Annotated in this window: 51 protein-coding genes and 1 pseudogene (1 of these 52 running past the window's edge); 33 read left to right on the top strand and 19 right to left on the bottom strand. The window is 67.4% G+C overall.

Annotated elements, in window-relative coordinates:
* Nucleotides 1-2313, bottom strand: the 5' portion of a protein-coding gene (gene mfd, locus A7D27_RS11150) for a transcription-repair coupling factor (RefSeq protein ID WP_069564909.1). It extends 1140 nt beyond the left edge of the window; 2313 of the gene's 3453 nt are visible here — the first part of the coding sequence; the start codon lies at nt 2311-2313; its stop codon lies off the left edge, out of view.
* A gap of 133 nt (nt 2314-2446) precedes the next feature.
* Here mfd and A7D27_RS11145 point away from each other — a divergent pair, with 133 nt between their 5' ends.
* The 11 genes from A7D27_RS11145 to sthA all read left to right on the top strand — a co-directional run bounded on the left by A7D27_RS11145 (nt 2447) and on the right by sthA (nt 14259).
* Nucleotides 2447-3913 carry a glyceraldehyde-3-phosphate dehydrogenase gene (locus A7D27_RS11145; protein ID WP_069564908.1) on the top strand — a complete coding sequence of 489 codons (1467 nt, stop codon included), beginning with the start codon at nt 2447-2449 and terminating at the stop codon, nt 3911-3913.
* Nucleotides 3914-4007: 94 nt separating this feature from the next.
* Entirely contained in the window at nt 4008-5399 is a 1392-nt protein-coding gene (locus A7D27_RS11140; protein ID WP_069561707.1) for an amino acid permease, read from the top strand.
* A gap of 271 nt (nt 5400-5670) precedes the next feature.
* On the top strand, nt 5671-7008 hold the full coding sequence (locus tag A7D27_RS11135) for a Na(+)-translocating NADH-quinone reductase subunit A (RefSeq protein ID WP_069561706.1): 1338 nt from the start codon (nt 5671-5673) through the stop codon (nt 7006-7008).
* Nucleotide 7009: 1 nt separating this feature from the next.
* Entirely contained in the window at nt 7010-8221 is a 1212-nt protein-coding gene (locus A7D27_RS11130; RefSeq protein WP_069564907.1) for an NADH:ubiquinone reductase (Na(+)-transporting) subunit B, read from the top strand.
* The gene (locus A7D27_RS11125; protein ID WP_069561704.1) at nt 8214-9002 is read left to right on the top strand and encodes a Na(+)-translocating NADH-quinone reductase subunit C; all 789 of its coding nucleotides are present in this window, start codon (nt 8214-8216) and stop codon (nt 9000-9002) included. Before A7D27_RS11130 ends, A7D27_RS11125 begins: the two co-directional genes overlap by 8 nt.
* Nucleotides 8999-9673 (top strand): NADH:ubiquinone reductase (Na(+)-transporting) subunit D, encoded by a 675-nt coding sequence (locus A7D27_RS11120; protein ID WP_170832289.1) that lies wholly within the window; start codon nt 8999-9001, stop codon nt 9671-9673. Before A7D27_RS11125 ends, A7D27_RS11120 begins: the two co-directional genes overlap by 4 nt.
* Nucleotides 9673-10281: an NADH:ubiquinone reductase (Na(+)-transporting) subunit E gene (gene nqrE, locus A7D27_RS11115; RefSeq protein WP_069561703.1), complete on the top strand. Its 609-nt coding sequence runs from the start codon at nt 9673-9675 to the stop codon at nt 10279-10281. The genes A7D27_RS11120 and nqrE overlap by 1 nt, the downstream gene beginning before the upstream one ends.
* 9 nt (nt 10282-10290) lie before the next feature.
* Nucleotides 10291-11517, top strand: coding sequence for an NADH:ubiquinone reductase (Na(+)-transporting) subunit F (gene nqrF / locus A7D27_RS11110; RefSeq protein WP_069561702.1), 1227 nt, complete (start codon nt 10291-10293; stop codon nt 11515-11517).
* 79 nt (nt 11518-11596) lie between these two features.
* Nucleotides 11597-12517, top strand: coding sequence for an FAD:protein FMN transferase (locus tag A7D27_RS11105; RefSeq protein ID WP_371914815.1), 921 nt, complete (start codon nt 11597-11599; stop codon nt 12515-12517).
* Nucleotides 12518-12519: 2 nt separating this feature from the next.
* Nucleotides 12520-12747 carry a (Na+)-NQR maturation NqrM gene (gene nqrM / locus A7D27_RS11100; RefSeq protein WP_069561700.1) on the top strand — a complete coding sequence of 76 codons (228 nt, stop codon included), beginning with the start codon at nt 12520-12522 and terminating at the stop codon, nt 12745-12747.
* 117 nt (nt 12748-12864) lie between these two features.
* Entirely contained in the window at nt 12865-14259 is a 1395-nt protein-coding gene (gene sthA, locus A7D27_RS11095) for a Si-specific NAD(P)(+) transhydrogenase (RefSeq protein ID WP_069561699.1), read from the top strand.
* Nucleotides 14260-14483: 224 nt separating this feature from the next.
* Here the strand turns inward: sthA and A7D27_RS11090 are convergent, their stop codons facing one another.
* From A7D27_RS11090 to A7D27_RS11080, 3 genes are read right to left on the bottom strand one after another with little or no spacing between them, the layout of a single operon-like run.
* Complete coding sequence (locus A7D27_RS11090) at nt 14484-15203, bottom strand: glycerophosphodiester phosphodiesterase (protein ID WP_069564905.1); 720 nt, start codon at nt 15201-15203, stop codon at nt 14484-14486.
* The gene (locus tag A7D27_RS11085; protein ID WP_069561697.1) at nt 15200-15493 is read right to left on the bottom strand and encodes a phosphodiesterase; all 294 of its coding nucleotides are present in this window, start codon (nt 15491-15493) and stop codon (nt 15200-15202) included. Before A7D27_RS11085 ends, A7D27_RS11090 begins: the two co-directional genes overlap by 4 nt.
* Nucleotides 15494-15497: 4 nt before the next feature.
* Nucleotides 15498-16079, bottom strand: a complete 582-nt coding sequence (locus tag A7D27_RS11080; RefSeq protein WP_069564928.1) for a PilZ domain-containing protein — start codon at nt 16077-16079, stop codon at nt 15498-15500.
* A gap of 98 nt (nt 16080-16177) precedes the next feature.
* Here A7D27_RS11080 and A7D27_RS11075 point away from each other — a divergent pair, with 98 nt between their 5' ends.
* The 3 genes from A7D27_RS11075 to A7D27_RS11065 are packed head-to-tail and all read left to right on the top strand — an operon-like array spanning nt 16178 to nt 19359.
* Complete coding sequence (locus A7D27_RS11075; RefSeq protein WP_069564904.1) at nt 16178-17428, top strand: lipoprotein-releasing ABC transporter permease subunit; 1251 nt, start codon at nt 16178-16180, stop codon at nt 17426-17428.
* A gap of 1 nt (nt 17429) precedes the next feature.
* Entirely contained in the window at nt 17430-18113 is a 684-nt protein-coding gene (lolD, locus tag A7D27_RS11070) for a lipoprotein-releasing ABC transporter ATP-binding protein LolD (protein ID WP_165664847.1), read from the top strand.
* A 1-nt stretch (nt 18114) separates the two neighbouring features.
* Nucleotides 18115-19359 carry a lipoprotein-releasing ABC transporter permease subunit gene (locus A7D27_RS11065; protein WP_069564903.1) on the top strand — a complete coding sequence of 415 codons (1245 nt, stop codon included), beginning with the start codon at nt 18115-18117 and terminating at the stop codon, nt 19357-19359.
* A 63-nt stretch (nt 19360-19422) separates the two neighbouring features.
* On the opposite strand, the gene A7D27_RS11060 is transcribed toward A7D27_RS11065, so the two are convergent.
* Entirely contained in the window at nt 19423-19953 is a 531-nt protein-coding gene (locus A7D27_RS11060) for a DUF2062 domain-containing protein (protein ID WP_069561692.1), read from the bottom strand.
* A 147-nt stretch (nt 19954-20100) separates the two neighbouring features.
* Between A7D27_RS11060 and A7D27_RS11055 the strand changes: the two genes are divergently transcribed.
* From A7D27_RS11055 to murB, 8 genes are all read left to right on the top strand, one after another.
* Nucleotides 20101-22323 carry a DNA internalization-related competence protein ComEC/Rec2 gene (locus A7D27_RS11055; RefSeq protein WP_069564902.1) on the top strand — a complete coding sequence of 741 codons (2223 nt, stop codon included), beginning with the start codon at nt 20101-20103 and terminating at the stop codon, nt 22321-22323.
* A gap of 72 nt (nt 22324-22395) precedes the next feature.
* On the top strand, nt 22396-23031 hold the full coding sequence (locus A7D27_RS11050; protein WP_069561690.1) for a MotA/TolQ/ExbB proton channel family protein: 636 nt from the start codon (nt 22396-22398) through the stop codon (nt 23029-23031).
* Nucleotides 23028-23471: a biopolymer transporter ExbD gene (locus A7D27_RS11045; protein ID WP_044404945.1), complete on the top strand. Its 444-nt coding sequence runs from the start codon at nt 23028-23030 to the stop codon at nt 23469-23471. Before A7D27_RS11050 ends, A7D27_RS11045 begins: the two co-directional genes overlap by 4 nt.
* The gene (gene lpxK / locus A7D27_RS11040; protein WP_069564901.1) at nt 23471-24475 is read left to right on the top strand and encodes a tetraacyldisaccharide 4'-kinase; all 1005 of its coding nucleotides are present in this window, start codon (nt 23471-23473) and stop codon (nt 24473-24475) included. Before A7D27_RS11045 ends, lpxK begins: the two co-directional genes overlap by 1 nt.
* Before the next feature lie 35 nt (nt 24476-24510).
* Nucleotides 24511-24696 (top strand): Trm112 family protein, encoded by a 186-nt coding sequence (locus tag A7D27_RS11035; protein WP_069561688.1) that lies wholly within the window; start codon nt 24511-24513, stop codon nt 24694-24696.
* A complete protein-coding gene (gene kdsB / locus A7D27_RS11030; RefSeq protein ID WP_069564900.1) occupies nt 24696-25460 on the top strand; it encodes a 3-deoxy-manno-octulosonate cytidylyltransferase in 765 nt (254 codons plus the stop codon). Before A7D27_RS11035 ends, kdsB begins: the two co-directional genes overlap by 1 nt.
* Nucleotides 25460-25921 (top strand): low molecular weight protein-tyrosine-phosphatase, encoded by a 462-nt coding sequence (locus A7D27_RS11025; protein WP_069564899.1) that lies wholly within the window; start codon nt 25460-25462, stop codon nt 25919-25921. Before kdsB ends, A7D27_RS11025 begins: the two co-directional genes overlap by 1 nt.
* On the top strand, nt 25918-26937 hold the full coding sequence (gene murB / locus A7D27_RS11020) for a UDP-N-acetylmuramate dehydrogenase (protein ID WP_069564898.1): 1020 nt from the start codon (nt 25918-25920) through the stop codon (nt 26935-26937). Before A7D27_RS11025 ends, murB begins: the two co-directional genes overlap by 4 nt.
* Before the next feature lie 81 nt (nt 26938-27018).
* On the opposite strand, the gene A7D27_RS11015 is transcribed toward murB, so the two are convergent.
* Nucleotides 27019-28080 (bottom strand): SMP-30/gluconolactonase/LRE family protein, encoded by a 1062-nt coding sequence (locus tag A7D27_RS11015; protein WP_069564897.1) that lies wholly within the window; start codon nt 28078-28080, stop codon nt 27019-27021.
* Nucleotides 28081-28380: 300 nt separating this feature from the next.
* Here A7D27_RS11015 and A7D27_RS11010 point away from each other — a divergent pair, with 300 nt between their 5' ends.
* The 6 genes from A7D27_RS11010 to A7D27_RS10985 all read left to right on the top strand — a co-directional run bounded on the left by A7D27_RS11010 (nt 28381) and on the right by A7D27_RS10985 (nt 34829).
* Nucleotides 28381-30066 carry a VWA domain-containing protein gene (locus A7D27_RS11010; protein ID WP_069564896.1) on the top strand — a complete coding sequence of 562 codons (1686 nt, stop codon included), beginning with the start codon at nt 28381-28383 and terminating at the stop codon, nt 30064-30066.
* Nucleotide 30067: 1 nt separating this feature from the next.
* A complete protein-coding gene (locus tag A7D27_RS11005) occupies nt 30068-30658 on the top strand; it encodes an RNA polymerase sigma factor (protein WP_069564895.1) in 591 nt (196 codons plus the stop codon).
* On the top strand, nt 30655-31395 hold the full coding sequence (locus A7D27_RS11000; RefSeq protein WP_069564894.1) for a hypothetical protein: 741 nt from the start codon (nt 30655-30657) through the stop codon (nt 31393-31395). The genes A7D27_RS11005 and A7D27_RS11000 overlap by 4 nt, the downstream gene beginning before the upstream one ends.
* An 80-nt stretch (nt 31396-31475) precedes the next feature.
* Complete coding sequence (locus tag A7D27_RS10995) at nt 31476-33920, top strand: hypothetical protein (protein WP_069564893.1); 2445 nt, start codon at nt 31476-31478, stop codon at nt 33918-33920.
* On the top strand, nt 33917-34267 hold the full coding sequence (locus A7D27_RS10990; RefSeq protein WP_069564892.1) for a hypothetical protein: 351 nt from the start codon (nt 33917-33919) through the stop codon (nt 34265-34267). Before A7D27_RS10995 ends, A7D27_RS10990 begins: the two co-directional genes overlap by 4 nt.
* Before the next feature lie 67 nt (nt 34268-34334).
* Nucleotides 34335-34829: a hypothetical protein gene (locus A7D27_RS10985; protein WP_069564891.1), complete on the top strand. Its 495-nt coding sequence runs from the start codon at nt 34335-34337 to the stop codon at nt 34827-34829.
* Between the two features lie 62 nt (nt 34830-34891).
* On the opposite strand, the gene A7D27_RS10980 is transcribed toward A7D27_RS10985, so the two are convergent.
* The 9 genes from A7D27_RS10980 to A7D27_RS10940 all read right to left on the bottom strand — a co-directional run bounded on the left by A7D27_RS10980 (nt 34892) and on the right by A7D27_RS10940 (nt 48423).
* A complete protein-coding gene (locus A7D27_RS10980) occupies nt 34892-36721 on the bottom strand; it encodes a long-chain-acyl-CoA synthetase (RefSeq protein WP_069564890.1) in 1830 nt (609 codons plus the stop codon).
* 214 nt (nt 36722-36935) lie between these two features.
* Complete coding sequence (locus tag A7D27_RS10975) at nt 36936-38633, bottom strand: autotransporter domain-containing protein (RefSeq protein ID WP_069564889.1); 1698 nt, start codon at nt 38631-38633, stop codon at nt 36936-36938.
* Nucleotides 38634-39052: 419 nt separating this feature from the next.
* Nucleotides 39053-39877 (bottom strand): NAD(P)-dependent oxidoreductase, encoded by an 825-nt coding sequence (locus A7D27_RS10970; RefSeq protein WP_069561675.1) that lies wholly within the window; start codon nt 39875-39877, stop codon nt 39053-39055.
* Between the two features lie 73 nt (nt 39878-39950).
* Entirely contained in the window at nt 39951-41936 is a 1986-nt protein-coding gene (locus tag A7D27_RS10965; protein WP_069564888.1) for an acetyl/propionyl/methylcrotonyl-CoA carboxylase subunit alpha, read from the bottom strand.
* 160 nt (nt 41937-42096) lie between these two features.
* Nucleotides 42097-42891, bottom strand: a complete 795-nt coding sequence (atuE, locus tag A7D27_RS10960; protein ID WP_069564927.1) for an isohexenylglutaconyl-CoA hydratase — start codon at nt 42889-42891, stop codon at nt 42097-42099.
* 13 nt (nt 42892-42904) lie between these two features.
* Entirely contained in the window at nt 42905-44065 is a 1161-nt protein-coding gene (gene atuD, locus A7D27_RS10955) for a citronellyl-CoA dehydrogenase (RefSeq protein WP_069561673.1), read from the bottom strand.
* 58 nt (nt 44066-44123) lie between these two features.
* Nucleotides 44124-45740, bottom strand: a complete 1617-nt coding sequence (gene atuC, locus A7D27_RS10950) for a geranyl-CoA carboxylase subunit beta (RefSeq protein WP_069561672.1) — start codon at nt 45738-45740, stop codon at nt 44124-44126.
* A 3-nt stretch (nt 45741-45743) separates the two neighbouring features.
* A complete protein-coding gene (locus A7D27_RS10945; protein ID WP_069564887.1) occupies nt 45744-46613 on the bottom strand; it encodes an SDR family oxidoreductase in 870 nt (289 codons plus the stop codon).
* 22 nt (nt 46614-46635) lie between these two features.
* Complete coding sequence (locus A7D27_RS10940; RefSeq protein ID WP_069564886.1) at nt 46636-48423, bottom strand: acyclic terpene utilization AtuA family protein; 1788 nt, start codon at nt 48421-48423, stop codon at nt 46636-46638.
* Between the two features lie 207 nt (nt 48424-48630).
* Between A7D27_RS10940 and A7D27_RS10935 the strand changes: the two genes are divergently transcribed.
* From A7D27_RS10935 to A7D27_RS10925, 3 genes are all read left to right on the top strand, one after another.
* Complete coding sequence (locus A7D27_RS10935; RefSeq protein ID WP_218188486.1) at nt 48631-49254, top strand: TetR/AcrR family transcriptional regulator; 624 nt, start codon at nt 48631-48633, stop codon at nt 49252-49254.
* Between the two features lie 56 nt (nt 49255-49310).
* Entirely contained in the window at nt 49311-50108 is a 798-nt protein-coding gene (locus tag A7D27_RS10930) for an ABC transporter substrate-binding protein (protein WP_069564884.1), read from the top strand.
* Between the two features lie 136 nt (nt 50109-50244).
* On the top strand, nt 50245-50982 hold the full coding sequence (locus A7D27_RS10925) for an ABC transporter substrate-binding protein (RefSeq protein ID WP_069564926.1): 738 nt from the start codon (nt 50245-50247) through the stop codon (nt 50980-50982).
* On the opposite strand, the gene A7D27_RS10920 is transcribed toward A7D27_RS10925, so the two are convergent.
* From A7D27_RS10920 to A7D27_RS10910, 3 genes are all read right to left on the bottom strand, one after another.
* Nucleotides 50933-51691 carry a CPBP family intramembrane glutamic endopeptidase gene (locus tag A7D27_RS10920; protein ID WP_069564883.1) on the bottom strand — a complete coding sequence of 253 codons (759 nt, stop codon included), beginning with the start codon at nt 51689-51691 and terminating at the stop codon, nt 50933-50935. The genes A7D27_RS10925 and A7D27_RS10920 overlap by 50 nt on opposite strands.
* A gap of 103 nt (nt 51692-51794) precedes the next feature.
* The gene (locus A7D27_RS10915) at nt 51795-51962 is read right to left on the bottom strand and encodes a DUF2897 family protein (RefSeq protein ID WP_069561667.1); all 168 of its coding nucleotides are present in this window, start codon (nt 51960-51962) and stop codon (nt 51795-51797) included.
* A gap of 217 nt (nt 51963-52179) precedes the next feature.
* Nucleotides 52180-53091: a LysR family transcriptional regulator gene (locus A7D27_RS10910; protein ID WP_069564882.1), complete on the bottom strand. Its 912-nt coding sequence runs from the start codon at nt 53089-53091 to the stop codon at nt 52180-52182.
* 66 nt (nt 53092-53157) lie between these two features.
* On the opposite strand from A7D27_RS10910, the pseudogene A7D27_RS10905 reads away from it, so the two are divergent.
* Both A7D27_RS10905 and A7D27_RS10900 read left to right on the top strand, forming a co-directional pair.
* Nucleotides 53158-53770: pseudogene (locus tag A7D27_RS10905) on the top strand (LysE family translocator).
* 229 nt (nt 53771-53999) lie between these two features.
* Entirely contained in the window at nt 54000-54527 is a 528-nt protein-coding gene (locus A7D27_RS10900; protein ID WP_069564881.1) for a hypothetical protein, read from the top strand.
* A 104-nt stretch (nt 54528-54631) separates the two neighbouring features.
* Here A7D27_RS10900 and A7D27_RS10895 read toward each other — a convergent pair whose 3' ends face one another.
* On the bottom strand, nt 54632-55141 hold the full coding sequence (locus A7D27_RS10895) for a BRO family protein (RefSeq protein ID WP_069561663.1): 510 nt from the start codon (nt 55139-55141) through the stop codon (nt 54632-54634).
* Between the last annotated feature and the right edge of the window lie 403 nt (nt 55142-55544).

The raw sequence follows: 55544 nt of genomic DNA, 5'->3' as shown, positions 1-55544 counted from the left end.
GGCCACGGCCATGTTCAGGGTGCGCGGGATCGGCGTGGCGGTGAGGGTGAGGATGTCCACCTCGCTGCGCAGGGCCTTGAGCTGCTCCTTCTGGCGCACCCCGAAGCGGTGTTCCTCGTCGATGATCACCAGGCCCAGCTGCTTGAAGCGGATGTCGCCTTGCAGCAGGCGGTGGGTGCCGATGACGATGTCCACCTTGCCTTCGGCCAGTTCGTTGGCGGCGTCTTCCACTTCCTTGGCGGTCTTGAATCGGCTCATCACCTCCACGCGCACCGGCCAGTCGGCGAAGCGGTCACGGAAGCTGTTGTAGTGCTGTTGTGCGAGGAGGGTGGTGGGCACCAGCACCGCCACCTGCTTGCCGCTGTGTACGGCGACGAAGGCCGCGCGCATGGCCACCTCGGTCTTGCCGAAGCCCACGTCGCCGCAGACCAGGCGGTCCATCGGCTTGGGCGCCAGCATGTCGGCGACCACGGCCTCGATGGCGGCCTGCTGGTCCGGGGTTTCCTCGAAGGGGAAACCGGCGGAGAAGGTGGCGTAGTCGGCCAGCGGGTCCTTGAAGGCATAGCCTTTTCGCGCAGCGCGGCGGGCGTAGATGTCCAGCAGCTCGGCGGCGACGTCGCGCACCTGTTCGGCGGCTTTGCGCTTGGCCTTCTGCCAGGTTTCCGAGCCCAGGCGGTGCAGCGGTGCCAGGGCATCATCAGTGCCGGTGTAGCGGGCGATCAGGTGCAGGCTGGCGACCGGCACGTAGAGCTTGGCTTCCTCGGCGTACTGCAGGGCGAGGAATTCGGCGGCCTGGCCTTCGATTTCCAGGGTGATCAGGCCGAGGTAGCGGCCCACGCCGTGGTCGATGTGCACCACCGGCGCGCCTTCGCGCAGTTCGGCGAGGTTCTTGATGACGTTGTCGCCACCGTCGCTGCGGCGTTCGCGGCGACGGCGCTGCATGACGCGCTGGCCGAACAGCGGGCTTTCGGCGACCAGCGCCAGGGCCGGCTCGTCAAGCAGCAGGCCCTCGTCCAGCGGCGCGATGGTGATGGCCAGGCGCTCGCTGCTGGCGACGAACTCCGGCCAGCCGGTCACTTCCTGCGGGCGCAGCTTGAGCCGGGCAAGCAGTTCCAGCAGCACTTCGCGGCGGCCGGCCGATTCGGCACTGAACAGCACGCGGCCGGGGAACTCCTCCAGAAAGCGGCGCAGGGCCGCCAGCGGCTCGCTGGCCTTGCCTTCGATGGCGAGGTCGGGCAGGGCGCGGGTGGGGAAGCGTTCGCGGCCCACGCCGGGCTCCAGGTCGCCGCGGTCGGCCACCACGCGCGGCGAGGCTTTCAGCCGGGCGAAGCAATCCTCCACCGGCAGGAACAGTTCGGCCGGCGGCACCAGCGGGCGTTCGGGATCGACGCGACGCTCTTCATAACGGCTGCGCACGTCGCTCCAGAATTGCTCGGCGGCCTGTTCGATGCCGGGCAGGGAGAACACCTGGGTGTTGCCGGGCAGGTAGTCGAAGAGCGTCTCGGTCTCTTCGAAGAACAGCGGCAGGTAGTACTCGATACCGGCCGGGGTGATGCCGGTAGCCAGGTCCTGGTAGATCGGGCAGCGACGGAAGTCGACGTCGAAGCGCTCGCGGAAGCGGCCGCGGAAGTCGGTGACCGCCTTCTTGTCCAGCGGGAACTCACGGGCCGGCAGCAGGCGGATCGACTCCACCTTGTCCACCGAGCGCTGGGTTTCCGGGTCGAAGGTGCGCAGGGTCTCGATCTCGTCATCGAACAGGTCGATGCGGTAGGGCAGGTCGCTGCCCATTGGGAACAGGTCGATCAGCGCACCGCGCACGGCGAACTCGCCGTGCTCGTAGACCGTTTCCACGCAGCGGTAGCCGGCCCCTTCCAGGCGCAGGCGCATCTGCTCCACGTCCAGCTTCTGGCCCACGTCCAGCACCAGGCTCGAACCCAGCAGGAAGCGCCGAGGCGGCAGGCGGTGCAGGGCGGTGGTGATCGGCACCACCAGCACGCCGTGGTCCAGTTCCGGCAGGCGATAGAGGCTGGCCACCCGCTGGGAAATGATGTCCTGATGCGGGGAGAACAGATCGTAGGGCAGGGTTTCCCAGTCCGGGAAGTGCAGCACCGGCAGGTCCGGGGCGAAGAAGCCCAGTTCCTGCTCCAGGCGTTCGGCGCTCTGGCTGTCGGCGGTCAGCAACAGGGTGAAGCGTCGGGCAGCGCTCGCCGCTTCGGCGATGGCCAGGCCAAGGGCCGCACCGTTGAGGTTGCCCCACTGCTGCTTGCCGCTGGCGGTAGGGAGGGTCGGGAGACGCAGGACGGAGGCGGGCAAAAGGAGGCTCCGGTCGGAATTCGAACCGGGCGATTGTAACGATCCCGACCGCTGGATGTCAGTCTTGCGACGGCTGCAGATTGCCGGCGCTTGCGCGCGTCGTCATAATGTAGCCCCTTTTTTCATCCCCTACATGTGGAAGGTACTGCCCGTGACTCAGAAGCCCGACCAGTGTCTCGGTGAATGGATCGATCGTGAAGCCCTCGCGGAAGCGATGATTCCGCTGATCGGCCAGCTCTATCGCAATAACAATGTGGTCACCTCGATCTATGGTCGCGGCCTGATCAACCGTTCCGTGATCGACATCCTCAAAGCCCACCGTTTCGCCCGCCACCGCCTGGCCGACGAAACCGAACTGTCGGTCCACGACACCTTCCCGATCCTGAAGACCATGAGCGAGCTCAAGCTGGGCGCCGCTTCCGTCGACCTGGGCAAGATGGTCGCCAAGTTCAAGGCCGAGGGTGCCGGTCGCAGCCTCGAACAGTTCACCCAGGACGAACTGGCCGAACTGGTTGGCAAGCAGAACGGCGCTGCCCGTGAAGGCACCGACGTTGTCCTCTACGGCTTCGGTCGCATCGGTCGCCTGCTGGCACGCATCCTCATCGAGAAGACCGGTGGCGGCGACGGCCTGCGCCTGCGCGCCATCGTCGTGCGCAAGGGCGCCGAGAACGACCTGGTCAAGCGCGCCAGCCTGCTGCGTCGCGACTCCGTGCACGGTCCGTTCGACGGCACCATCGTCATCGACGAGGAGAACAACACCCTCACCGCCAACGGCAACCTGATCCAGGTGATCTACTCCAACGATCCCGCCTCGGTCGACTACACCGCTTATGGCATCAAGAACGCCCTGCTGGTGGATAACACCGGCAAATGGCGTGACGCCGAGGGTCTGAGCCAGCACCTGAAGTGCCCGGGCATCGACCGCGTGGTCCTCACTGCTCCCGGCAAGGGCGCGCTGAAGAACATCGTCCACGGTATCAACCACGGCGAGATCACTGCCGACGACAAGATCATCTCCGCTGCCTCCTGCACCACCAACGCCATCGTGCCGGTGCTCAAGGCGGTGAATGACAAGTTCGGCATCGCCAACGGCCACGTCGAGACCGTTCACTCGTACACCAACGACCAGAACCTGATCGACAACTTCCACAAGGGCAGCCGCCGTGGTCGCAGCGCCGCGCTGAACATGGTGATCACCGAGACCGGTGCCGCCACCGCAGCCGCCAAGGCCCTGCCGGTGCTGAAAGGCAAGCTGACCGGCAATGCCATCCGTGTGCCGACCCCGAACGTCTCCATGGCCATCCTCAACCTGAACCTGGAGAAGGCCACCACCCGCGACGAGATCAACGAGTACCTGCGCCAGATGGCCATGCACTCCGACCTGCACAAGCAGATCGACTACGTCTCCTCCCAGGAAGTGGTGTCCACCGACTTCGTCGGCTCCCGCCACGCTGGCGTGGTGGATGCCGAAGCCACCATCTGCAACGACAACCGTGTCGTCCTCTACGTCTGGTACGACAACGAGTTCGGCTACAGCTGCCAGGTGGTCCGCGTGATGGAAGACATGGCTGGGGTTAACCCGCCGGCCTTCCCGCGTTAAGTCGCTGGTCCGTGAAAACGGGAGCTCTCGGGCTCCCGTTTTTCATTTTTCCGGCTGTAATCGCTAGACCCTTCCCCTCTTTTCGGAACTCCTGATGGACGGACAACAGCAGCACGCCGGCTCGCTAAAGCGCGGGCTGGAAAACCGCCATATCCAGTTGATCGCCCTGGGTGGCGCCATCGGCACCGGCCTGTTCCTCGGCTCTGCCGGGGTGCTCAAGTCCGCCGGGCCGTCGATGATCCTCGGCTACGCCATCGCCGGCTTCATCGCTTTCCTGATCATGCGCCAGCTCGGCGAGATGATCGTCGAGGAGCCCGTGGCCGGCTCCTTCAGCCACTTCGCCCACAAGTACTGGGGCGGCTATGCGGGCTTCCTGGCCGGCTGGAACTACTGGGTGCTCTATGTGCTGGTGGGCATGGCCGAGTTGACCGCCGTGGGCAAGTACATCCAGTTCTGGTGGCCCGACGTGCCCACCTGGGCGACGGCGGCAGCCTTCTTCGTGCTGATCAACCTGATCAACCTGGCCAACGTCCGGGTCTTCGGCGAGACCGAGTTCTGGTTCGCCCTGGTCAAGGTGGTGGCGATCATCGGCATGATCATCCTCGGCCTCTACCTGCTGGTCTCCGGTACCGGCGGCGAGCAGGCCGCAGTGAGCAACCTCTGGAGTCACGGCGGGTTCTTCCCCAACGGCCTGGAAGGGCTGGTGATGGTCCTGGCGATCATCATGTTCTCCTTCGGTGGGCTGGAGCTGGTGGGCATCACCGCCGCCGAGGCCAGCGAGCCGAAGAAGGTGATCCCGAAGGCGATCAACCAGGTCATCTACCGCATCCTGATCTTCTACATCGGTGCCCTCAGCGTACTGCTGATGCTCTACCCCTGGGACAAGCTGCTGGAAACGCTCAACGCCGCCGGCGACCCCTACAGCAGCAGCCCGTTCGTGCAGATCTTCTCGCTGATCGGCAGCGACACCGCCGCCCACCTGCTGAACTTCGTGGTGCTGACTGCCGCGCTGTCGGTTTACAACAGCGGCGTGTACTGCAACAGCCGCATGCTCTACGGCCTGGCCGAGCAGGGTGATGCGCCGAAGGCACTGCTCAAGGTCAACCGCCGTGGCGTGCCGGTGCTGGCCATTGGCGTGTCTGCGCTGATCACTCTGCTGTGCGTGCTGGTGAACTACCTGGCGCCCAAGCAGGCCCTGGAGCTGTTGATGGCGCTGGTGGTGGCGGCCCTGGTGATCAACTGGGCGATGATCAGTCTGTCGCACCTGATGTTCCGCAAGTCGTTGCAGCGCCAGGGCATCGAGCCCTTCTTCAAATCGCTCTGGTACCCCTTCAGCAACTACCTGTGCCTGGCCTTCGTGATGTTGATCCTGGGCGTGATGCTGATGATCCCGGGCATCAACGTCTCGGTCTATGCCATTCCGTTCTGGCTTGGATTTATTGCGATTTGTTACTGGGTCAGGCGCACCACCGGGGCGCGCCGGTAGAACCTGAAACGGGGGCCTCGGCCCCCGTTTTTCATGGTGTGGCGGGCTATGACCGTTCGTCCGCTGGCTGACTTCCGGTTGCCCGAATAGCTCTAACAGTCGGAAATTTAGGGACTTTCAGTGGCCGCTTGGGAAGTCGCCTCTTTATAATGCGCGGTTCTCGTCCCGGGGCCCTGCCGCGTGCTGCGATTTCAGCCCAGCGCCTGCCTGGCGTTTGGCGGCTACTGTTCCACACCGGGACGAAACCCTTCTCAAGGTTCAGGCGAGAAACATGACAAGAATCAGACGGGGGTTGGACCTGCCCATCGCAGGCCAACCTGAGCAGCGCATCGAGGCTGCGCGAGCCGTGCGTAGCGTGGCCGTGATCGGCTTCGACTATCACGGCATGAAGCCCACCATGCAGGTGCAGGTCGGCGACCGGGTGAAGCTGGGCCAGGTCCTCTTCACCGACAAGAAGAGCCCCGGCGTAGCGTTCACCGCCCCGGCCGCGGGTGTGGTATCGGCCATCCACCGTGGCGAGCAGCGCGTGCTGCAGTCGGTGGTGATCGATGTGGACGGCGACGACGAAGTCGTCTTCGATACCTGCCCGGACAGCGCCCTGGATGCCCTCGAACCCCAGGCCGTGCGGGACAACCTGCAGCGTTCGGGGCTGTGGGCTGCGCTGCGCACGCGCCCGTTCAGCCGGGTGCCGGCTGTCGATGCCGTTCCCAGCTCGATCTTCGTGACCGCCCTCGATACCCACCCGCTGGCCGCTGATCCGCAACCGATCATCGCTGCCCATGCCGAAGACTTCGAGCGTGGCCTCAAGGTGCTGGCACGCCTGGGTCAGGTGTTCCTGTGCAAAGCAGACGGGGTCAGCCTGCCGGGCGAACAGGTTGCCGGCGTGCGCGCCGAGGCTTTCTCCGGCCCGCATCCGGCGGGTCTTCCGGGCACCCACATCCATTTCCTCGACCCGGTCAGCGCCACCAAGAGCGTCTGGCACATCGGTTATCAGGACGTGATCGCCGTCGGCAAGCTGTTCGCCACCGGCCGCCTGTGGGTCGAGCGTGTCGTGGCCCTGGCCGGCCCGGTGGTGGAGAAGCCGCGCCTGCTGGCCACCCGCCTGGGCGCCAGTCTTGACGAACTGACCGCCGGCGAACTCAAGCCCGGCGTCAATCGCGTGGTGTCCGGCTCCCTGTTGGGCGGTCGCACCTCCCGCGGCGCCTGCGCCTACCTGGGGCGCTACCACCTGCAGGTGTCCTGCCTCGCCGAAGGCCACGACCGCGAGCTGATGCACTACCTGCGCGCCGGCGTGAACAAGCACTCGGTGCTGAACATCTTCGTTTCCAAGCTGATGGCCGCCCGCCGGTTCGCCTTCAGCACCACCACCAACGGCAGTCCGCGCGCCATGGTGCCGGTGGGCAACTACGAGGCGGTGATGCCGCTGGACATCCTGCCCACCCAGTTGCTGCGCTACCTCATCGTCGGCGACACCGAGATGGCCCAGAAACTGGGCTGCCTGGAGCTGGACGAAGAAGACCTGGCGCTGTGCAGCTACGTGTGCGCCGGCAAGTACGAATACGGCCCCATCCTGCGGGACAACCTCAACCGCATCGAGAAGGAGGGCTGACATGGGCCTGCGCAAATTCCTCGACCGGATCGAGCACAACTTCGAGCAAGGCGGCCGCTTCGAGAAGTGGTACGCCCTGTACGAAGCGATCGACACCTTCTTCTACCGGCCGGCCAGTGTCACCCGGACCACGGCCCATGTGCGCGATGGCATCGACCTCAAGCGCATGATGATCACCGTGTGGCTCTGTACCTTCCCCGCGATGTTCTTCGGTATGTGGAACGTCGGCTACCAGGCCAACTTGGTGTTCGCCCAGAGCCCTGACCTGCTGGCCGCCCAGGATGGCTGGCGCTTCGCGCTGATCGGCAGCCTGGCCGGCTTCGACCCCAACAGCCTGTGGGACAACATCATCCAGGGCGCCGCCTGGTTCCTGCCCATCTACGCCGTGACCTTTATCGTCGGCGGCTTCTGGGAAGTGCTGTTCGCCGCCATCCGCCGCCATGAAGTGAACGAAGGCTTCTTCGTCACCTCCGTGCTCTTTGCCCTGACCCTGCCGCCGAGCATCCCGCTGTGGCAGGTGGCCCTGGGCATCAGCTTCGGCGTGGTGCTGGGCAAGGAAGTGTTCGGCGGTACCGGCAAGAACTTCCTCAACCCCGCCCTGGTGGGCCGTGCCTTCCTGTTCTTCGCCTACCCGGCGCAGCTCTCCGGCGACAGCGTGTGGACGGCGGTGGACGGCTTCGCCGGCGCCACGTCCCTGAGCCTGGGCGCTGCCGGTGGCGTGGAGAACATCATCGGTCACGGCATCACCTGGATGGACGCCTTCCTCGGCACCATCCACGGCTCCATCGGCGAGACCAGTACCCTGGCCATCTTCATCGGCGGCGGTGTGCTGCTGCTGACCCGCATCGCCGCCTGGCGCATCGTCGTCGGTGTGCTGCTGGGCATGATCGCCACCAGCACGTTGTTCAACGCCATCGGTTCCGACACCAACCCGATGTTCGCCATGCCCTGGTACTGGCACCTGGTCCTCGGCGGCTTCGCCTTCGGCATGATGTTCATGGCCACCGACCCGGTGTCCGCCTCCATGACCAACACCGGCAAATGGCTGTTCGGCGCACTGATCGGCCTGATGGTGGTGCTGATCCGCGTGGTCAACCCCGCCTTCCCCGAAGGCATGATGCTGGCGATCCTCTTCGCCAACCTCTGTGCACCGCTGATCGACCACTTCGTCGTCCAGGCCAACATCAAGCGGAGGCTGGCACGCCATGGCTAACCAGAAGGAATCCACGATCCGTACCTTGCTGGTGGCCCTGGTGGTCTGCCTGGTGTGCTCCATCTTCGTCGCCGGCGGGGCGGTGGCCCTCAAGCCGGTGCAGGTGGAGAACCGCGAGCTGGACAAGCAGCGCAGCATCCTCTCCATCGCTGGCCTCGGCCAGCCGGGCATGTCCGCCAGCGAAGTGAAGGCGCTCTATGCCGAGCGCATCACCGCCAAGGTGGTGGACCTCTCCAGCGGTGAGTACAGCGACGCCATCCAGGCCGCCGGCTTCGACCCGCTGAAGGCCGCCAAGGACCCGAAGCTCTCCGACGCCCTGCCGGGTGACCAGGACATCGCCTCCATCAAGCGCCGCGAGCGCTTCACCACCGTCTACCTGGTGGAGAAGGACGGCCAGTTGGACACCCTGATCCTGCCGGTGCGTGGCTACGGCCTGTGGTCGACCCTGTATGGCTTCCTCGCCCTCAAGGGTGATCTCAATACCGTGGTCGGCCTCGGCTTCTACCAGCACGGCGAGACGCCCGGCCTCGGCGGCGAGGTGGACAACCCGAAATGGAAGGCGCTGTGGAACGGCAAGAGCCTGTTCGATGAGCAGGGCCAACTGGCCATCCAGATCATCAAGGGCAGTGTCGAGCCCGGTTCGCCCAGCGCCAGCCACCAGGTCGACGGCCTGGCCGGTGCCACGCTGACCAGCAAGGGCGTCAACAACCTGCTGCATTTCTGGCTCGGCAAGAACGGCTTCGGCCCCTTCCTGGCCAAGCTCAACGACGGGGAGGCATGAACATGGCGCAACCCACGATCCGCTCGGTCCTGCTGGACCCGATCCTGCACAACAACCCCATCGGCCTGCAGATCCTCGGCATCTGCTCGGCCCTGGCGGTCACCTCCAACCTGAAGACCGCGCTGGTGATGTCCATCGCCCTGACGCTGGTGACCGGCTTCTCCAACCTGTTCATCTCGATGATCCGCAGCCAGATCCCCAGCTCGATCCGCATGATCGTGCAGATGGTGATCATCGCCTCGCTGGTGATCGTGGTCGACCAGGTGCTCAAGGCCTATGCCTTCAGCCTGTCCAAGCAGCTCTCGGTGTTCGTCGGCCTGATCATCACCAACTGCATCGTGATGGGCCGCGCCGAGGCCTTCGCCATGGCCAACCCGCCGCTGCTGTCGTTCTTCGACGGCATCGGCAACGGCCTCGGCTACAGCGCCATGCTCATCGCCCTTGGTGTGATCCGCGAGCTGTTCGGCTCCGGCAAGCTGCTGGGCTACGAGATCCTCCCGGTGATCAACGACGGCGGCTGGTACCAGCCCAACGGCATGCTGCTGCTGCCGCCCTCGGCCTTCTTCCTCATCGGCCTGATCATCTGGGCCCTGCGCAGCTGGAAGACCGAGCAGAAGGAAGCCCCGTCCTTCAAGATCGCGCCCCAGGTATCCAACAAGGAGGCCTACTGATGGAGCACTACATCAGCCTGTTCGTGAAGGCGGTGTTCGTCGAGAACATGGCCCTGGCCTTCTTCCTCGGCATGTGCACCTTCATCGCCATTTCCAAGAAGGTGGAAACCGCCATCGGCCTCGGCATCGCCGTGATCGTGGTGCAGGCCATCACCGTGCCGGCCAACAACCTGCTCTACACCCTCCTGCTCAAGGACGGGGCGCTGGCCTGGGCCGGCCTGCCGGACGTGGACCTGTCGTTCCTCGGCCTGCTCAGCTACATCGGGGTCATCGCCGCCATCGTGCAGATCCTCGAGATGCTGCTCGACAAGTACGTGCCCTCGCTCTACAACGCCCTCGGCGTGTTCCTGCCGCTGATCACGGTGAACTGCGCCATCATGGCCGGCTCGCTGTTCATGGTGGAGCGCGACTACAACCTGAGCGAGAGCGTGGTCTACGGCGTCGGTTCCGGCTTCTCCTGGGCCCTGGCCATTGCGCTGCTCGCCGGCATCCGCGAGAAGCTCAAGTACAGCGATGTACCCGAGGGCCTGCAGGGCCTGGGCATCACCTTCATCACCATCGGCCTGATGTCGCTGGGCTTCATGTCCTTTTCGGGCGTCCAGTTGTAAGGAGACGACATGCCGAGTTTCGAAATCTTCCTCGCCATTGGCATGTTCACCGCCATCGTCCTCGCGCTGGTGGTGGTCATCCTCGCCGCCCGCGCCAAGCTGGTTTCCAGCGGCGACGTGAACATCGTGATCAACCGTGAACGCACCATCACCGTCCCGGCCGGCGGCAAGCTGCTGCAGACCCTGGCGGCGCAGAACATCTTCCTCTCCTCGGCCTGCGGCGGCGGCGGTACCTGCGCCCAGTGCAAGTGCGTGGTGGAGAGCGGTGGCGGCGAGATGCTGCCCACCGAGGAGTCCCACTTCACCCGCCGCCAGGCGAAGGAAGGCTGGCGCCTGTCCTGCCAGACTCCGGTGAAGCAGGATATGCACATCGAAGTACCCGAAGAGGTCTTCGGGGTGAAGAAGTGGGAATGCACGGTGGAGTCCAACCCCAACGTCGCCACCTTCATCAAGGAGCTGACCCTGCGCCTGCCGGAAGGGGAGAGCGTGGATTTCCGCGCCGGTGGCTACGTCCAGTTGGAATGCCCGCCCCACGTGGTCAATTACAAGGACTTCGACATCCAGCCCGAGTACCGCGCCGACTGGGACAAGTTCAACCTCTGGAAGTACGTTTCCAAGGTCGACGAGACCGTCATCCGCGCCTACTCCATGGCCAACTACCCGGACGAGAAGGGCATCGTGAAGTTCAACATCCGCGTGGCCTCGCCGCCGCCGGGCAAGGACGAGATCCCTCCGGGCAAGATGTCCTCCTGGGTGTTCAACCTCAAGCCGGGCGACAAGGTCACCGTGTACGGCCCCTTCGGCGAGTTCTTCGCCAAGGAGACCCAGGCCGAGATGGTCTTCATCGGTGGCGGTGCGGGTATGGCGCCCATGCGCTCGCACATCTTCGACCAGCTCAAGCGCCTGGGCTCCCAGCGCAAGATCAGCTTCTGGTATGGCGCGCGCTCCCTGCGTGAAGCCTTCTACACCGAGGAGTACGACCAGTTGGCCGCCGAGAACCCCAACTTCCAGTGGCACCTGGCGCTGTCCGACCCGCAGCCCGAGGACAACTGGACCGGCTACACCGGTTTCATCCACAACGTGCTGTTCGAGAACTACCTCAAGGACCATCCGGCCCCCGAGGACTGCGAGTTCTACATGTGCGGCCCGCCGATGATGAACGCGGCAGTGATCAAGATGTTGTTGGACCTGGGCGTCGAGCGCGAGAACATCCTGCTGGACGACTTCGGTGGTTAAACCTTTTGTATTGCTGCTTTCGGCCAGCTTCCTGCTGGCCGGTTGCGGCGACTCCCTGGAACAGTTCGGCGGCCCGACCATGGGCAGCAGCTACTCGGTGAAGTACGTGCGCAACGCGTCCGGGCCCTCCGTGGAGCAGGCGCGGGGCGAAGTGGAGGGCATCCTTGCCGAGATCGACCGGCATATGTCCACCTACCGCGCCGACTCCGACGTGGAGCGCTTCAACGCCCTGCCGGCAGGCCGCTGCATGGTCCTGCCGGCGCCCATGCTGGAACTGGTGGCCTTTGGCGACAGCCTGTCCGCACAAAGTGACGGCGCTTTCGACATGACCCTGGAGCCGCTGCTCAACCTCTGGGGCTTCGGCCCGCAGTCACGAGGCGACCAGGTGCCCAGCGCCGAGGCCATCGCCACGGCCCGGGCCGATGTCGGTCACCAGCACCTCAAGCGCCAGGGCAACGAGCTGTGCAAGGACGCCGCCGTGCAACTGGATTTCAACGCCATCGCCGCCGGCTACGCCGTGGACCGTGTCACCGCTCGGCTGGGCGAGCTGGGCGTGACCAGCTCCCTGGTGGAGATCACCGGGGAAATGAAGGCCGTCGGCCGCAAGCCCGACGGCAGCCCCTGGCGCGTGGCCATCGAAGCACCGCGCGACGACCGCCAGGTGGCGCAGAAGATTGTTGCATTGCAGGACATGGGCATTTCCACCTCAGGCGACTATCGAAACTACTTCGAGCGGGGTGGTCAGCGGTATTCTCACACCCTCGATCCCACGAGCGCTGCACCGATCACCCACCACCTGGCAGCAGTCACGGTCATCGACCCGTCGGCGCTGAGGGCTGACGGACTGTCTACGCTGTTGATGGTGCTCGGCCCCGAGGCCGGCCTGGCGTTTGCCGACCGCCACGACATCGCCGCGTTCTTCGTAACCCGTGAAGGCACGGGCTTCACCACCCGCGGCAGTCGCCGCTTCGAGCAACTGTTCCCCACGGAGGCGCACTGAACATGACTTGGCTACTGGTCTTCCTGATCATGCTGCTGGTGGTGCTGGGCATGGCCGTTGGCGTGATCATGGGGCGCAAGCCCATCGCCGGTTCCTGCGGTGGCATCGCCAACCTGGGAATCGAGAAGGAATGCTCGATCTGTGGTGGCAATCGCGAAAAGTGCGAGGAGGTCAATCGCACTGGCGATGTAGTGGATGCGGAACTCGCCTACGACGCGACCAAGCGCTAATGTGCAGCGCCATGCAGTGTGACTAAGCTGCGCGCCGAATTCGAATTGCCACGGCCGCTGGTGCCGTGGCCCCGCCGGGGGCGCTGACGACCCTCGGTCCGTGTATGAGGAGTAAGCATGGCTGTCTACAACTACGACGTAGTGGTGCTGGGTTCCGGCCCGGCGGGTGAGGGTGCGGCAATGAACGCCGCCAAGGCGGGCCGCAAGGTCGCCGTGGTGGACAGCCGCCGCGAAGTCGGCGGCAACTGCACCCATCTGGGCACCATCCCTTCCAAGGCCCTGCGTCACTCCGTCCGACAGATCATGCAGTTCAACACCAACCCGATGTTCCGCCAGATTGGCGAGCCGCGTTGGTTCTCCTTCCCCGACGTGCTCAAGAGCGCCGAGAAGGTCATCGCCAAGCAGGTGGCCTCGCGCACCGGCTACTACGCCCGCAACCGCATCGACACCTTCTTCGGCACCGGCAGCTTCCATGACGAGCAGACCATCGAAGTGGTGTGCCTGAACGGCGTGGTGGAGCGCCTGGTGGCCAAGCAGATCATCGTCGCCACCGGTTCACGCCCCTACCGCCCTGCCGACGTCGACTTCACCCACCCGCGCATCTACGACAGCGACACCATCCTCGGCCTGACCCACACCCCGCGCCGGATCATCATCTACGGAGCCGGGGTGATCGGTAGCGAATACGCCTCGATCTTCAGTGGCCTGGGCGTGCTGGTGGACCTGATCGACAACCGCGACCAACTGCTCAGCTTCCTCGACGACGAAATCTCCGATGCCCTCAGCTACCACCTGCGCAACAACAACGTGCTCATCCGCCACAACGAGGAGTACGAACGCATCGAAGGGGTGGACAACGGCGTGGTCCTGCACCTGAAGTCCGGCAAGAAGATCAAGGCCGACTGCCTGCTGTGGTGCAACGGCCGTACCGGCAATACCGACCGCCTGGGTCTGGAGAACATCGGCATCAAGGTCAACAGCCGTGGCCAGATCAGCGTCGACGAACACTACCGCACCGAGGTCAGCAACGTCTTCGCCGCCGGTGACGTGATCGGCTGGCCTAGCCTGGCCAGCGCTGCCGCCGACCAGGGCCGCTCCGCTGCCGGGAGCGCTGTGGAGAACGATAGCTGGCGCTTCGTCGATGACGTGCCCACCGGCATCTACACCATCCCCGAGATCAGCTCCATCGGTAAGAACGAGAAGGAACTGACCCAGGCCAAGATCCCCTACGAAGTCGGCAAGGCCTTCTTCAAGGGCATGGCCCGTGCGCAGATCGCCGTGGAACCGGTGGGGATGCTGAAGATCCTGTTCCACCGCGAGACCCTGGAAGTGCTCGGCGTGCATTGCTTCGGCTACCAGGCTTCGGAGATCGTCCACATCGGCCAGGCGATCATGAACCAGAAGGGTGAAGCGAATACCATCAAGTACTTCATCAACACCACCTTCAACTACCCGACCATGGCGGAAGCCTATCGGGTGGCGGCGTTCGACGGCCTCAACCGGCTTTTTTGAGCGGCACCGGCCGGGCGCCTGAACCGGCCGGGGAGGACCCTCTCGGGGAGCCGGCCAACTGGCATTGGCCTAATCGCGAGAGCTTCTGATCAGGCAGCGCCCATGAAAAAAACCGGCCCAACTGGCCGGTTTTTTCGTGTCTGCTGTCAACCGTAGGGTGGGCTTCAGCCCACCGCCTGCCCAAGCCGTACGTAGCCGGGCTTCAGCCCGGGAACAACGAGGCTTCATCGTGGCAACGTGCTCACCGCCACGCCAGGGAAGTCGGTGATGATGCTGTCTACGCCGAAGTCGGCGAGGCGCCGCATCAGGGCCGGCTCGTTCACCGTCCACACCGATACGTGCAGCCCCTGCTTCTGAGCCCGCAGCATGCGCTCCGGTGTGCACAGGGTCCAGTTCAGCGCCAGCAGGCTGCAGCCGTGATGGGCAGCGACCTTCAGCGGATCGAGCCAGGCGTATTCCGCAACCAGCCCGCGGGACAGCTTCGGCGTCAGCCTGTTCAGCGCGCGCAGCACCTCGCGGGAGCTGGAGGTGACCGTCACCTTGTCCATCAACCCGTAGTGCTCGGCCAATTCCTGGATCGCCAGCACGGTACGCGCGGCGCGCACGCGGGAGGCGCTCTTCACCTCCAGTTGCCAATGCTCGAAGTCGCAGTGCTCGAACAGCTCGGACAGGCGCGGGATGGGGCAGGGGCTGACCCAGCCCGGGCCACCTTGGCGCGCGTCGTACTTCACCAGTTCATCGGCATCGTGCTCCACCACCTTGCCGCGGCGGCCTGTGGTGCGCTTGAGGGTCGGGTCATGGATCACCATCAGCTCGCCGTCGCGGGACAGATGCAGGTCCAGCTCGCAACGCTTGACGCCGTGGGACAGGCATTGCTGAAAGCTGGCCAGGGTGTTTTCCGGGCATTCGCCCTTGGCGCCGCGATGGCCGTAGATCAGGGTCACTGGGAAACCTCGGGGTTGCGGGGTTGGTGGTGGCGAACGCTGTCGATCACGCGGCCGCTCTCGAAATAGACGGAGAACTCACGGTAGTCCCAGCGGGCGATCGGCGGCTTGCCGACAGCCGGGTGTTCCTCGTCCGGGAGGCCGAAGCGCTCCAGCACGGCGCGTTGCGACTCACCGCGCGCAGGCAGCGGGGTACCGCTGTCGCCTTGCTGGCCCAGCGGAATTTCCAGGGTGTCGGCGAGGGCGGGGAGGGGCAGGGCGAGGCAGAGCAGAAGCAGCAGACGCAACATGGATTCATCCTGAAGACGGGCGTTGGCGGGCCAGGCGACGGACCTGAGCCTGTTTCTGCAGGATATGCCGGGCCAGCAACTGGCGCTGTGCGTCAGTCAGCGCTTCGAATTCGGTGCCCAGCTCGTACTGGCCGTCCTCGCGCGGCTTGCAGTGGATCACCACCGCGCGCAGCAGCAGGCCAAGCGCCTGGGGCATCAGCACCATCTTGATCGCCAGGTGGGCGCCTTCTGCGAACGCCTGCGCCGTGACGAAACCCACGCCGCCTTCGGAGAGCGTCACCTGCCGGGGCGGGCCGATGTCGCGCATCAGGCTCTGGGCCACTGCCTGGCCCAACAGGTCGATGCGCTTGTTCATCACCTTCAGGTAGTTGGCCAGGGTGCGGTCACGCTCGGCGATGTGGCGCAACAGGTGCTGGGACTCGAAGTCCATCAGGTGCAGGTCGCTGAGCAGGTTGAACAGCGGGGAAGGGTCCTGGAGGGCTTCCCCAGCCTGCGCCTGGGCACTGGAAAGCGGCGTGAATTCCAGTGCGATCGTGTCTTCGATGCGGTAGTATTCGCGGCGATCATCCGCGTCTCGTGTCGACATGGCGAACCCATGGCAGCAGTGGTGGTCAGAGTGTAAACGCTGCTTGCCAAGCCCCGCCACAAGGACGTTTCCTTCTTCGCCCGCGAACGACTTTCCCTATGTTCAGACCGCTGCCCCTGTTTATCGGCGCACGCTACACACGCGCCAGACGTCGCAGTTACTTCGTTTCATTCATCTCGCTGACGTCCATGATCGGCCTCGCCCTCGGCGTGCTGGTGATGATCCTCGTGCTGTCCGTGATGAACGGCTTCGACCGGGAGATGCGCGAGCGCGTGTTGGGCATGGTGCCCCACGCCACCCTCGAATCCGCCGTGCCGATCAACGACTGGCAGACCCTCGCCGAGCAGGTCCGGCAACAGCCGGGCGTGGCCGCCGTGGCGCCCTACATCCAGATGCAGGGCCTGCTGACCAGCAATGGCCAGGTGCAGAAGGTGCTGGTGAATGCGGTGGAGCCCGACCTCGAAGGTGCCGTGTCGATCATCGGTAACTTCATGCAGCAGGGCAGTATCCAGGACCTGCGCCCGGGCGAGTTCGGCATCGTCATCGGCGACCGTGCCGCCGCCAAGCTGGGGGTGAAGATGGGCGACAAGGTCACCATCGTCCTCCCCGAAGTCTCGGTGACGCCGGCCGGGGTCTTCCCGCGCATGAAGCGCTTCACCGTGGTCGGCCTGTTCCATGTCGGCGCCGGTGAGCTGGATGGCTTCCTGGCGCTGACCAACCTGCAGGACACCGCCCGCCTGCACCGCTGGAAACCCGAGCAGGTGCAGGGGCTGCGGCTCAAGCTGGACGACCTGTTCCAGGCCCCGCAGATCGCCTGGCAGATCGCCGGGCAGCTCAAGGGCGAGGACTTCTACGCCCGCGACTGGACCCGCACCCACGGCAACCTCTACCAGGCCATCGGCATGGAGAAGACCATGATCGGCCTGTTGCTGTTGCTGATCGTCGCCGTGGCCGCCTTCAACATCATCTCCACCCTGGTGATGGTGGTGACCGACAAGAAGGGCGACATCGCCATCCTCCGCACCCTCGGCGCCACGCCGGGGCAGATCATGGGCATCTTCATGGTCCAGGGCACGGTGATCGGCGTGGTCGGCACCGCCATCGGCTGCGTACTGGGCGTGCTCGCCGCCCTCAACATCAGCGCCGCCATCGACGGCCTGGAGCAGCTGATCGGCCACAAATTCCTCAGCGCCGAGGTGTACTTCATCGACTACCTGCCCTCCCAGCTCAAGCTGGAGGACGTGGTCCTGGTCTGCGGCGCTGCTCTGATCCTGAGTTTCTTCGCCACCCTTTACCCGGCCTGGCGTGCCTCCCGCACCCAGCCTGCTGAGGCGCTTCGTTATGAGTGACGTGAAAGACCGCGCGGTGCTGAGCTGCCGCAACATCGCCAAGAGCTACGAGGAAGGCCCGCAGTCCGTGCAGGTGCTCAGCGGCGTCGAACTGGAGCTGAACCCTGGCGAGCGCGTGGCCATCATCGGCAGCTCCGGCTCCGGCAAGAGCACCCTGCTGAACATGCTCGGCGGCCTCGACGTGCCCACCACCGGCAGCGTCTGGCTGGCCGGCGAAGAGCTCTCCGCCCTCAACGAACGCGCCCGTGGCCTGCTGCGCAACCGCGCCCTCGGCTTCGTCTACCAGTTCCACCACCTGCTGCCGGAGTTCACCGCCCTGGAGAACGTCTGCATGCCGCTGCTGATCGGCCGCACGCCGATCGCCGAGGCCCGCCAGCGCGCCACCGCGCTGCTGGAGCGCGTCGGCCTCGGCCATCGCCTGACGCACAAGCCGGCGGAGCTCTCCGGTGGCGAGCGCCAGCGCGTCGCCATCGCCCGGGCCCTGGTCAACAACCCGGCGCTGGTGCTGCTCGACGAGCCCACCGGCAACCTCGACCAGCACACCGCCCAGGGCATCCAGGAACTGATGCTGGAACTGAGCCAGTCGTCGCGCACCGCCTTCCTGGTGGTCACCCACGACCCGCAACTGGCCCGGCAGATGGACCGCGTACTGCGCCTGGAAGACGGCCGGCTGGTGGCTGCCTGACATGTTCAGACCGCTCGCCGTCTTCGTCGGGGCGCGCTACGTGCGCGCCAAGCGACGCAATCACTTCATCTCCTTCATCTCCCTGACCTCGATGATCGGGCTGGCGCTGGGTGTGCTGGCGATGATCGTGGTGCTCTCGGTGATGAACGGGTTCCAGAAGGAAATGAGCTCGCGCATCCTCGGCATGGTGCCTCACGCCACCCTCTCCGGGCCCGGGCCGCTGGCCGACTGGCGCCAGGTGGCCGAAGCCACCTCGCGCAACCGCAGCGTCACCGGCGTGGCGCCGTTCGCCGAGCTGGAGGGCATGCTCTCCTTCAAGGGGCTTATGCAGCCGGTGCAGATCAACGGCATCGACCCGGCGGAAGAACCCAAGGTCTCCATCATCGGCCAGCACATGGTGCAGGGCTCGCTGCGGGACCTGCGTCCCGGTGAATCCGGCATCGTCATCGGCGAGATCACCGCACGGCGCTTCCGCCTCTCGGTGGGCGACAAGCTGACCCTCATCGTCCCCGAGCTGAGCAGCGCTCCGGGCGGCATCACCCCGCGCATGCAGCGCTTCAATGTGGTGGGCGTGTTCAAGGTCGGCGCCGAACTGGACAGCACCCTGGCGCTGATCAACGTCGCCGACGCCTCCGACGTGCTGCGCCTGCCGGAAGGTACCGTGCAGCGGGTGCGCATCGCCCTCAAGGACCTGTACCAGGCGCCCCAGGTGTCCGCCGAGATCGTCCGGCAACTGGGCGCGGGCTATCGGGCCGACGACTGGACCCACACCCAGGGCAGCCTGTTCAGCGCGATGAAGATGGAAAAGACCATGATCGGCCTGCTGCTGATGCTGATCGTCGCTGTGGCCGCCTTCAACATCATCGCCACGCTGATCATGGTGGTCGCCGACAAGCGCGCCGACATCGCCATCCTCCGCACCCTGGGCGCCACGCCGCGGCAGATCATGGCCGTGTTCATGGTCCAGGGTAGCGTCATCGGCAGCGTCGGCACCCTGATCGGCACCCTGCTCGGCGTGATCACGGCGCTCAATGTCAGCACCTGGATCGCCGCCCTGGAGCGTGCCACCGGGTTGCACATCTTCAGTTCCGACGTGTACTTCGTGGCCTACCTGCCGTCCGACCTGCAGGTGGGCGATGTGGTGATGGTCTGTGGGGCGGCCTTGCTGATGAGCTTCCTCGCCACCCTCTACCCGGCCTGGCGTGCCGCCCAGACCCACCCGGCCGAGGCCCTGCGCTACGAGTGATTCCCGCCCGGGTGTTGCAGACGAAAAAACGCCGCAGTGATGCGGCGTTTTCGTTTCCCGGTGTCAGGCGCCCTTGCGCTCACGGCGGCGACGCTGCCGCGAGCGCCAACTGCGGGCGACCCACCAGCGCCAGTAGAACATCGTCAGCAGGTAGCCCAGCGCACCCAGCACTGCCCCGCAGATCAGCGAGCCCAGGAGGAAGGGCTGCCACAGCGTGGACAGCTCCTCGGTGATCCACGCCCAGGTCAGCGAGTCCGGCAGCGTGCGCGGCGCCACCCCCATCAGCCAGGCGCCCATCTTGTAGGTGCAATAGAAGATCGGCGGCATGGTGATAGGGTTCGTCAGCCACACCAGCCCCACCGAGATAGGCATGTTGGCCCTGACCAGCACCGCCAGACCGGCGGCCAGCAGCATCTGCATGGGGATCGGCACGAACGCCGCGAACAGCCCCATGGCCATGGCCCGCGAGACGGAATGGCGATTGAGGTGCCAGAGGTTGGGGTCGTGCAGCAGTGTGCCGAGGAAGCGCAGGGATTTGTGTTCCCTGATCGTGTCCGGGTTGGGCATGTAGCGTTTGAAGAGGTGGCGCGGCATCGGCGGTCTCGGCGGGCGTAAGCGCCCGTCATTATGCATAGGGATTCATGACACCGCCGGGACACTTTGTGTCGATAAATGAACGAACCCGAGGCACCCGCTCAACTGCGTGCCTCGGGTTCGCATCGTCTCCAGGGAGGGCAGGGGATGCGAGGACTTTGGCTGGCCCTGGCCGGCGGGCTGCTGGCGCTGCGCTTTCTGCCGGTGCTGCCGCCCGGCTGGGTGTTGCTGGCGCTGGTGGGGATCGGCACGTTACTGCTGCCCTGGCGGACGCGAGCACTGGGCGTTGCCCTGATCGGCTTCGCCTGGGCCTGCCACTGCGCCCAGGTCGCCCTCGACGACCGGCTCGACCCGGCGCTGGACGGTACTACCCGCTGGCTGCAGGGGCAGGTGGTCGGCCTGCCGCAACAGGAGGGCGGCGTGGTGCGCTTCGAACTGGTTCCCACCATCAACGAAGGGCTGCGCCTGCCCGGGCGGCTGCGGGTGTCCTGGTACGGCGGGCCGGAGGTCCGCAGCGGCGAGACCTGGCGCTTGGCCGTCACCCTCCGGCGCCCGCGTGGCCTGGTGAATCCCCACACCTTCGACTACGAGGCCTGGCTGCTGGCCCGGCATATCGGCGGCACCGGGACGGTGAAGGCGGGCGAACGGCTCATGGCGGCCGAAGGGCCTGGCGCCTGGCGTGACGACCTGCGCCAGGCCATCCACCAGGCCGAGGCGCGGGGCCGCAACGGCACCATCGCCGCACTGGTCCTCGGCGACGGCTCCGGCCTCAGCAGCCGCGACTGGCGCCACCTGCAGGACACCGGCACGGTCCACCTGATGGTCATCTCCGGGCAGCACATCTCCCTGCTGGCGCTGCTGCTGTACGGCGCCGTCGCCGCCCTGGCCCGGCTCGGGCTCTGGCCGTCGCGCCTGCCCTGGCTGCCCTGTGCCTGTACGCTGGCCCTGGCCGGTGCCCTCGGCTATGGGGCGCTCGCCGGGTTCGACGTACCGGTACAGCGCGCCTGCCTGATGACCGCCCTGGTGCTGCTCTGGCGCTTGCGTTTCCGCCGGCTCGGGGTGGTCACGCCGCTGTTGGCGGTGCTCTGCATCGTGCTGCTGGTGGACCCGCTGGCTTCCCTGCAGGCGGGTTTCTGGCTCTCCTTCGCCGCCGTGGCGCTGCTGGTGCTGGTGTTCGCTGGGCGCCTGGGCAGCCCACCGGCCTGGCGCAGCGCGTGGCGGGCACAGTGGGCCCTGAGCCTGGCGCTGACCCCGGCACTGATGGCCCTCGCCCTGCCCATCAGCCTCAGCGGCCCCCTGGCCAACCTGGTGGCAGTGCCCTGGGTCAGCCTGGTCTCGGTGCCGCTGTCCCTGGCCGGCACGGCCCTGCACGCCGTGCCCGGCCTGGGCGCAGGCCTGATGTGGCTGGCGGGGCTTTCCCTGGAGGGGCTCTTCCTTCTATTAGGCTGGATCGCCGAGGCGATGCCTGCCTGGCAGGCGCCTGCGCTGGCGGCCTGGACCTGGGCCCTGGTGCTGCTGGGTTGTCTGCTGCTGATCCTGCCGCCGGCGCTGCCCTTTCGCCTGCCGGGGCTGTTGCTGCTGGTGCTGCTGGTTTGGCCGCCCCTGCCGCGGCCCGTGCCCGGTACGGCGGATGTCCGCGTGCTGGACGTCGGGCAGGGCCTGGCGGTGCTGGTGCTCACCGAGCAGCACGCCTTGCTGTATGACGCCGGCCCGCGCAAGGGCGGCTTCGACCTGGGCGAGCGGGTGGTGGTGCCGGCCCTGCGTGGGCTGGGAGTACGGCATCTGGACGAACTGCTGCTGAGCCACGCCGACAACGACCATTCCGGCGGGGCCGAGGCGGTGGTGCGTGCCCTGTCCGTGGCGCGGGTGATCAGCGGCGAGGTGGAGCGCCTGCCGCCCAGTCTCAACGCCCAGCCCTGCGAAGCCCGCCAGTGGGAGTGGGATGGCGTGCACCTGCGCACCTGGCGCTGGCCCGGGGCCCGCGACAGCAACGACCGCTCCTGTGTGCTCACCCTTGAGGCCAACGGCGAGCGCCTGCACCTGACCGGTGATCTCGGCCAGGCCGCCGAGGCCGCCTGGGTCGCCAGCGGCGAGCCCCTCGCGGCGGACTGGCTGCTGGCGCCCCACCATGGCAGCCGCAGCTCCTCCTCGGCGCGCCTGCTGCAGGCGGTGCGGCCGCGCGGGGCGTTGATCTCCCGGGGCGCGCGCAACGCCTTCGGCCATCCCCATCCCCAGGTGCTGGCGCGTTACCGTGCGCTGCCGGCGGCTATTTACGACACCGCCGAGTCCGGCGCGCTGCTGATTCGCCTGGGCATCCACGGCGAGGTGTCGGGACTGCGGAGCCAGGCACGTTTCTGGCGGGAAAAATGAGAACAGCGACGGTCGGCGCACCCGGTGCCCTGTGCTAGAGTTGCGCGACTTTTTTCGAGGGGATTTACCACCGTGTGGGAGCTGGTCAAAGCAGGCGGCTGGATGATGCTGCCGATCATTCTGAGTTCCGTGGTCGCCACCGCCATCATCGCCGAGCGTCTCTGGACGCTGCGCAAGAGCCGTGTCGCACCGCCGCAACTGCTCGGCCAGGTCTGGCGCATGGTCAAGGACAAGCAGCTCAACAGCCAGAAGCTCAAGGAGCTGCGCGCCTCCTCGCCGCTGGGTGAGGTGCTCGCCGCCGGTCTGGCCAACTCCAAGCATGGCCGGGACATCATGAAGGAGTGCATCGAAGAGGCCGCGTCCCGCGTCATCCACGAGCTGGAGCGCTACCTCAACACCCTCGGCACCATCGCCGCCATGGGCCCGCTGCTCGGCCTGCTGGGCACCGTGTTCGGCATGATCGAGATCTTCGGCGGCTTCATGGACAACGGCATGGCCAACGCCCCGGCCCTGGCCGGCGGTATCGGCAAGGCGCTGATCACCACCGCCGCCGGCCTGATGGTCGCCATCCCCGCGGTGTTCTTCCACCGCTTCCTCCTGCGTCGTGTCGACGAGCTGGTGGTGGCCATGGAACAGGACGCCATCAAGCTGGTGGAAGTGACTCAGGGCGACCGTGAAGTGGACTTCGCAGAGGAAGACAAAGCGTGAAGTTCCGCCGTCGGGCGGGCAACGTGGCCCGCGAGGAAGTCTTCCTCAACCTGACCTCATTTATCGACGTCATCTTCGTGCTGTTGCTGTTCTTCGTGGTCACCACCACCTTCAGCCGCCCCAGCGAGATGAAGATCGAACTGCCCGAGGCGGTCAGCGGCACGCCCACCGAGGCCACCACCGAGAAGACTCTGGAGCTGAGCATCAGCGCCGACGGGCAGTACGCCCTCAACGGCCAGGTGCTGGTGAAGAACGACCTCACCACCCTGATGAATGCCCTGGGCAAGGAGTCCGGCGGTGACAACAGCCTGCCGATGATCATCAGCGCCGACGCCAAGACCACTCACCAGTCGGTGATCACTGCCATGGATGCCGCCGGCAAGCTGGGCTTCAGCAAGCTGCGCATCACCACCGTCGAGGCCCAGCCGGAGAAGCCCTGATGGCCTTCTCCGACCGCCTGCTGGAGGCCTGGTACCGGGGCCATCCCGCACTGGGCCTGCTGCGCCCGCTCGAAGCGCTCTACCGCCGCATCGCCGCCCGCCGCCGCGCCGCTTTCCTGGCCGGCGAGGGCGAGATCTACCGCGCCCCGGTCCCGGTGATGGTGGTGGGCAACATCACCGTCGGCGGCACCGGCAAGACCCCGATGATCCTCTGGCTGATCGAGCACTGCCGGCAGCGCGGCCTGCGCGTCGGCGTGGTCAGCCGGGGCTACGGCGCCGAGCCGCCGCACCTGCCCTGGCGGGTCGAGGCCGACCAGAGCGCCGCCGTCGCCGGTGACGAACCCCTGCTGATCGTCCAGCGCAGCGGCGTGCCGCTGGTGATCGACCCCGACCGTTCCCGCGCCGTCCGCGCGCTGCTGGAGGAGGGGCCCTTCGACCTCATCCTCAGCGACGACGGCCTGCAGCACTACCGCCTGGCGCGGGACATCGAGCTGGTGCTGATCGACGCCGCCCGCGGCCTCGGCAATCGCCGCTGCCTGCCGGCCGGCCCCCTGCGTGAGCCCGCCGAACGGCTGGCCAGCGTCGATGCTGTCCTCTACAACGGCGTCGATGAGGGGCCCGACGGCGCCCACGGCTTCCGCCTGCACCCCTCGGCACTGGTCAACCTGCGCAGCGGCGAGCGCGTCGGGCTCGAACATTTCCCCCCCGGCCAGGCCCTGCACGCGGTGGCCGGCATCGGCAACCCGCAGCGTTTCTTCACCACGCTCGAGGCGCTAAACTGGCGCCCGATTCCGCATGCCTTCGCCGACCACGCCCGCTTCGGGCCTGCCGAGCTGCAGTTCAGCCCGCCGCTGCCCCTGGTGATGACGGAGAAGGACGCGGTCAAATGCCGGGCCTTCGCCGGCGCCGACTGGTGGTACCTGGCGGTGGACGCCGCACCATCCGCCGGCTTCGTCCGCTGGCTCGATGCGCGCCTCGCCGCACTGGCGCCGGCCCGCCCCTGAAACCCGCCCCCGAGGCGGTCACCAAGGATTCCCCCATGGACCCGAAACTGCTCGACATCCTCGCCTGCCCGCTGTGCAAGGGCCCGCTCAAGCTCGCCGACGACAAGAGCGAGCTGATCTGCAAGAACGACGCCCTGGCATTTCCGGTGCGTGAGGGCATCCCGGTGATGCTCGAAGGCGAGGCCCGCACCCTCAACGTCGACGAACGGCTGGACAAGTGATGGGCCAGGCCTTCACCGTCGTCATCCCCGCCCGCTACGCCTCCACCCGCCTGCCCGGCAAGCCCCTGCAGGACATCGGCGGCAAGCCGATGATCCAGCACGTCTGGGAGCAGGCCCGGCGCAGCGCCGCCGAGCGCGTGGTGGTGGCCACCGATGATGCGCGCATCGTCGAGGCCTGCCAGGGCTTCGGCGCCGAGGTGGTGCTGACCCGCGTCGACCACAACTCCGGTACCGACCGCCTGGCCGAAGTGGCCACCCAGTTGGGCCTGGCCGGCGACGCCATCGTGGTCAACGTCCAGGGCGACGAGCCGCTGATCCCCCCGGCGATCATCGACCAGGTGGCCGCCAACCTGGCCGCCCACCCGGAAGCCGGTATCGCCACCCTGGCCGAGCCCATCCGCGAGGTGCAGGCTCTGTTCAACCCCAACGTGGTGAAGGTGGCGACCGACCTCAACGGCCTGGCCCTGACCTTCAGCCGCGCACCGCTGCCCTGGGCGCGGGACGCCTTCGCCCGGGACCGCGACAGCCTGCCGGCCGGCGTGCCGTACCGCCGTCACATCGGCATCTACGCCTACCGCGCCGGCTTCCTGCACGACTTCGTCGCCTGGGGCCCGTGCTGGCTGGAAGACACCGAGTGCCTGGAGCAGTTGCGTGCCCTCTGGCACGGCGTGCGCATCCACGTCGCCGACGCCCTGGAAGCCCCGGCTGCCGGTGTCGACACTGCCGAAGACCTGGAGCGGGTCCGCCGCCTGCTGGGGGCCTGATGCGCGTTCTCTTCGTCTGCCTCGGCAACATCTGCCGTTCACCCACCGCCGAAGGCGTCCTGCGCGGCAAGCTGGAACAGGCCGGCCTGGCTGACCGGGTGGAAGTGGATTCCGCCGGCACCGCCGGCTGGCACATCGGCAAGGCGCCGGACCCGCGCACCTGCCAGGCCGCCGCCAAGCGCGGCTACGACCTTTCCGCCCTGCGTGCACGCCAGGTCTGTGCCGAGGACTTCCAGCGCTTCGACCTGGTCCTGGCCATGGACCACTCCAACCTGCGCGACCTCAAGGCCCTGCACGCCGGCCGGGGCAACGCCCCGGACCTGTTCCTGCGCCGCTATGGCCTGGCCACCGAGGAAGTGCCCGATCCGTACTACGGCGGGGAAGACGGCTTCGAAACCGTGCTCGACCTGGTGGAGCAGGCCTGCGACGGCCTGATCGCAGAGATACGGGAGCGCCTGTGAGCCTGCAGTTGCGCGACAACCAGTCCCTCAAGCCCTACAACACCTTCGGCGTATCGGTGCAGGCGCGCCTGTTCGCCGAGGCCCGCAACGACGACGAGGTGCGCGAAGCGCTGGCCCTGGCCGCCGAGCGCGGCCTGCCGCTGCAGGTGATCGGCGGCGGCAGCAACCTGCTGCTGACCCGTGACCTCGACGCCCTGGTGCTGCACATGGCCAGCCGCGGCATCCGCGTACTGGCCGAGGCCGACGGGCGCGTCATCGTCGAAGCCGAAGCCGGCGAACCCTGGCACCCCTTCGTGCTCTGGACCCTTGACCAGGGCCTGGCCGGGCTGGAGAACCTCAGCCTGATCCCGGGCACGGTCGGAGCCGCGCCGATGCAGAACATCGGCGCCTACGGGGTGGAGATCAAGGACGTCTTCGTCGGCCTCACCGCCCTGGATCGCCAGAGCGGCGAGCTGCGCGAGTTCGGCCTCGACGACTGCGCCTTCGGCTACCGCGAGAGCCGCTTCAAGCGCGAGGCCGGCCGCTGGGTGATCCTGCGCGTGCGCTTCGCCCTGAGCCGCGCCGTCGCCTTGCACCTGGACTACGGCCCGGTGCGCCAGCGCCTGGAAGCCGAAGGCATCAGCGCGCCGACCCCGCGTGATGTCAGCCGCGCCATCTGCGCCATCCGCAGCGAAAAGCTGCCGGACCCGGCCCAGCTCGGCAACGCCGGCAGCTTCTTCAAGAACCCCGTGGTGCCAGCCGTCCAGGCCGAGGCGCTGCGCCAGCAGTACCCCGACCTGGTGGCCTATCCCCAGGGCGAAGGCCTGGCGAAGCTCGCCGCCGGCTGGCTGATCGACAAGGCCGGCTGGAAGGGTTTCCGCGAAGGGGATGCGGGTGTTCATCGCCTGCAGGCGCTGGTGCTGGTGAACCATGGCCAGGCCACCGGTGGGGAGATCCATGCCCTGGCCGGGCGCATCCAGGCGGACATCGCCGCCCGCTTCGGGGTCGAACTGGAGATGGAACCCAACCTGCTCTGACCCCTGGCAGGCTGCGGGAATACCGACGGCGTTGAAAACGCCCGTCCGAAGGGCTCTCCCAGGCGGGAGAGCCCTTTTGCCTCAATGCAGCTTCAGCTTGCCGATGCGGTCGTTGTCCAGACTGCCGAAGTACAGCGTGTCGCCCACCGGCTTCACCGACGTGATCATGCGCAGGTGCGTGCCGCTGGTGTCGTGCAGGCTGCGGATGATCTTGCCGTTCTCGTCCAGCGCGATCACCAGCCCGTAGGGCACCGGCTTCGGCCACAGCGCGCGGGGCAGCTTGGCGATCTGTGCCTTCAGCCAGGGCTGGGTGTGGAGGAAGTCCGCATCGGCCTTGCGCGGGGAGGGCAGGGCCACCCAGAAGGTGCCCTTGCGGTCGCCCTGCAGGTTGTCCGGCAGGCCCGGCAGGTTGTCGATGAACACGTCATGGGTGCCGGCCTTCTCGCCGCTCAGCCAGTAGCGGGTGATGCGGTAGCGGTAGGTCTCGTTCACCAGCACGAAGTCTTCCTTGGCCGACAGCGCCACGCCGTTGGCGAAGTACAGGTCCTTGAGCAGCACCTCCACCTTGCCGGTGGCCGGGTCGTAGCGCATCAGGCGGCCGTGGGGGCGGGCCTCCAGCAGGTCCAGCAGGTAGTCCGGCTGCTGGAACTTGTCCGAGGCATCGGTGAAATAGATGCGGCCGTCGCTGGCGATGTCCAGGTCGTCGGTGAAGCGGAACGGGCCGCCTTCGGCCTCGGTGGCCAGCACCTTGATGGTGCCTTTCGGGTCGATGCTCAGCAGCCCCTTGTAGGCGTCGCCGACGATCAGGTTGCCCTGGGCGTCGAAGTCCATGCCCAGCGGGCGGCCGCCGGTCTCGGCGAAGGTTTCCAGGCGCCCGTCGGTGTCGATGCGCACCACGCGGCCATCATGCAGGCCGGCGTAGACGCGGCCCTGGGCATCCACGGCGGTGTCTTCCGGCCCGTACACCTGCCCTTTGGCCAGCAGCTCGGCCTTCATCAGCGTGTCGTTGGGTTCCAGCACCCCGGTCATGGTCGGCGCGGGCGGCGCATCCCAGGCCAGCGGGTCGATGGGTGAGGGAGTGAAGGCAAGGTAGAGGGTGAGCGCGAGGATCAACAGGGCCAGCAGGCCCAGCAACTTCTTCATGTTCGAATTCCCTGGCGGTGGCCCACGGGGCCTGGTTTTTGTCGGAGGCGGCTCTTTCGTGGCGTGCCGGCCGCCCCGGGGGATCGGCGCGAGGCCGAAGGTCCGAGGCGGGATGCTACTGCGTCGCGGTTAGGGTGGGGAGGTTTTTTACGGACGACCCGCAAGCAGCGGCCGTTCTTCCGCAGCCAGGGGGCGCATTCTCGAACCGCAAAAAAAACTTCAAACCCCTTAACCCGTTCGCCGAACCCCCTCCGTCTACCGGTGCACAAGGACATTCCGGTCCCCCCAGGAGAACCTGCCATGCACCCGCTCCAAGCCCTGACCCGTCGCCCCCTCGCCGCTGGTTTCGCCACCACCTTGCTGCTCGCCCTGGCCGCCTGCTCCCAGCATGGCGGGGAGACCAGCGGCGCCGCCAACGAGTCGCAGAAAGACAGCCTGGCCGCCAAGCCCGCCGCTTTCTCGCCCAACGCCAGCTACGCGGTGATGGAGCGCAAGATGATGGCACCGGTGGCCCCCGCGCCGCTGACCGACAGCCTGCCTGGCTACCGGGACAGCTACCGCGAGCAGTACGCCAAGCTGGAAGAGAGCAGCGTCCACGCCGTGGCCGCCGAGCCGGTCTCCACCTTCAGCATCGACGTCGACACCGGCGCCTATGCCAACGTGCGGCGCTTCCTCAACGGTGGGCGCCTGCCGCCCAAGGACGCGGTGCGCCTCGAAGAGATGGTCAACTACTTCCCCTACAGCTACCCGCTGCCCAAGGGCAACGTACCGTTCGGCATCGACACCGAACTGGCCCGCTCGCCGTGGAACCCCGAGGCGCGCCTGCTGCGCATCGCCATCAAGGCCTCCGACACCCAGGTCGCACGCATTCCCTCGGCCAACCTGGTGTTCCTGGTGGACGTCTCCGGTTCCATGGACCGTCGCGAAGGCCTGCCCATGGTGCAGGGCACCCTGAAGTTGCTGGTGGACCAGTTGCGCCCCGAGGACCGCGTGTCCCTCGTCACCTACGCCGGCGAGGCCCGCGTGGTGCTGGAGTCCACCCCAGGCAACGAGAAGGAGACGATCCGCGCCGCCATCGATCAACTGGCCGCCGGGGGCTCCACCGCTGGCGAATCCGGCATCCAGTTGGCCTACGCCCAGGCGCGCAAGGGCCTGATCAAGGACGGCATCAACCGCATCCTCCTGGCCACCGACGGTGACTTCAACGTTGGCATCAGCGACTTCGACAGCCTCAAGGCCCTGGCCGAAGAGAAGCGCCGCACCGGCATCTCCCTCACCACCCTCGGCTTCGGCGTGGACAACTACAACGAGCACCTGATGGAGCAGCTCGCCGACGCCGGCGACGGCAACTACGCCTACATCGACAGCCTGCGCGAAGCCCGCAAGGTACTGGTGGACCAGCTCAGCTCCACCCTCCAGGTGGTGGCCAAGGACGTGAAGCTGCAGGTGGAGTTCAACCCCGCCCAGGTCAGCGAGTACCGCCTGCTGGGCTACGAGAACCGTGCCCTCAAGCGCGAGGACTTCAGCAACGACAAGGTTGATGCCGGCGAGATCGGCGCGGGCCACACCGTCACCGCGCTATACGAGATCGTCCCGGCGGGCGGCAAGGGCTGGCTGGAGCCGCTGCGTTACCAGCCGGCCGCACCGGCGGCCGGCAAGGCCGGTGAGCTGGCCTGGCTGCGCATTCGCTACAAGGCGCCGGGCACCGACACCAGCCGCCTGCTGGAGCAACCCATCGCCGCCGCCGAGGCCCGTCCCATCGCCCAGGCCAGTGACGACCTGCGTTTCGCCGCTTCGGTCGCCGCCTTCGCCCAGCAGCTCAAGGGCGCCCGTTACACCGGCCAGTTCGGCTACGCCGACACCCTGGCCCTGGCACGCGGCGCGCGCGGCGATGACCCCTACGGCCTGCGCAACGAGTTCGTGCAACTGGTGGAACTCGCGCAAAGCCTGCAAAATCCGGCCTCCAACCCGGTACGGACCGAGTGACTTGAGCGACACCATCACGGATGACGACGCCGCCCTCCTGCGGCGTTACCGACGCGGCGATGCCGAGGCCTTCGGCGTGCTCTACGCACGCCATCGCCTCGGCCTCTACCGTTTTCTCTGCGGCCTGTGCGGCGACAGCTCGCTGGCCGAAGAGATCTTCCAGGAGACCTGGCTCAGCCTGGTGCGCAGCGCCAGCGAGCAGCGCGAGGCCGTGGCCTTCCGCACCTGGCTCTACCAGATCGCCCGCAACCGCCTGATCGACCATTGGCGCAAGCACGGACGGCTGCAGGGCAAGGTGGAGGCCTTCGACGAGCAGGCCCATGCCGACCTGCTGCCGAGCGAGGAGGCCGACGACCCCGAGGCCCAGTTGAGCCTCAGCCGCGACCGCCAGCGCCTGCAGGCCGCCCTGGACGAATTGCCCGGCGAGCAGCGAGAAGTCTTCCTGCTGCGCGCCCATGGCGACCTTGAGCTGCACGAGATCGCCGAGATGACCCGCACACCCGCCGAGACGGTGAAGAGTCGCCTGCGCTATGCCCTGCAGAAGCTGCGCCGGCTGCTGGCCGACCCCGCCGCCGAGGAGAGAACCGCATGAACCAGGACCCACGCAGAGAGGACGAGCTGGAGCGGCAATTGCTCGCCCACTTCCGTGCCCACGGCGGGGGCGAGCCCTCCGCCGAGCTGGATGCACGCATCCTCGCCGCCGCCCGCGAGGCCGTCCGCCCGCCGGTGCCGAGCCTGGGCCAGCGCCTGTATGCCTGGCTGTTCGGCCCCGGTGGCCGCCAGCGCTGGTCGGTGGCCTTCGCCGGCCTGGCCTGCCTGGGCGTGGGCGTCAGCCTGACCTTCCAGAACCTCGACCGGCAGCCGCCGGAGTACGCCGTCGCCCCCGCACCGGCCATGGCCCCGGCCGCACCGGCGACCCTGGCCCGCAGTGCCCCCGACCCGGATGCCGGCTACAACGCGGAACCGGCTGCCCCACCGATGCAGGCCTTTTCCGCGCCCGCACCGGCAGCGGAGATGAAGAAGGCCGCACCCCGGCTCGAGTCCGCTCCGGTGGCCGCGCTGGCTGACAGTGTCGAGACCGATGCGCGGATCGCCGAGCAGGCCCGCCAGGCTGCCGACGACGCCTTCCCGCCCGCCGCCAAACTGGCAAAGCCCGCTGTCGCCCCCCTTGAACCGGCCCTGCAACAGGGCCTGCGCGAGGTGCTGGAGCTACGACGCCAAGGCCAGGCCAAGGCCGCCGATGAGCGCCTGGAGGCCCTGCGCAAGGCCCACCCCCGGCAGGACCTGGACGCCCTGCTGAAGGCCCTGGAGCCTTCCCCGGCGCCTTGATGGTCGCGAGTTGCCGGCTGTGTCACGCCAGGGTGACGGTCGATCCGTCACCCTGGCGCGTTTATCCAGGAGCCTGACATATGCCGCCCGTTCCCGAACCCGACGCCCCCACCGAGAGCCTGCCGCGCCTGTTGCTGGGCCTTGTCTGGCACCTGGCGGTGCTGGTATTGCCGGTCCTGCTGGTGGCCAGCCTGCCGTTGGCCGGTGCGGCCTCAAGCGTGGTGGGGCTGGCCCTGGCGCTGATCGCCATCGCCCGCTGGCCGCGCATCGGCAAGGGCGTCAGCAGCCTGCTCACCAGCGCCGTGATCGGTGCCGCCTTCAGCCTGGGGGCCACGCTGCCCGGCTACTGGGGCATCGGCGCAGGCGTGCTCTGGGCGTTGATCGGCCTGGCCTGTGCGGCGACCCTGGAGCGGCGCCTGGGCCTGGCCAGCGCCCCGGTCACGGCCGAACCCATCGGCCCGGTGGACGCGGACGCTCGAGGCTCCAGCGCCTGGGGTGGCGGCGAACTGCTCACGCCGGAGGGCGAGCCGGTGCGCACTCTGGGGTGGGGCGAGATTGCCATGGGCGGCCCGGTCTACACCGACTACCTGATGCCTGACGGCGTGCTGCTGGAGGGCCTGGGCAGCTCGGCCCGCTTCTCCGATGACGGCCGCTATTTCGCCGCGCCGATCCCCTCGCGCGGCACCTGGTCGCTGGCGGTGTTCGACCGCCAGCAGCGCCGGCTCTATCACTGTGCCAACGAAGCCTTCTGGGAGCTGGATGCCTTCAGTGGCGGCGAACTGCGCGGTCGCCACAGCCCGCTGGTGTCGGACCAGGGCTACCGTCTCAGCCTCGATGCCTTGCTGCGCGAGGCGACCTGCGAGGACTTCGTCGCCATCGGCGATCTCTGGCTTGCACCCGGCTGGGCCGACAGGCAGCAGCAGGCGCTGCTGGACCTTTCGCCCCCCACCGGCCCCCACCGCCTGCGCGGCGAGCCCTGGCTGCCGGAGCGACTGCGCGAGCGCGACGACCCGCTGCTGCCGCTGCGTTACCCCAGCTACCAGTTGTGGCTGGACGACGTTCCCACCGGGCTGCTGCTGCCCGACGACGAGCGCCCCGTGTGGCGTGCCGACGGCCTGGCCTTCGCCTGCCGTCTGCGCGACACCGCCCAGGAACGCCCCTGGCCATGCCCCACCCGGATCTGGGAGGCCGGGCAGGGCTGGCGCACCCTGGACGACTGGTCGCCCCGGGAAGATGAGCCGCGCCTGATGCTCGAAGCGCCGCTTGCGCTGGACCCGGCCCACCTGGCCATTCAAGCCCGCTTCGACCTGCCCGAGTTGGACCAGATGGAGCACGGAAACGCCGTGCACCACATCTTCAGTGAGGAACTCGAACGCCTCGCCGGCTTCGACGCCTGGGGCCGCGCCGTGCCTGGCTTGCGTGCGGCCACGCGGCTGGAGCTGCTGTACCCCCTCGGCCGGGGCATGCCGGTGATGCAGGCCGACCTGCGCCTGGCACCGTTGGCCGATGGCCGCCGCCCATTGCTGGAGTGGCAGCGGGAGAGCGCCGACGGGCTGCGGGCCGCCTACCGCTGCCGCATCGATGACTGGGTGCTGGAGGGCGAGTGGTGCCTGGACCACCGTGTATCCGCCTGCGGCCGCTACCTCGCACTGGTGGCCTTCGCCGAAGCCCCGGCCGTGCCCCATCGCCTGGTGGTGGCGGACGTGCCGGCCCGGCGCCTGCTGGGCATCGACTTCGACCTGCCGCTGGCACGGCTGATGGATTTCCAGGACGGCGTCGTCGAATTGGCCGTGGTGACGGGGCGCCTGGCCGATGCCCAGATTGCCACCCCGTTGCAGCGCATCGACGAGCCTCCGCCACCGGTGGTGAACGCTGCCGACTTCCTCCCGCGCCGGGAGGACAGCCGGCTCTGCTACGCCCTGCGCCGCCTGCGAGTGGGCGCAACGCTCGAGCTGTTGCCCGACTGGCGCCCGCTGAGCCAGCCGCCCGCCTCCAACGCCTACGGCGACTTCGTGCTGCCGGCGCCCACCGGTGGCAATGCCGCCTGGCTGTTCGGCAGTTGCACCGCCTATGGCGGCGCCTACCTGCATGAGCGCCTGCCGCGCCAGGGTGGGTACCTGCTCACCGCCTGCGGTTGCGCCCTGGCCGATCTCGCCCCGGCCATGGCCTGGTCGGCGGACAGCCGCTACCTGGCCCTGACCCGCCACGACGACGGCGAGTGGCACCTGCTGGTGCTGGACACCCTCGCGCACCGGTTCTACCCCTGGCCTGACCCCATCGGTCCGCTGCCGCGCTTCGAAGGCTTCGCCGACGGGGCCTTGCATTGGCGGAACCACCCGTACCACGACGACGTCGCAGAAGAGGCCGGCGAGCCTCGACACCTGCCCCTCGACGCCCTGCTGGGCGTCGCCCCCGAGGCACTGGAGGCCGTGGATGGCCTCTGGCTGCCGCCTTCCGAGCGCCCCCGTGCTGCCCAGTGGCGGGGCCTCGATACCGCCCATCTCGACCCCTGGAGACCCCAATGAGCGAAAGCATCCTCTCCCAAGCCCTGACCATGCAGGTTCTCGGTTACATCGGCCTGGTGCCGCTGGTCATCGCCTGGCTGGCCGGCATCGCCCTGTCCGTCCGCTACTGGCGCGAGCGGCCCCGTGCTGCCGGCTTCTGCCTGGCGAGCATGGTCCTGTTGCTGGCCTGGACCCTGCTGCAGCAGGTGCTGTACCTCACGGCCTACCAGTGGGGCGGGGAATTTGAGGCTGCACGCATGAGCGTGGTTTTCAGCGGCATTGGCGCCATTGGTGGGCTGGTCCACACCCTGTGCTTCGGGTTGCTGCTGGCGGCCGTGTTCTCCGGCCGTGACACCCCGCGTGAGTAAGACAGGGTTGCCAGTGCCCGCCTAGCGCGCCAGCATGGTGCACCTTTCATCCAGCGGTGGCCGCTCCATGACCCGAACCCTGCTGCCTACCCTGTTCCTTGGCTTCTGTGCATCCGCCCTGGCCAACCCGGCCCCTGTGGCTCCCCGGGGGGATACCTGGCCTGGCCTCGTGGCCGGGCCCGTTTTCACGCCAGTCAACGCCTGTGCCGAGGCGCCGACGCAAGCCAAGCCGAAGCCCAAGCCGGCACCGACCAAGGCCGAGACCGCCAAGCCCAAACCGAAGCCCGTGCCTGGCAAGCCCAAACCGTCCAAGGTGGAGCAGGTCAAGCTGCGCGAACCCAAGCTTGACCTGAGCCTGCCCAAGCACCTGGTAGATGAGCTGGAGCCGCGGGTGAAGCAAGAGCAGCACGTCGAGCAGCCGCTACTGCCGCCGCTGTTCGTGGAGAAGCCGTCGGAGCAGAGCCCTTACCAGCTCAACGGCAAGCTCATCACCAACCAGCGGGAAGACGACTACTGGCGCTCCGTGGAGGGCGCCGAGTTGCAGATCGAGTTCAAGCAGTAGCCCGGCCGGTGCTCATGGCGAGGAGGAAACGGGGTGAGCCGGGCTCACCCCGTGGAGCAGCCTCAGAAGCGGTACGCGCCGCTCTGGATCGCTGCGTGCAGGTCGGTGTCCAGGGGGCGGAAGGCCGGTTCCCCCGGTAGCCGCACGTACAATGGCTCGTTGACCTGGGTGGGGTCGAAGCCGGCCTTCTTCAGGTCGGTCTTCTTGTACTTGAAGGTGCCGGTGGTCTCGATCTCGTCCAGCAGCCGCAGGAACAGCGGAGCAGCATAGTGCGGCAGCTCGCGGTCCAGGTGCTCGGCCACGGCGGCGGCGTCCAGGTCCGCGTCGGGGCTCAGGCGCAGTGCCGCCATGCCGCAGCGGCCGTTGGTGCCGGGAATCTCCACGCCGTAGACCACCGCATCCTGCACCCCATCGAACACCCCCAGCACGCTTTCCACCTCGGTGGTGGAGACGTTCTCGCCCTTCCAGCGGAAGGTGTCGCCCAGGCGGTCGACGAACTGCGCGTGCTTGCAGCCGATGTCGCGCATCAGGTCGCCGGTGTTGAACCAGGCATCGCCCTTCTTGAACACGTTGCGCAGGATCACCGCCTCGCTCTTGGCCGGGTCGGTGTAGCCGTCGAAGGGCCACTTCTCGCTGATTTCGCTGATCAGCAGGCCCGGCTCGCCCTTGTCCACCTTGGTCAGGAAGCCCTTGTGGTCGCGCACCGGGCAGTCGTTCTCCAGGTCGTAGCGGACGATGGCGTAGGTGGCCGGGGAGAAGCCCACGGTGTTGTCGAAGTTGAAGACGTTGGTGAAACCGATGTTGCCCTCGCTGGAGGCATAGAACTCGGTGACGCGCTGGATGCCGAAGCGGGTCTTGAACTCGTCCCAGATGGCCGGGCGCAGGCCGTTGCCGATCATGCAGGTGAGGGTGTTGTCCTTCTCCTCGGGGCAGGGCGGCTGGTTCAGCAGGTAGCGGCACAGCTCGCCGATGTAGCCGAAGCAGGTGGCCTGGTAGCGCGCCACGTCCTTCCAGAAGTTGCTGGCGGAGAACTTGCGGCGCAGGGCGATGGCCGCGCCACCGGCCAGCACCGAGGCCCAGCTCACGGTGACGGCGTTGTTGTGATAGCAGGGCAGCGTCAGGTAGAAAACGTCGCGGTCGGTGAGCCCCAGCCCGGAGTGGCCGAAGCCGCCATAGGCCTTGATCCACTTGCCGTGGCTGAGAATCGAGGCTTTCGGCAGGCCGGTGGTGCCGGAGGTGTAGATGTAGAAGCAGGCGTCCTTCAGGCGCACCCGCCCGGTGTCCGCCGGGTTCTCCGCACTGTGCTCGCCGGCCAGGCGCATCAGGTTGGTCCAGCCGCGCGGGGCCTGTCCGGCATCGCGGCGGGTGTCCAGGTCGTCGGCCACCCAGTAGCGCCGTGCCCCGGCAGTCTCCAGGTCCGGCTCCACCTCCTCGAAGGCGCTGCGCAGCTCTTCGCCGACTACATGGTGGCCGGCTTTCACCAGGTTGAGGCTGTGGGCAAGGACCTTGCCGCGCTGGGTGGTGTTGACCAGGGCGCCGATGCCGCCCAGCTTGGCCACCGCCGCCAGCACCGCGAGGATTTCGATGCGGTTCTCCAGCATGATCGCCACCACCTTGCCGGGGCCCACGCCCTCGGACTTGAGTGCGTGGGCGATGCGGTTGGCCCAGGCGTTGAACTCGGCGTAGGTCAGGCTGCGCGTCTCGTCCATCGCTGCCGGCCGCTGCGGGTAGCGCGCCGCCGCCCGCTCCAGGGCCCAGCCCAGGGAGAGCGTCTTGTCGCGGTTGCGAATCCCGGTGAAGTACAGGCCCAGCAACATGCGGGGCACGCGATTGAGGTTCGCCGGCAAGCGGGCGAGGAAGCGGAACGGGGAGATCAGGTCGGCCTGGGTCATGGTTCTCGCACTTCAGTCTTGTTGTTCTGACCACCTTCGCGGGGTGGGAATAGGCGCCACCGGCGAATCTAGACGGGTTCCCTCGGGCTGCCCTTGGCCCCCGCGCGGGTGGGCGCGGGCAGTTCGGCAAATACCGGGGTGTGTTCAGGTGGTCAGCCGAAAGGCCCTCCTCGGGCAGGAGAAGGGCCTCAAAGACTGCGTGTGGCTTGGTATCTCAGAACACCCATTTGGCTTGCAGCTCGCCGGCGAAGCCGCCACGGGCGGTGGCGTTGTAGCTGCTCAGGTTCAAGCTCACGCTGCTGCCATCGGGACGCAACAGGGAAAGGGACAGGTCCAGTTGGTAGCTGTCGCTGGGCAGGCGCTGGCCCGGCGTGGAGAAGACGCTGCCACCGCCGGTGAAGCGGGCGTTGGTGTCCAGAGCGTTGCCGATCAGTTCGTGGCGCCAGGTCATCTGCACGGCGGGCTGCAGGTGGGTGCCAGCGGAGAGTGGCAGGTCCATGCTCAGGCGTGCGCCAACGCGGCTGGCCAGGCGGTCCTGGCGTTCACCCTCGATGCCCAGGCCCAGGGCGCCGGCATGGCGCTCCTGGTAGCTGTCCAGGTGCAGTTGGCTCCACTCCAGACCGGCCAGCGGCGTCAGGGTTGTCTGGTGGGTCAGCCGAAGCGGCATGCCGGCTTCCAGTTTGGCGCTGTACTGCCGGCCGTCGAAGCGACCTTCGGCGGTGCCCCCAAGGACGGTGTCGCGGCGGGTCTCGAAGCGTTGCTGGGCGTAGCCGAGCATGCCGTCCAGGTACCAGGCACCGAAGTCGCGGCTGGCGTAGGCGCTGATCTGGTAGGTGTCGATTTCGCTGCCGTCGCCCTTGCGCTCGCCTTGTTGGTTGAGGTTGACCGTGCCGTAGCTGAAGGCAGCCCCGGCGACCCAATCGTCATTGAGGCGGGTGTCCAGGCCCAGGGTCATGCCTTGGGTGTGGCTGTCGTAGCCGTTGTAGCCGGCGTGACTGCGCTGGTCGAGGCGGCCACCGAAGGCCTGGATCCAGAAACCCTGTACAGGGGCACGGGTGGCCTTGCCTGCGGCGGCGGCATTGCTGGCCAGCCACTGGCTGGGGGTGTTGTCCACCAGGTTCAGGGCCAGCGCGCTGTGATCCTGGGCACGCAGGCCGTGGAGGCGGCCGGAGAGACTTCGCCAAATGCTGTTGCGCACGAATTGCAAGGCGAGCTCGTGCGCGGAATTACTTTGTGGCGCCAGGTGGGCCAATGTTTCGCGTTGGGCCTCGGCGGTCATCCCGTCCAGCAGCCGGATGGGTTGCAGCAGCGCGCCTGGTTCACCCCGCAAGGTGTCCAGTTGGGTCGCCATGGACTGTGCAGGGCTGCTTGCAATGCTTCTCAGTTGGCGTGCGGGCAGTCCTGCCACGTTGACCGCGGACCCGCCGATGACGAAAAAGCTCAAGGGCAGAACGATCGGAACGCCGTCGTCATAGGTCGTGATGACCACGTAGTAGTTGATGCCCGCTTCCAGTTGCGCGTTCAACTGCGGGCAGTAGGTGTTGCCGAAGGTGCTGCAGGCGGTGGAGACCTCGTTGCCATCGTCGTCCTGGCCGATCAGGTTGGCAGTTGGGTCGGATGGGTCGAAGGTGTCCCGGTAGAAGTACATGTAGGGGTCTTCGAAGGCCGAGGCGTCCATTCCGACGGTGTAGATCCCGTCCGTATTGGGTGTGAAGAACTGGAATACGTATTGGAACGACACACCGGGGCCGGTGTCGGGGCGCTGGTAGGTCCCGATGGTCGCGCTATCCAGAGTGAAGGTGGTGATGGCCGAGTGGACGGGCAGGGGGAGTGCCAGCCCCAGCAGCGCTGGGATCAGAGGGATGAGGGCGCCCGCCCTGCGAGTTTCGGAAGAGTGGGAGGAAAAGGACATGGTCGTTCCTGCTCCTTGGCAGACTTATGCAGTGCAGACTAGGTCGGGGCGGGGAGTGCAAGGCTTATTTGTGCTTGTGTTTCCGGGTTTTCTTCTTCTTTTTGTGTGGGCATTTGCCATTTGGTCGCGCGTGGCTCCTCTGCAGAGTGAGCGTTGCCAATCCACGGGGTGCAACTGCCAGGCAGCAGGAGTGCCTGTGGCGGGCACATGGATACCCGCAAACGGAAGTGTTGGATGCCGGGTTGGAGCTGGGTTGGAGCTGGGTTGGAGCTGGGTTGGAGCTGGGTCGGCGGCGGAGTCACCTCCGGCACCGACCGTCAGGATCGATAGCGACAACCACCTCCATGTCGGTTGCCTGGCGAGGCCGCGTGCAGGAGCGAGCTGTCACCAGGTTCACGCTGTTCTCGTTGTCAGTGGGCTCAGTCGACGAACAGGTCCGGGATGAGGCTGCCGCCCTCGGGGTCGAAGCGGTAGTGCTCGAACTCGGTCTGGCCCTGTTCGCGGAGGATCTCCTCGTCCACCAGCAGGCGCCCGGTGATGCAGCGGCCTTCGCTGGAGAGGATGGCGTGGGCGGCGTCGGCCATGATCGCCGGGGTGCGGGCGCGCTTGAAGGCGTCGCGGCTGCCCAGTTCGAACTCGATGGCGGCGGTGGCGATCATGGTCTTCGGCCACAGCGAGTTGACGCTGATGCCGTAGCGCTTGAACTCCTCGCTCATGCCCAGGGTGAGCATGCTCATGCCGTACTTGGTGACGGTGTAGGGGCCGTGCTGGGCGAACCACTTGGCGTCCAGGTTCAGCGGCGGGGACAGGTTGAGGATGTGGCCGTTGCCGCTCTGCTTGAGGTAGGGCAGGGCGGCCTGGCTGCAGACCATCACCGCGCGGGTGTTGATCTGGTACATCAGGTCGAAGCGCTTGGGCTCCAGACGCTCGACGCCCACCAGCTTGATGGCGCCGGCGTTGTTGACCAGGGCATCGATGCCGCCGAAGTGCTCGGCGGCCTGGGCCAGGGCATCGCGTGCGGCGGCTTCGTCGCGCACGTCCAGTTGCAGGGGCAGGGCCCGGCCGCCGGCCGCTTCCACTTCCGCGGCGACGCTGTGGATGGTGCCTTCCAGCTTGGGATGGGGCTCGGCGCTCTTGGCAGCGATGACGATGTTGGCGCCATCGGCGGCGGCCCGCAGGGCGATCTCGCGGCCGATGCCACGGCTGGCACCGGTGATGAACAGGGTCTTGCCGGAAAGGGACATGGGGGTGCTCCTGTTGGTGTTGTCGGGTTCCTGGCTACTCAACGTAGCCGAGTGGCGCGGTTCGAGCGGTTGTTCAGTCGGCGGCTTCGACCTCCACCAGCACCTGGCGGCTCTTCACCTGGTCGCCGGCGCTGACCTGCACGCGGCGGACGGTGCCGTCCATCCCGGCCTTGAGGGGGTGCTCCATCTTCATGGCTTCCAGTACCACCAGCAGTTGGCCCTTGGTGACCGGGGTGCCTTCCTCCACCAGTACGTCGACGATGGCGCCGTCCATGGGGGCCTTGACGGTGCCGGAGGCGGCGCCGGCCTGGCCGCCGGCGGGTTCGTGGGTGACGTCCTGAAGTTCGATGCTGCCCTGGTGGCCCTTGAGCCAGAGGCGCTCGCCGTCGTGGTGGTAGGCGAGGCGGCGGCGGATGCCGTCCAGCTCCAGGGTGGCCCAGCGGCCGTCGCAGGCCAGCAGGCGCACGGCGACGGACTGCCCGGCAGCCTGGACCTGCACCTGCGGTTGCGCGCCGCTGGTGCGGACGTCCAGCAGGACTTCGTGTTTCTGCTCGCCCTGGCGCAGCACCAGGCGCCAGGGCGCGCTGCCGGCGCTGCGCCAGCCGGCGAGGCCGGCCTGGTGGGCGCGGGATTCGGCGGAGGCCTGGTAGAGCAGGGTGGCTGCGGCGGCCAGCTCCACGGCCGGCAGCGGCTGTGGGGCCAGGCTCGGGTCGGCGGCGAAGTGTTCACCGATGAAGGCGGTGGTGGCGTGGCCGGCGGCGAATTCGGGGTGGGCCAGCAGGTTGGCGAGGAACCGCTGGTTGCCCTTGACCCCCAGCAGCACACAGTCTTCCACGGCACGGATCAGCTTGCGCCGGGCTTCGTCACGGGTGGCGCCCCAGGCGATCACCTTGGCCAGCATGGGGTCGTAGAAGGGCGTCACCGGCTGGCCTTCCACCAGGCCGTGGTCGATGCGCACGCCGGCACCGCTGGCGGGTTCCCAGCGCAGCACGTCGCCGGTCTGCGGCAAGAAGCCGGCGGCCGGGTCCTCGGCGTAGAGGCGGACTTCCATGGCATGGCCGTCAAGGCGGATGTCGTCCTGGGCCAGCGGCAGGGCTTCGCCGGCAGCGACGCGGATCTGCCAGGCCACCAGGTCGAGCCCGGTGACCAGTTCGGTGACCGGGTGCTCCACCTGCAGGCGGGTATTCATTTCCAGGAAGTAGAAGCGGCCTTCGGCGTCCAGCAGGAACTCCACGGTGCCGGCGCCCAGGTAGTTCACCGAGGCGGCAGCCTTGACGGCCGCTTCGCCCATGGCCTGGCGCAGCGTTGGCGTCATCACCGGGCAGGGGGCTTCTTCCACCACCTTCTGGTGGCGGCGCTGCACTGAGCAGTCGCGCTCGCCCAGGTAGAGGATGTGGCCGTGGCGATCGCCGAACACCTGGATCTCCACGTGGCGCGGCTGGATCACCGCGCGTTCGAGGATCAGTTCGCCGCTGCCGAAGGCGTTCTGCGCTTCCGAGCGCGCGGTGCGGATCTGCGCGGCCAGCTCGCTCGCCTCGTGCACCAGGCGCATGCCACGGCCGCCACCGCCGGCGCTGGCCTTGATCATCAGCGGGTAGCCGATGCGCTCGGCCTCGTGGGCGAGGGTGGCGTCGTCCTGATCGGCGCCTTCGTAGCCGGGGATGCAGGGCACGCCGGCTTCGAGCATGGCGATCTTCGACAGGCGCTTGCTGCCCATCAGGTGGATGGCCTCCACGGTGGGGCCGATGAAGGTGATGCCGGCGGCTTCGCAGGCCTGGGCAAAGGCGGCGTTCTCGGAGAGAAAGCCGTAGCCCGGGTGCACCGCATCCGCGCCGGTGCGCCGCGCGGCGTCGAGGATGGCCTCGACGCTCAGGTAGGACTGGCCCACCGGTGCCGGGCCGATGCACACGGCTTCGTCGGCCAGCTGCACATGGCGCGCGTCGCGGTCGGCCTCGCTGTACACGGCCACGGTGCGGTAGCCCAGGTCGTGGGCGGTGCGCATCACCCGACAGGCGATCTCGCCCCGGTTGGCGATCAGGATCTTGTTGAATGCGGGCATCTTCGTGCTCCTGCTGGGGGACCGGAGGGCATCCGGGGTCCGGGCTGTTTGCGTTCGGTGTTGCCGGTGGATCGGGTTGGGTCGATCCGCCTGTTGTGTTCGGTGTTGCGTGGGGATCGGGCGTAGGGTGGATCGCGCTCTATCGATCCACCGCCTGGGTTCACTGGGCCCAGGTCGGTTTGCGTTTCTGCACGAAGGCCAGGGTCCCCTCGGTGCCTTCGGCGCCGGTGACGGCTTCGGCGAACCAGGCGGCGGCGTCGTCCAGCAACGGGCCCAGCTCGCGTTCTTCGGTGGCCAGCAGCAGCGCCTTGGTACGGGCGTTGGCGCCGGGGGCGCAGCGGCGTACCTGGTCGAGGGTGTCGGCCAGACGCTGGTCCAGGGCCGCTGCGTCGGCCTCGGCGCTGTGCACCAGGCCCAGGCGCAGGGCCTCGCGGCCATCGAAGCGGGCGGCGGTGAGGGCCAGGCGGCGGGCCTGGGTGAGGCCGATGCGCTTGACCACGAAGGGCGCGATCTGTGTCGGGAGGATGCCGAGGCTGGTCTCTGGCAGGCCGAACTGGGCGCTTTCGGCGGCCAGGGCGATGTCGGACACGCAGGCCAGGCCGAAGCCGCCGCCGAGCACCGCGCCCTCCAGCACGGCGATCACCACCTGCGGCTGGCCCTGGGCCTCTTCCAGCAGGTGGCCGAAGGCGCGGTTCAGGCGCTGGTAGGCCTCACCGCCGGTGGCGCGGGCGCTGGCCATGTCCTTGATGTCGCCGCCGGCGCAGAAGTGCCCGCCGGCCCCGCGCAGCACCAGGGCACGCACCTCGGGCGCCAGGCGCGCGGCGGCGAGCACCGCGCGCAGCTCTTCCACCATGGCCAGGCTCATGGCGTTGCGGCTTTCCGGGCGGTTGAGGGTGATGTGCAGCACGCCGTCAGCGGGCTCCAGCAGCAGGGTCTCGGTGTTCGGCAGTTCCATGGTCACCCCCGTCTCAGTCTTTCTTCTTGCCCGGCAGGATGCCCATCAGCTTGCAGATGATGCCGAGCATGATCTCGTCGGCACCGCCGCCGATGGACACCAGGCGGGTGTCGCGGTAGGCGCGGGAAATGTGGTTGTCCCACATGAAGCCCATGCCGCCCCAGTACTGCAGGCAGGCATCGGTGACTTCGCGGCCCAGGCGCCCGGCCTTGAGCTTGGCCATGGAGGCGAGGCGGGTGACGTCCTTGCCCTTCACGTACATTTCGGTGGCCTGGTAGACCAGGGCGCGCAGGCATTCCACCTCGGTCATCAGCTCGGCCATGCGGAAGTGGATGACCTGGTTGTCGATCAGTGCGTTGCCGAAGGTCTTGCGTTCCTTGCAGTAGTCGATGGTGGCGTCGATGCAGTGCTCCAGGCCCTTGATCATGTTGGCCGCGCCGAACAGGCGCTCTTCCTGGAACTGCAGCATCTGCATCATGAAGCCGGCGCCTTCGTGGCCGATGCGGTTGCGCTGCGGCACGCGGACGTTGTCGAAGAACACCTGGGCGGTCTCGGAGCTGCGCATGCCGAGCTTGTCCAAGTGCGGGCTGAGGGTGATGCCGGGGGTGTTCATCGGCACCATGATCAGCGACTTGTTGACGTGGGGCTTGTCGTCGGAGGTGTTGGCCAGCAGGCAGATGAAGTCGGCGGACGGGGAGTTGGTGATCCACATCTTGCTGCCGTTGATCACGTAGTCGTCGCCGTCCTTGCGAGCGGTGGTCTTGAGCCCGGCGACGTCGGAGCCGGCACCCACCTCGGAGACGCCGATGCAGCCGACCATCTCGCCGGCGATGGCCGGGCGCAGGAACTCTTCGCGCAGCTCGTCGGAGCCGAAGCGCGCCAGGGCCGGGGTGCACATGTCGGTCTGCACGCCGATGGACATGGGGATGCCACCGCAATGGATGGTGCCGAACTCTTCGGCGGCGACGATGGAGTAGCTGTAGTCCAGGCCCATGCCGCCGAATTTCTCCGGCTTGGAGATGCCCAGCAGGCCCAGCTCGCCGGCCTTCCTGAAGATGTCGTGGATGGGGAAGCGGCCGTCCTTCTCCCACTGGTCGACGTGGGGGTTGATCTCCTTGTCGACGAAGTTGCGGACGGTACGGCGGAGTTCTTCGTGTTCCTGGGTGAAGATCATTGTTGTTGTTCTCCGTGAGTAAGCCGTTGGGGGTGCGCCAGGCGCACCGTGAGGGTTCTCAGAAGCGAGCCACGCCGAAGCGGTTGGTCTTCAGGGGCCGGGCCTCGGCCTCGGCGCAGATGTCCAGCAGGTAGCCCAGCAGCTTGCGGCTGTCGCGGGGGTCGATCAGGCCGTCGTCCCACAGGCTGGCGGTGCCGTAGAGCGCGGTGGACTGGCTGTCGAGCTTCTGCGCGGTCATCTGTTCCAGCATGTCGAGCATCTTCGGGTCGGCTTCCTTGCCTTCCTTGGCGTGTTTCTCCTCGGTGACGATGCGCAGCACCTTGCCGGCCTGGGCGCCGCCCATCACGGCGGTGCGGCTGTTGGGCCAGGCGAAGATGAAGCGCGGGTCCAGCCCGCGGCCGCACATGGCGTAGTTGCCGGCGCCGTAGGAGCCGCCCACTACCAGAGTGAGCTTGGGCACGCTGGCGTTGGCCACGGCCTGGATCATCTTCGAGCCGTGCTTGATCACCCCCAACTGCTCCGACTCGGTGCCCACCATGAAGCCGGTGGTGTTGTGCAGGAACAGCAGCGGGGTGTTGCTCTGCTCGCAGAGCTGGATGAACTGCGCGGCCTTGGCGGCGCCGCGCGGGGTGATCGGGCCGTTGTTGCCGATCAGCCCGCAGGGGCGGCCCTCGATGCGCAGGTGGCCGCAGACGGTCTGGCGGTCGAATTCGTTCTTGAAGTCGAGGAACTCGGAGCCGTCGGCGATGCGGGCGATGATCTCGCGCACGTCGTAGGGCTTCTTCGGGTCCGCCGGCACCACGCCCAGCAGCTCTTCGGTGCTGTACAGCGGCTCGCGCCAGGTGGGCTTCACCGGGGCCGGCAATTGGGCGTTCCAGGGCAGCATGGCGAGCACCTCGCGGGCGATGCGCAGGGCGTCGGCGTCGTTCTCGGCCAGGTATTCGGCGGTGCCGGCCACCTGGGCATGCATCTCGGCGCCACCGAGTTCTTCGTCGGTGGCCACTTCGCCGGTGGCGGCCTTGAGCAGGGGCGGGCCGGCGAGGAACATCTTGGCCTTGCCACGCACCACGATGACGTAGTCCGACAGGCCCGGCTGGTAGGCCCCGCCGGCGGTGCTGGAGCCGTGCACCACGGTGACCTGGGGAATGCCCATGGCGGAGATGCGCGCCTGGTTGGCGAAGCCGCGCGCGCCTTCGACGAAGATCTCCGCCGCGTAGTTGAGGTTGGCGCCGCCGCTTTCGGTGAGGGCCACCATGGGCAGCTTGTTCTCCACGGCGATCTGCTGCAGGCGCAGGGTCTTCTTCAGGCCGGTGGGGGAGATGGTGCCGCCCTTGATGGCGCTGTTGCTGGCGCTGATCAGGCAGCGCACCCCGGCGATGTAGCCGATGCCGGCGATGATGCCGCCTCCGGCCTGGGTGCCGTCCTTGTCGTCGTGCAGCTTGTAGCCGGCCAGGGAGCACAGCTCCAGGAAGGGGCTGCCCGGGTCCAGCAGCAGGTTGAGGCGCTCGCGGGGCAGCAACTGGCCGCGCTTCTCGAACTTGGGCTTGGCGTCCTGTGCCTTGTCCAGCACCTTCTGTTCCACCTCGCGGAAGCTCGCCACTGCGGCCAGCATGGCCTCGCGGTTGCGGGCGAAGTCGTCGCCGTGGACGTCGAGTTCGGATTGGATCACGGCCATGGCTTACTCCTCGTCCTTGAACACGGCGGGCAGGTAGGCCCGGTGGAAGCCGTTGTAGGACTCGCTGGCGCGGGCCTTGCCCAGGGTCCAGGCGCGGGTGCCCTGGCTGGCGGCGCCGTCGATGCGGATGGTGTTGCCGCTGATGAAGTTGGCGCCGGGGGAGAGCAGGAAGACGATGGCAGCCGCCACCTCGGATTCGGTGCCGATGCGCTGCAGCGGGACGTGGTCCTTGAGGGAGCGGATCATCGCCTTCATCGACTCGGGGTAGGTGTCCATGCCGCTGGAGGCGATCCAGCCCGGTGCCACGGCGTTTACCCGCACTCCGGCGTGGCCCCACTCGTAGGCGGCGGTTTTGGTGAAGTTCTCCATGCCGGCGCGGGCGGCGCCGGAGTGGCCCATGCCGGGCATGCCGCCCCACATGTCGGCGAGCATGTTGACGATGCTGCCGCCGGTCTTGCTCATGCTCTGCAGGAAGACCTCCCTGGCCACCAGGAAGCCGCCCACCAGATTGGTGCGCACCACGGTCTCGAAGCCCTTCTGGTTGATGCCGATGAGCGGCGCGGGGAACTGGCCGCCGGCGTTGTTGACCAGGTGATGGATGGGGCCGCGCTCGACCACCACGGCCTTGACCATGGCCTTGACCGCTTCTTCGTCGCGGATGTCGCAGGCCTGCCAACTGGCGCTGCCGCCGTCTTCGATGATCTCGCCGGCGGTGGCTTCGAGCTTTTCCGCCTTGCGCCCCACCAGCACCACATGGGCGCCCAGGTGGGCCAGCTCGTGGGCCACGCAGCGGCCGATGCCGCTGCCACCGCCGGTGACCAGAATGGTCTGGCCGGCGAACAGGCCGGGCCGGAATACGGAGTCGTAGTTCATTGTTGTTGTCGTCCTCGTCGCGCTACAGGGTCTCGGCCAGTGCGCGCGGCACCGGTACGGGGAATTCAAGCAGTTGCTGGGCGAAGGCCTTGCCCTGCGGGTCGATGCGCAGGCTGGCGACGCCGCCGCCGCCCAGGGCGTTCTCCAGCAGGAAGTTCAGGCTGTGGGTGCCGGGCAGGTACCAGCGCTGCACGCGGCCGGTCTGCGGGTCGAGCACGTGGGCCATCCAGTCCACCACGGCCTCGGGCGTCAGCGCCTCGGCGATCCACGGCAGGAACTCGGGCCGGCGCGCCATGACGCCGATGTTGCTGTGGTTGCCCTTGTCGCCGGAGCGGGCCACGGCGAGCCTGATCAGCGGCACGCTGGCGTCGGCCTCGCCAACCGGGCGTGGCGGGTGCAGGTCTTCGGCCAGGGCCGTCGGGCCGGCGCTGCCTGCCTCGGGCAGGGCCACCGGGTGGCGCTCGCCGTCCAGCTCCACCTCCAGGCTGCAAGCGCTCTTGTCCACCAGGAAGGAGAACAGGCGGATCACCGGGTACACCGTGGGGCGGCCGCCGACGATGCCGGTCAGACCGGGGGCCATGCCGGTGGCGGCCTGGGCGATCTCGCGGGAGAAGAGGATCAGCGCCTCCTTCTTGCTGTGGCGCACGGCGAGCTTGATCACCACTTCGCGGCTGTCCTGCCGTTGGGCATGAGGCCCGTAAGTGGCTTCGCTGCCCAGCAGTTCGATGTTCACCTCGCGGTAGGGGCCCCAGCCCCGTGCGGCGAAGATTTCCTCGGTCTTGGCGATGATGGCGCGGCTCACCCGCTCGGCCTTCTTCACCGCGTCGAGGCCGGCGATCAGGCAACTGGCAGTGCAGCGGAAGCCGTCGGGGTAGGTGGCGCTGACCTTGTAGCGGTCGGTGGGCGCCAGGCCCCGGGCGCCGGAGACGCGCACGCGGTCGGTGCCGGCGGCTTCCAGGCGCACCTGGGTGAAGTCGCAGATCACATCGGGCAGCAGGTAGGCGCGCGGGTCGCCGATCTCGTAGAGCATCTGCTCGCCGACGGTGAAGGGCGTCACCAGGCCGCCGGAGCCGTCCGGCTTGGTCACGCAGAACTGGCCGTCGGCCTCCACTTCGACGATGGGGAAGCCGATGTGCTCGTAGTCCGGCACCTGTTCCCAGTCGGTGAAGTTGCCGCCGGTGCACTGGGCGCCGCATTCGATGATGTGGCCGGCGAGGGCGGCCTGGGCCAGGCGGTCGTGGTCGTCCCAGCGCCATTTGAATTCGTGGACGAGGGCGGCGCTGACCACGGCGCTGTCCACCACCCGGCCGGTGATGACGATATCGGCACCGGCCTCCAGCGCCGCGACGATGCCGGGGGCGCCCAGGTAGGCATTGACCGAGACGCACATGGGCGGCAGCGGGGCGTCGGTGAACATCTCGCGGACGCCGGCCTTGGCCAGCTCGCCCAGGCGCGGCTGCAGGTTGTCGCCATGCAGCACGGCGATCTTCAGCGCCACGCCGGCCTTCTCGCAGGCGGCGGAGAGGGCGGCAGCACAGGCCACCGGGTTGACCCCGCCGGCATTGCTGATCACGCGGATGCGCTTGTCGGCGATCTGCGGCAGCAACGGTGCCAGCACCTCGACGAAGTCGGTGGCATAGCCTTCGTCCGGCTTCTTCATGCGTGCCCCGGCGAGGATCGACATGGTGATCTCCGCCAGGTAGTCGAACACCAGGTAGTCCAGCTTCGCGCCGTTCACCAACTGGGCGGCGGCGGTGGAGGTGTCGCCCCAGAATGCGGAGGCGCAACCGATGCGTACGGCTCTGGTCATTGTTATGGCCCGTATCACTCGAGAAGGTGGGGCGACATTACCAAGCAAGCGCTTGGTTGAAAAGTGGAGTGCGGCAGTTTTTTGCCCAAGCGCTTGCTTGGGTGTCGGGCGGGGAATAGATTTCGCGAATCAAGACAGAGACTTGCGCTCCATTCTTAAGTTGGATGGGCAAGCGCCGTGCGAACGAGGTAGTGACGAGCGATGAGCCTGGACAACCCAAAAGCCCAAGACGTGATACGTGAACTGGTGGAAAGCGGGCAGATCACCGACCCGGAAAGCCCCCGCGGCAAATTGCTGCAGACCGCCGCCCACCTGTTCCGCAGCAAGGGCTACGAGCGCACCACCGTGCGCGACCTGGCCAGTGCCGTGGGCATCCAGTCGGGCAGCATCTTTCACCACTTCAAGAGCAAGGACGAGATCCTCCGCTCGGTGATGGAGGAGACCATCCTCTACAACACCGCATTGATGAAGGCCGCCCTGGCCGAGGCCGACAACCTGCGCGAGCAGGTGCTGGCGCTGATCCGCTGTGAGTTGCAGTCGATCATGGGCGGCACCGGCGAGGCCATGGCCGTGCTGGTGTACGAGTGGCGCTCGCTCTCGGAGGAGGGGCAGCGCTACATCCTCGAACTGCGCGATGCCTATGAACTGCTCTGGCTGGATGTGCTGGGCGAGGCCCGTGCCCAGGGCTACGTCCAGGGTGACCCGTTCATCCTGCGGCGCTTCCTCACCGGCGCGCTGTCCTGGAGCACCACCTGGTTCCGCCCCGAGGGCCCCATGAGCCTCGACCAGCTCTGCGAAGAGGCTCTGGCGCTGGTGCTCAAGGACGGCTGAGCGAGCATGGACTAGTCTTCCCCGGGAGCCGTCCCACCTCTCTCTCCGGGGCCAAGATGTCGGGTGTCTGGTCTATCACTTCACGGTTTTTGCTGCTGTCAGTCTGTCTGCTGACCGGCAGCGCATGGGCCGCGCTGCCCCGTGAAATTCGCGTCGGCGCCTACAACTTCCCGCCCTACATGGTGCACCCCGAGCAGGACGCCGGCAGCGGCCTGACGGTGGAGCTGGTGGCGCTGTTCAACCGGGTGCAGAAGCGCTTTCACTTCAGCATCGTGCCCACCTCTTCGGCGCGCCGGTATCGCGATCTGCAGACCGGTCGCTACGACCTCATCCTCTTCGAGGACCCTGACTGGGGCTGGGAGGGCGAACGCTACAGCCTGGTCGACATGGGCATCGACGACGCCGAGGTCTACGTGGCCCGCGCCGAACCCGGGCGCGACGAAGCCTACTTCGACACCCTCAAGGGCAAGCGCCTGGTGGTCTATGCCGGCTACCACTACGGCTTCGCCGGCTACGACGCAGACCCGGTCATGCTGCAGCAACGCTTTCAGGCTACGCTCACCTATTCCCACGACAGCAATCTGCTCATGCTTGTGCATGGTCGTGCCGATATAGCCGTGGTCACGCGGTCCTACCTCGAACAACGGCTCCAGCGGGACCCCGAACTGCGCGGCAAACTGCTTGTTTCCCGCCGGTTCGATCAGGAATACCATCTCAACGCCATGCTCAGGCCCAACGCCCCCATCGAGCCCCAGGAGTTCGAACGGCTGTTGCGGCGGCTGCAGGCGGATGAGTCTTACCAACGGCTGCTGGAGCGATACCAGTTGCCGTTCAAGAAGAACGACCGAGATTAAGAACGGCGCATACGGGGACAACATGGTTTTTGCACGTGTTTGGCGGAAGGACGGCCGACAACGGGTTGGGGGATGCAAGGAACTGTTGGCCGCACTGGCTCTGTTCGCTTCGCTGGAACCGGCGCTTGGCGCCGAGATGGTCAAGGTGGGCGGCGCCCACTTCCCGCCCTATGTGATCAAACCGGAATCGGAAGCGGCCACCGGCCTGCTGCCCGAACTGCTGGAAGCCCTCAACCAGGCCCAGACGGACTACCGCTTCGTCATGCTGCCCACGGCCATTCCGCGGCGCTTCCGCGACTTCCAGAGCGGGCGCATCGACATGGCGGTGTTCGAGAACCCCGGCTGGGGCTGGCAGGACTTCGAGGCCGCGCGCATCGACATGGGCCTGGAGGACGCCGAGATCTTCGTCGCCCACAAGCGCGACAGTCGGGGCCAGGACTACTTCCGTAGCCTGGACGGCAAGCGCCTGGCCCTCTACAGCGGCTACCACTACGGCTTTGCCGGTTTCAATGCGGACCCGGAGTACCTCATGCGCGAGTTCAACGCGATGCTGACCTACTCCCACGACAGCAACCTGCTGATGGTGCTGCGTGACCGCGCCGACATCGCCCTGGTGACGCGCTCGTACCTGGGCATGTACCTGGAGCGCAACCCGGACGTAGCCGGGCAGTTCCTCGCTTCCGACCGGGTCGACCAGTACTACCGCCACTACGCCCTGTTGCGACCGGGCGCGCCCATCAGTCCGACGCGCTTCGCCCACCTGCTGGAAGACCTGCGGGCCGATGGCAGCCTGGAGCGCATCTTCGGCCGCTACCGCATCCGCGTCAGCCCAGCTTCAGTGGATAACTCAGCAGCAGGACGTGGCAGAGATTGACCCCCAGGTGCAGGGCCACCGCCGGCCCCAGCCGACCCGAGAAGTGAAACGCCAGGCCGTAGCCCAGACCCGCCACCGTCGCCAGCACGGCGAACAGCGTGCTGAAGGGCAGGTGCACCGCACCGAACAGCAGCGTCGCCAGCAGCAGCCCCGCCCAGGGGCCCAGGCGCGCTGCCAGGCTGCGCTGCAGCAGCGCGCGGAACACCAGCTCCTCCGCCAGCACCGTCACCAGCAGGTTCACCGCCAGCCATAGTGCCAGGTGTTCCGGCCACTTCGGCACCCAGCCCACCAGCCCCAGGGCCAGCGCCAGCACCGGCACGGCCACCAGCGTCGCCAGCATCACCGCCAGGGTCGCTCCACGGCGTGGCGCCGGCACCGGGTCCGGGCGGCCCAGCCACCAGGCCAGCAGGCTCATGCCCACCAGCGCCTTGTCCCAGTTCACCCGCAGGGCGTAGGGCGGCGCGTCCGGGCTCCAGGGCGTCGGCTCGGTCAGGGAGAGGTAGGCGAAGCCCGGCACCAGGTGCGCGGCCAGGGCCACGCTGGCCAGCAGCGTCACCGGCAGCCACAGCCAGTTGGGCAGGCGTTTCGCCGCCAGCACCCAGCCGGCATAGGCCACGCCGAGTGCCAGGCCGAGCGGGCTGATGTGGCCGGTGGCATGGCCCAGGGCCAGGGTGAGCAGGGGAAGCAGGATTTGTAGATGGATAGGCATGGCACCTCCTGAGGAATCAGGTGGCGCACTTTAAGGCCATCTCGCCATCAGGTGTTGGCGGATGTGCGGGAAACCGGCCCGTGGCCGGCTTCCGTGCCGGCTCTCAGCGGTCTTCCGCGTCCTTGGCGTCCGCTTCCGCGTTGCGCTGGCGGATACGCGCCAATTGCTCCTCGGTCAGCGGAACCTTCTTCGCGGTGTCACGCAGCATCATCAGGCCGCCGACGATGGAGCCAAGGGCCAGCGCCAGGATCAGCCAGGCATACCAGGGCATGTCGATCTCCTTTGTGGATGGGGCATGTGGGGTTGGATGCTACGGCGTCATACGAAAAGTGTCTGCGCTCGGTGATGCTGCGTTGAAAACGCCCTCAGAATGCTCATTTACAGCACGTAAACTGCGCTTCTTCGGGCGTTTTCGCCTTGCCTGACCTTCGCTCGACGACTTTTCGTATAGAGCCTACGGCGCGCATGCCGTTCCGTCATTCGTTGCATCAGGCCTGCTCCCGCAGCCACGCCAGCAGCGCGGCCGGCAGGCTGCCGGGGGGCGGCGGGGCCTCGCTCAGCAGGCAGTAGCGCGAGCCATCGGCCACGAACCCCAGCGGTGCCACCAGCGCGCCGCTCGCCAGGTCGTCGCGCACCAGGTGCCACGGGCCGATGGCCACCCCCAGCCCGGCCACCGCCGCCTGCAGGCTGAAGTAGAAGTGCTCGAACACCTGCCCGCCCGGCAGGCCCGGAGCGCGACCGGCCGCCGCGCCCCAGTCCGTCCAGGCTGCTGGCCGGGTGCGGGTGTGCAGCCGGGGCGCATCCGGGCGCAGGTCGTCGGCCTCGAACCACTGGGCGGCCCGCTCCGGGCGGCACACCGGCCCCACCTGCTCCTCGAACAACGGCTCCACGTGCCAGTGCGGCGGGTGCGGGAAATCCTCGCGGCGGATCGCCAGGTCGATGCCGGTCTGGAAGGAGAAGGCCCCGCCGCCGGCCACCAGGTGAATCACCCAGTCCGGGTGGCGCGCCTGGAAGTCCGGCCAGCGCGGGATCAGCCAGCGCATCAGCAGGGTCGGCTCGCACGAGATCACCCATTGCCGCTCCCGGCGTGCCTTGGCCCGCAAGCCCTGGGCAGCCTGTTGCATCAGCGCCAGCCCGTCGTGCACCGCGCGGGCCAGGGTGCGGCCGTCCTCGGTGAGGAAGACGCGGCGGTTGCGCCGTTCGAACAGCGCCACGCCGAGATCGTCTTCCAGCAGCCGAACCGCCCGGCTCACCGCGCCATGGGTCAGGTGCAGCGCCTCCGCTGCGCGGGTGAAGTTCTCCAGACGGGCTGCGGCCTCGAAGCAGCGCAGCGCCATCAGCGAGGGCAGGCGGGCATCGCTGGATGGTGAGCCAGGCTCACCGGAATGGTCAGAAAGCATCGTTGGTCAGGCCCCTGGCTGGCTTCCTATGATCGGCACCTCTATCGAATCGCCAGGGGATACGCCATGGACGAACTGTTAGCTGTCATCACCATCACCCTGCTTGCGGTCATCAGCCCCGGGCCGGACTTCGCCCTCGTCTCACGCAACAGCCTGCTGCGCTCCCGCCGCGCCGGCGCCCTGACGGCCCTGGGCATTGGGCTGGGGGTGTTGGTGCATGTCAGCTACACCCTGGTGGGTGTCGGCGTGCTCATCCAGCAGTCGCTCTGGCTGTTCGATGCCATCCGCCTGGCCGGTGCCGCCTACCTGATCCTGCTGGGGGTGAAGATGCTGCGCAGCCAGCCCGCCGGCACCCAGGCCGAGGCGCCCGAAGCACCGCTGAGCGACGCGGCGGCCCTGCGCATGGGCTTCTTCACCAACGTGCTCAACCCCAAGACCACGGTCTTCATCGTCAGCCTGTTCCTGCAGGTGGTGCGCCCGGACACGCCCCTGGCGGTGCAGGTGGGATGGCGCTTTCATCGCCAGCGCTCACGTCGCCTGGTTCGGCCTGGTGGCGCTGTGCTTCTCTTCCGGCGCCGTGCGCCAGCGCTTGCTGGCGATGCGGCACTGGGTGGACCGCAGTTTCGGCGCGTTGCTGGTGGGCTTCGGTTGCTGGCTGGCGTTGTTTCGCCGGGGGTGAAGGTCGCCGCCAGTCCACAGCCAGCCACGGGGCTTCGTCACCCGCAGAACCCTTTGCAGAGGTGTGCGCCCGAGGCGCTTTCATCAGTCCGGGAAAGTGCGTTTGAGGCTGCTTGGTCCTGCACGGCGCCTTCCAGAGACGCCCCCGCCGCAAAGGTGGGCCTGTGCTGTCTTGCCTGCCCGGTGAGGGCTGGGATAGGTTGCGAGCCTGTCCACAACGGGGCAACGCCATGCGCAAGCCTTCAAGACACATGCACGACATGCCGCACGCACCGGCACGGTTACCGCTCGGCCTGATTCTGTTGCTGCTGTGCCTGCTCGTTGGCCTGGCCTGGGGCATCGTGCAGAAGCCTGCCCTGCTGTGGGTTGTGGCTGGCACGGCTGTGCTGGTGAAGTACTTGAGCTGGCGAGAGCAGCGACGTTTGGCGAGGCTGGCCGCGCAACGCCAGGGGCAGTCCATATGCCAGTTCGCTCGCGCCTTTCCTCGGTGGCAGGTGGACACCTGGGTGATCCGCGCCGTGTACGAGTCGCTGCACGGCTATCTCGGCGGAGGCTTGCCGATCCGTGCCGATGATCGCTTCAAGGAGGATCTGCGCCTGGACGACGAGGACCTGGAGTTCGAACTGCTGGAGGAGATGGCCCGGCTCAGTGGCCGGTCTCTGGCGGGCATCGAGGACAACCCCTTCTATGGCCGGGTCCTGCGCGTGCGTGATCTGGTGCTGCTGCTCGATCATCAGCCGCGCAGCCTTTCCCCCTGAGTGCCTGATCAGGCGCTCCGCAGCCTAGCCGAATGGCTACCGGTGCATACCGCATGTGCACAGTTTCGACAGTCGGGAGCGGGGCGTACCCGCTCCCGGTTCGGCTACCAATCGCCGAAGGGCATGTGCTTCCAGCTCGGCTCGTTGCCCAGCGCCGGCTCCTCGCGGCTGCAGAGGAACACCGGCAGGTCGCGTCGGGCGATCCAGATGTCCCCTTGCCACTTCACCACGCCGATCCGCTGGTTGGCCCAGCTCATGTACGCCCGGCGGGGCGCCGCGTTGGCGTCGCGGTAGTGGTCATGCAGCGTCGGCACCACCTCCTCGCTGAGCCAGCGGCTCAGGCAGCGGTGCTCCGGGTGCTGGTAGCGGTACAGCAGGCGATAGACGCCGGCCTCGCTGAGGGCGATGACTTCCTCGCTGCCACCGCTGGCGTGCCGCAAGCGGACGGCGCGGCGCTGGTGCGGGTCCACCAGGCGGGGCAGGCGACCGGGCTTCAGCGCGCCGATCATCCGCGCGAAGTCCATGGCCACGAACCAGGGCTGGTTGTCGACCATGGCGGCACGGAGCTGGTGGTTGTGGCGTTGGAAAACGATGGGTCTATGTGCGTCGTGCATGGTGTTGCTCCTGTAAGTGATTTCAGGATCGCCACCCACGCTGTCAATCGAAGGGTGGCAAACCGCGCGGGGTTGACAGACCGGTTACAGGACCCGGCAGACCCGAGGGTCTCCCCGCGCGATCTGCCATGACGCAGTGCAGTCAGAAAACTGCATACGAACACGTGCCTGCAAAAAACGTCCGCCGTTTTTCGCATGCACTTGAAGCGCAATCGCGCCTGTAAGTTCGGGCTGTCAAACCCGGCCGCGGGATTGACCGCGACGCCGGGAGGATAGGGAGGTGGGGGAGGGAGAGCAAGGGGCATGGCCAACGCCCCGGGCTGGGGATGCTGTGCGACGGGGTGGTGGCGGATCGCATGGGGTTGGCGAGCCGGCTAGTAGGGGCCGGCAGACCCGAAGGTCT

The sequence above is a fragment of the Pseudomonas sp. 1D4 genome (assembly GCF_001728925.1).
Classification (GTDB): domain Bacteria; phylum Pseudomonadota; class Gammaproteobacteria; order Pseudomonadales; family Pseudomonadaceae; genus Metapseudomonas; species Metapseudomonas otitidis.
This window is presented reverse-complemented; position numbering and strand designations above follow the sequence as displayed.

What these genes read in the sequence shown, in the direction of transcription:
- A7D27_RS11010 (WP_069564896.1), top strand. Translation starts at nt 28,381, where the DNA reads ATGCACCCGCTCCAAGCCCTGACCCGTCGCCCCCTCGCCGCTGGTTTC.
- A7D27_RS10920 (WP_069564883.1), bottom strand. Translation starts at nt 51,691, where the DNA reads ATGCCTATCCATCTACAAATCCTGCTTCCCCTGCTCACCCTGGCCCTG.
- A7D27_RS11130 (WP_069564907.1), top strand. Translation starts at nt 7,010, where the DNA reads ATGGGCCTGCGCAAATTCCTCGACCGGATCGAGCACAACTTCGAGCAA.
- A7D27_RS11055 (WP_069564902.1), top strand. Translation starts at nt 20,101, where the DNA reads ATGCGAGGACTTTGGCTGGCCCTGGCCGGCGGGCTGCTGGCGCTGCGC.
- A7D27_RS10915 (WP_069561667.1), bottom strand. Translation starts at nt 51,962, where the DNA reads ATGCCCTGGTATGCCTGGCTGATCCTGGCGCTGGCCCTTGGCTCCATC.
- A7D27_RS10990 (WP_069564892.1), top strand. Translation starts at nt 33,917, where the DNA reads ATGAGCGAAAGCATCCTCTCCCAAGCCCTGACCATGCAGGTTCTCGGT.
- A7D27_RS11145 (WP_069564908.1), top strand. Translation starts at nt 2,447, where the DNA reads ATGTGGAAGGTACTGCCCGTGACTCAGAAGCCCGACCAGTGTCTCGGT.
- atuE (WP_069564927.1), bottom strand. Translation starts at nt 42,891, where the DNA reads ATGGAACTGCCGAACACCGAGACCCTGCTGCTGGAGCCCGCTGACGGC.
- sthA (WP_069561699.1), top strand. Translation starts at nt 12,865, where the DNA reads ATGGCTGTCTACAACTACGACGTAGTGGTGCTGGGTTCCGGCCCGGCG.
- A7D27_RS10900 (WP_069564881.1), top strand. Translation starts at nt 54,000, where the DNA reads ATGCGCAAGCCTTCAAGACACATGCACGACATGCCGCACGCACCGGCA.
- A7D27_RS11060 (WP_069561692.1), bottom strand. Translation starts at nt 19,953, where the DNA reads ATGCCGCGCCACCTCTTCAAACGCTACATGCCCAACCCGGACACGATC.
- nqrF (WP_069561702.1), top strand. Translation starts at nt 10,291, where the DNA reads ATGCCGAGTTTCGAAATCTTCCTCGCCATTGGCATGTTCACCGCCATC.
- A7D27_RS10930 (WP_069564884.1), top strand. Translation starts at nt 49,311, where the DNA reads ATGTCGGGTGTCTGGTCTATCACTTCACGGTTTTTGCTGCTGTCAGTC.
- A7D27_RS10985 (WP_069564891.1), top strand. Translation starts at nt 34,335, where the DNA reads ATGACCCGAACCCTGCTGCCTACCCTGTTCCTTGGCTTCTGTGCATCC.
- atuD (WP_069561673.1), bottom strand. Translation starts at nt 44,065, where the DNA reads ATGATCTTCACCCAGGAACACGAAGAACTCCGCCGTACCGTCCGCAAC.
- kdsB (WP_069564900.1), top strand. Translation starts at nt 24,696, where the DNA reads ATGGGCCAGGCCTTCACCGTCGTCATCCCCGCCCGCTACGCCTCCACC.
- A7D27_RS10895 (WP_069561663.1), bottom strand. Translation starts at nt 55,141, where the DNA reads ATGCACGACGCACATAGACCCATCGTTTTCCAACGCCACAACCACCAG.
- A7D27_RS10995 (WP_069564893.1), top strand. Translation starts at nt 31,476, where the DNA reads ATGCCGCCCGTTCCCGAACCCGACGCCCCCACCGAGAGCCTGCCGCGC.
- A7D27_RS11080 (WP_069564928.1), bottom strand. Translation starts at nt 16,079, where the DNA reads ATGTCGACACGAGACGCGGATGATCGCCGCGAATACTACCGCATCGAA.
- nqrE (WP_069561703.1), top strand. Translation starts at nt 9,673, where the DNA reads ATGGAGCACTACATCAGCCTGTTCGTGAAGGCGGTGTTCGTCGAGAAC.
- atuC (WP_069561672.1), bottom strand. Translation starts at nt 45,740, where the DNA reads ATGGCCGTGATCCAATCCGAACTCGACGTCCACGGCGACGACTTCGCC.
- A7D27_RS10945 (WP_069564887.1), bottom strand. Translation starts at nt 46,613, where the DNA reads ATGAACTACGACTCCGTATTCCGGCCCGGCCTGTTCGCCGGCCAGACC.
- A7D27_RS11075 (WP_069564904.1), top strand. Translation starts at nt 16,178, where the DNA reads ATGTTCAGACCGCTGCCCCTGTTTATCGGCGCACGCTACACACGCGCC.
- A7D27_RS11105 (WP_371914815.1), top strand. Translation starts at nt 11,597, where the DNA reads ATGGGCAGCAGCTACTCGGTGAAGTACGTGCGCAACGCGTCCGGGCCC.
- A7D27_RS11140 (WP_069561707.1), top strand. Translation starts at nt 4,008, where the DNA reads ATGGACGGACAACAGCAGCACGCCGGCTCGCTAAAGCGCGGGCTGGAA.
- lpxK (WP_069564901.1), top strand. Translation starts at nt 23,471, where the DNA reads ATGGCCTTCTCCGACCGCCTGCTGGAGGCCTGGTACCGGGGCCATCCC.
- A7D27_RS11135 (WP_069561706.1), top strand. Translation starts at nt 5,671, where the DNA reads ATGACAAGAATCAGACGGGGGTTGGACCTGCCCATCGCAGGCCAACCT.
- A7D27_RS11000 (WP_069564894.1), top strand. Translation starts at nt 30,655, where the DNA reads ATGAACCAGGACCCACGCAGAGAGGACGAGCTGGAGCGGCAATTGCTC.
- A7D27_RS11035 (WP_069561688.1), top strand. Translation starts at nt 24,511, where the DNA reads ATGGACCCGAAACTGCTCGACATCCTCGCCTGCCCGCTGTGCAAGGGC.
- A7D27_RS11125 (WP_069561704.1), top strand. Translation starts at nt 8,214, where the DNA reads ATGGCTAACCAGAAGGAATCCACGATCCGTACCTTGCTGGTGGCCCTG.
- A7D27_RS11015 (WP_069564897.1), bottom strand. Translation starts at nt 28,080, where the DNA reads ATGAAGAAGTTGCTGGGCCTGCTGGCCCTGTTGATCCTCGCGCTCACC.
- A7D27_RS11085 (WP_069561697.1), bottom strand. Translation starts at nt 15,493, where the DNA reads ATGTTGCGTCTGCTGCTTCTGCTCTGCCTCGCCCTGCCCCTCCCCGCC.
- A7D27_RS11065 (WP_069564903.1), top strand. Translation starts at nt 18,115, where the DNA reads ATGTTCAGACCGCTCGCCGTCTTCGTCGGGGCGCGCTACGTGCGCGCC.
- A7D27_RS10970 (WP_069561675.1), bottom strand. Translation starts at nt 39,877, where the DNA reads ATGTCCCTTTCCGGCAAGACCCTGTTCATCACCGGTGCCAGCCGTGGC.
- A7D27_RS11120 (WP_170832289.1), top strand. Translation starts at nt 8,999, where the DNA reads ATGAACATGGCGCAACCCACGATCCGCTCGGTCCTGCTGGACCCGATC.
- A7D27_RS10925 (WP_069564926.1), top strand. Translation starts at nt 50,245, where the DNA reads ATGGTCAAGGTGGGCGGCGCCCACTTCCCGCCCTATGTGATCAAACCG.
- nqrM (WP_069561700.1), top strand. Translation starts at nt 12,520, where the DNA reads ATGACTTGGCTACTGGTCTTCCTGATCATGCTGCTGGTGGTGCTGGGC.
- A7D27_RS10940 (WP_069564886.1), bottom strand. Translation starts at nt 48,423, where the DNA reads ATGACCAGAGCCGTACGCATCGGTTGCGCCTCCGCATTCTGGGGCGAC.
- A7D27_RS10965 (WP_069564888.1), bottom strand. Translation starts at nt 41,936, where the DNA reads ATGCCCGCATTCAACAAGATCCTGATCGCCAACCGGGGCGAGATCGCC.
- A7D27_RS10910 (WP_069564882.1), bottom strand. Translation starts at nt 53,091, where the DNA reads ATGCTTTCTGACCATTCCGGTGAGCCTGGCTCACCATCCAGCGATGCC.
- A7D27_RS11025 (WP_069564899.1), top strand. Translation starts at nt 25,460, where the DNA reads ATGCGCGTTCTCTTCGTCTGCCTCGGCAACATCTGCCGTTCACCCACC.
- A7D27_RS10980 (WP_069564890.1), bottom strand. Translation starts at nt 36,721, where the DNA reads ATGACCCAGGCCGACCTGATCTCCCCGTTCCGCTTCCTCGCCCGCTTG.
- A7D27_RS10975 (WP_069564889.1), bottom strand. Translation starts at nt 38,633, where the DNA reads ATGTCCTTTTCCTCCCACTCTTCCGAAACTCGCAGGGCGGGCGCCCTC.